Genomic DNA, 56,671 nt, shown 5'->3' with positions numbered 1-56,671 from the left:
AATGGCCTGCCAGGTGCGCATGCCAGAGCAAGTCGGCAGCTTCGTTGATAGGCAGCGTCTGGGCCGCGAACTGCTGTGCGAGGGCCTGGTTACCCAAGTCGGGACTGCGCTCGATCAACGACGGCAGTTGCCCCAGGAAGGCCTGCAACTGTTGGACGATGCCGTCTAGGGAGATGGTGGGCGACTGCACCCCAAACAACAGGCCTGTTTGGCCGTTGATCTGTCGGATGCCGCTGAACACGGCGTAGCCGATTTGCAGTTCGACTCTCAAGCGCTGGTAGAACGGCCCCTGGAGCACGTGCCCGAGCAACCGCCAGTTGGCTTCATCGGCTAGGGATTGAGTCGGCGTCGGGCAGAATAACAGTAGCGCTGCTTCGCTGGATTCGGTGCTGACTGCGTGCCAGCGCTTTTGTCCGTCAAGGACGTGAGGTGTATAAGGCACGCTTGCCGGTTGCCCAGGCAGCCGGGCCGCTGCGGCTTTGATCGCGGCTTCACTGGTGGGGGGTAGGCCAGCGCCCAGCGCCTGCCAGCGCGCGGTAGCCCATGATGCTGTTGTCTCCTGAGGCTGGGGCTGAACACCCGCGCAGCAAGCGGGCAACGCCTTGAGCAGTTCCCGGATGGCGATCATCGGCACGGGAGCGGTCGGTGGCAAAGGTTCATCCGAGTTACTCAGACACCGCGCCAACGCTTCGAGCACCGCCGGCATGGGCTCGTGGAGGCCGTGCATCTTCACCAGCCAGTCAGTGGCGATCGTTTCGCAAGACAACTCGACGCCCGCCTGCCGTGCTTGTTCGCACAAAGGCCGCAACAGGCTTTCCAGCCCGGTGGGTACCGCCGAGTCAAACCGCCAGTGCAGGTATAGCGCGCCTTCCCCAGTGTCATCCGCCAACGCCTGGCTGAAGGTCAACGCTGACAGCTCCCGTCGGCCCCGTGAGCGATCCTGGGCAAAGGTACGCAAGCCACGGTGGGCGCTGGTTTGGCCGCGAATCAGGCCGGCGCGTTCTTCCTTGGCGGGCGCACGAAGCAAAGGGTTATTGGGCGGCAGTTGCCAAAGGTGCCGGGAGGCGGGCAGGTGCAGTGAATCGAGCATGGCCTTGAGGGCTGCGGCGCCTTGTTCCGACAGGTCTTGGGCATCGTTGCGCGCCAACGCCAGGGCGCCTTGGACCTGTTGCTGGCGAGCATTGAGCAAGGCGAACTCTTCGCGTAATGCTGTCCAGTCGCTGTGTGCGAAGAAACTCAGCCAGTCGTGCAGCAACTCTTCGATCGACGTGGCCGGTTCGCGCGCGCTGCCGAGAGTGAAGTGGATATCCAGCACGGCTTGATCCGCGAATTGGTACAGCACGGACGCCTGCAGCGCGGTGGCCAGTCGTCGTGCTTGCAGCTCGGCGAGCAACCCACCGGCGGCCGAGGCGTTGAGCCAGGTGCAGAGAAACGCCAGCGCTTCCCGTGGCGCGTTACAGGTAATGACCTGATGCAGGTGTTGGCCGGCGACGTGCTGATAACGGTGTGCCGGGCCATGCATCAAGGCCGGTGGAGCGGCCTGCGGGTGCAATGGGCCGGGCGTCAGTTGGTCACTGAACTGCTGGGCCAAGGCCTGCAGGTCGGCCAGCGATTGTGGACCGGCGAGGCTCAAGGTCATCTGCCCGCTTTGATAAAAGCGTGTATGGAACCCTCGCAAGGCATGCTGAAAGTCGTCGCTTTCCACCGGCAGGCTGTCGCGGTTGCCGGCATGAAAACCGCGCAGGGGATGATCCGCCGCCAAGCCTTGCAGCAGCGCCACTTGCTGTTGGGCCTTGGCATCCTGGGACCAGGCGATGAACTCCGCCTCCAGCACTTCGCGTTCACGTTGTTGATCGTCGAGGGCCAGGCGCGGGTGAGCCAGCATATCCGCCAAACGCGCCAGCCCGTCTGCAAAAACCGGCACCGGCAGTTCAAAGAAGAACTCGGTGGTGCGCTCACGGGTGCTGGCGTTGACCTGCCCACCGTGGCGCTGCACGTAGGCCATCAGCCCTTCGCCGGCTGGAAAACGCTCGGTACCGAGAAACAACAAGTGCTCAAGAAAATGCGCCAGCCCAGGCCAGGCCAATGGCACGTCATGGCTGCCGGCAGCCACGTGTAAAACGGCGGCGCAGCGTTTCAAGCGTGGCGCATGGCGCAGGCAAACCCGCAGGCCATTGGCGAGGGTCAGGTGAAGGGGATGAGGGTGAACCGGCGCAGGCATGGGCACTTCCGAGGCGTGGGAAGTGCCTATGCTAGCAAACCCAATGGGTCAGGGCTTGTGCAGTGCGCCGTAGAGTTCGGCGCGACGGTCTTGCAGATAGTGGTTGGCGACGCGGGCGTCGACAATAGATTGGTGATTCAGGGTGCCGACGATCAAGGCTTCATCCAGGCCGGCCTGGGCAATTCGCTGGCCGTCCGGCGCGGCAATGCTGCTTTGCCCGCAGTAGTGAATCTCGCCTTCGTGCCCGCAGTAGTTGGCATAGGCCACAAAACACTGGTTTTCAAAGGCTCGCGCCCGCACGGTGACGTCGGCAACAAAGTCGAACGGCACCATATTGGCGGTGGGCACCAGAATCAGTTCGGCACCGGCGAGGGCCAGGCGCCGGGTGTTTTCCGGAAACTCCAGGTCGTAGCAAATCAGCATGCCCACCTTCCAACCGTTCAATTCCACCACCGGAAAATCATCGGGGCCGGCGCTGAACATCGAATGGTCAAGATCGCCAAACAAGTGGGTCTTGCGGTAGTTGCACAGGCGCGTGCCCAGGGCGTCGATCAACTGCACGGCGTTGTAGACCTGGCCGTCTTCGGCCCGTTCCGGGTAGCCATACAGGATCGCCAGCCCGGCACTTTGCGCCAGTTCGGCAATCGCCTGCGCCGATGGCCCATCCTGTGCCTCGGCCAGTGCGCCAACGGCTTCGGCGCCAATGTTATAGCCGGTGAGGAACATCTCTGGCAGCACCAGCACATCGGCGCCGTGTGCCTCATGGGCCAGTTGATGCAGGCGCTGCAGGTTGGCGGCCACATCCAGCGGCAGCGGCGGACATTGGTACAGGGCGACACGCATGCTCAACTCCTTATTCTGCCAGGGCGATTGGCCCTATTTCATCGAACACGTCGCCTGGGCCTGGGTTCTCCGGGTGGGTGCTGCCACCGAAGTGGTTCATGATGCCCCATACCGCGTTGAGCGAGGTTTGTACCGCGCCTTCGACCCAGGCAGGCGTCCACGATACATCATCACCCGCGATGAATATCCCGCGTTGTTCGGCGGGCATATCCTTCTGCATGAAGTGCGCATACATCCGTTGGTTGTAACGATAGTGACCGGGCAAGGCACCTTTGAAGGCCCCGAGGAAATGCGGATCGGCCTCCCAGGATACGGTGATCGGGTCGCCGATGATGCGCGCCTTGATGTCGACTTTGGGGTAGATCTTCTTCAGTGCATCCAGGGCCAGTTTCACCCGCTTGTCGATGGGCTGGGGCAGCATCTTCAGCGCGTCGCTCATCCACGAGTAGGACAGGCAGATCACCCCCGGCTTGTCGTCACCGTTATCGAACAGGTAGGTGCCACGGGTAAGGCGGTCGGTGAGGGTCATGCTCATCAGGTCGCGCCCGGTTTGCGGGTCTTTGTCTTTCCAGAATGGGCGATCAACCATCACGAAGGTTTTCGAGGACTGCATGTAGCGAGTGCGATCCAGGGCCATCCACATTTTTTGTGAGAACAGGGTTTCGTCGCATTCGATCTGGGTGGTCAGCAGCCAGCTTTGGCAGGTGGTCAGCACCGCCGCGTATTCACGGGTGTCGCCATAGTTGTCGGTAACGGCGAAACGGCCATCGGCGGCGTGGGCAATGCGCTTCACGCCGGCCCGTGGTGCACCTCTATGCAACGAGCTCAGGCTGGTGCCGGCCGGCCAGTGGGCGCAGCGTTCCGGCACATGGCGCCAGATGCCCATGGGCACTTGTGCCACGCCACCGACGATCAAGTGTTGATGATCATCGCAGTTGGTCATCACCACGCGGAAGATTTCCAGCATGGAGTTGGGGAAGTCCGAGTCCCAGCCGCCGGTGCCGAAACCGACCTGGCCAAACACCTCGCGGTGGTGGAAGGACAATTTGGCGAAGGCTTTGGAGGTGGCGACGAAGTCGTAGAAGGTACGGTCATCCCACAGCGGCACGAGCTTGTTCCACAGTTCCTTGAGCCGTGGCACGTCGCGGTCGCGGATTGCCTGCTGGATATCGCCGAACTGCGAACCGGCCTCCAAGGCGTCGGCCCAGGCATCGGCGACTTCCTGGAACAGTGCCGGTAAATCGGAAAGTTTTTGCGCGTAGTGAGTCTGGCCTTCCAGATCGATCACAGTGCTGCCAGACGCCGGCGTCAGCGGGTTGGGAAAGGGCTTGGTTTCCAGTCCCAGTTTGTCCACGTAATGGTAGAACGCCGTGGACGACACCGGGAACCGCATGCCGCCCAGCTCGGCGATGATGCCTTCGGCGCCTTCAAAGGCCTGCGAGCGCAAGCGGCCACCCATCTTCGAGGCTTCATACACCACGGGCTTGAGCCCGAGTTTCATCAGCTCGTAGGCCGCCACCAGGCCCGCGATCCCGGCGCCGACGATCGCCACTTCGGCGCCGTGATTAGCCGCAGGAATACTGCCCAGCCCGGCGGGGTGTTCGATCCAGTCATCAAAGGCAAACGGGAAATCCGGGCCGAAGATGGTGATGGGTTTCTTGCCATCGCCCGGGTGGCGATTGGGCTTGCTGAGAGTGCTGGACGGAATGCTCATGGCTGACCTTACTGACGGCTCGGCGGGAGGAGGGCCCGTTGAGTATAGGAAAAGATGGCAGCCAGTTTAGGGAACGTTGCGCGCGTTAATAAGGCGCAATATGTCGTCGGATTGCGCTAGTTTTAGTCAATGTGACGAGTTAAGCGGTCAGATTGGTTGTCCGCGATCCAATTTGTTACTGAGGATGATCGAGGTGGTGGTTTTCTCCACGCCGTCGACACTGCCGATCTGGTCCAGCAATTGGTCCAGTTGCTCCGGCGAATCGGTGCGCAGCCAAGCCACGTAATCGAACTCCCCACTCACCGCGCACAGCTGCTGCACTTGCGCCATGGCGCTCAGCCTGCGCAATACCTCTTTGCCGGAGCGGGGTTGCACGGTAACGCCCACGTAAGCCTGCAACCCACCATCCGCAACGCGCTGGCCCAGGCGCACGCCGTAACCGGTGATGACCTGGGTTTTCTCCAGGCGGGCCAGACGCGACGTGACGGTGGTGCGGGCGATGCCCAACTGCCTGGCGAGCATGGCCACGCTTTCACGGGCGTTGAGCTGCAGGGCGGCGATCAGTTGGCGGTCGATTTCGTCTAGGACGGGCAAGGGGGGCTCCGGTGCGGGGGCAATGGGCAAGCATGGTACAGGCTTGGCCTGGCTGAAAGAACCGTGATGCCAGATACGCAAAAGCCGCGCAGTGCGCGGCTTTAAGTATGGTGGGCCCAGTAGGACTCGAACCTACGACCAAGGGATTATGAGTCCCCTGCTCTAACCAACTGAGCTATAGGCCCTCAGTAGGTCGCGGATTATAGCGATGGTTTGTTCACTGTGCCATCCGAAAAATCCTTGTGCCGTGTACGAAGGAAGCTGGCGGCAAAAAGCTCCGGTGGCAGGGGCAGGCTGACGATGTAGCCTTGCATCTGTTCACACCCCTCGCTTGCGAGGAATGCTTGTTGTGCCGGGGTTTCCACGCCTTCGGCGATGATGGTGAATTGCATGCTGTGGCCAAGGGCGATGATGGCGCGCACGATGGCTGCATCGTGAGGGTCGTCGGGCAAGCCGCGGACGAAGGATTGATCGATCTTGAGGAAGTCCAGGGGCAGGCGTTTGAGGTAGCTGAGGGACGAGTAGCCGGTGCCGAAATCATCGATTGCCAGCTGTACACCCAGGCGCTTGAGTTGGTGCAACACCGCCAGTGCTTCTTCGGCTTGGCTCATGATGAAGTTTTCGGTGATCTCCAGCTGCAGGCAGCCGGGGTCGAGGTGGTAATCGCGCAGCAGTTGTTCGATGCGTGATAGCAGGTTGGGGTGACGCAGTTGCGCGCCTGCAAGGTTGACCGACAGTGGGCCGAAATCCTTGAAAGCCGCTTGCCAGGCGTGCAACTGCCGGCACGCCTGTTCCAGTACCCAGTCGCCGATTTGCAGGATCATGCCGTTCTCTTCGGCCAGGGCAATAAAGTGCTCGGGCGGGACCTCGCCCAAGGTCGGGTGGTGCCAACGGATCAAGGCTTCGGCGCCGATCAGTTGTTGGGTGACCAGGCTGCGTTTGGGTTGGTAATACAGGCTCAATTCTTCACGTTCGATGGCGCGGCGCAGTTCGTGCTCCAGCGCTACGCGTTCATTGGCCTGGGCGGTCAGGTCGCGGGTGTAGCGCTCGACCCGGTTGCGCCCCTTGGCTTTGGAGCGATACATCGCGGCGTCGGCATTTTTGACCAGGGTGGCGACGTCGGTACCGTCTTGCGGATACAGACTGGTGCCGATACTCGCGCTTATGAAGAACTCATGCTCGCCGGCCTGGAATGGCGGGGTAAAACAGTCGAGCAGTTTGTTCGCCAAGTGCTGGGCGTCGCTGGCCTGTTGCAAGCCGGGCAGCAGGATGATGAATTCGTCGCCGCCCAAGCGAGCAACGGTGTCCACGTCCCGCAACTGTTCCTTGAGGCGTACGGCGATGTCTTTGAGCAGCAGGTCGCCGACCGGGTGGCCGAGGCTGTCGTTGATGTGCTTGAAGCGGTCGAGGTCGAGAAACAGCACCGCGCCCTGTTTACCACTTTCCTGCTGGCCGTTGAGTGCGGCCTGCAACCGGTTTTCAAACAAGGTGCGGTTGGGCAGGCCAGTCAATGGGTCGTGGTGGGCCTGATAATCCAGGCGGGCCTGGGCCAGCTTGAGGCTGGAGATGTCGGCAAACACAGCAACGAAGTGCGTGACCAATTGCTCGCGGTTACGCACAGCGCTGATGGTCAGCCAGCTCGGATACACCTCGCCGTTCTTGCGGCGGTTGGAGATCTCTCCTTGCCAGTGGCCATGGGTCGTCAACTGGTGCCACATTGCCGCATAGAACGCGCTGTCGTGCAGGCCGGAGGCGAGCAAGCGCGGGGTATGGCCAAGGGCTTCAACCTCGCTGTAGCCGGTTATCTCCGTGAAGGCGCGGTTGACGGCGCTGATGTTCTGTCGTGTGTCGGTGATCAAGACGCCTTCGGCGGTGCTTTCGAACACCGTGGCGGCCTGCTGCAGTTTTTCCTGCATCAACTGGCGTTCGGTGATGTCCCGGGCGATGGTCAGCATGCAGTCTTCGTCGCCAATCGGCAGTGGGCGGCTGGACACTTCGCAGAGGCGAATCTGGCCATCGGCACGACGGATATGACAGATGAAATCGCGGACAAAGCCGTCGCGCTGCATCAATTCCAGCATGTGCTTGCGTTCGTTGAGGTCGACCCAGATGCCCAGGTCCAAAGCTGATTGGTCGAGTGAAGAGGCGCTGGTGAAGCCGGTCAGGTGGCTGAAACCCTCGTTAACTTCGATCAGCAGGCCGTCGCTCTGGCGGCTTAGCAGTAAGCCATCTGGGGAGGCATGGAAGGCTTTGGCAAACTTTTCTTCGGAGGTTTGCAGTCGCTGTTGGGTTTCCTTGAGCTGGGTGATGTCCCGCACCACCACCACCAAGGCTTCGGTGGTGTCGAGTTGGAATGGCTCGGCTGAGATCAGCCCGGTAAAGGCCTGGCCATTGCTGCGCAGAAAGGACATTTCCAGGTTACGGATACTGGTGGTCTGTACCCGCTGCAGCAAATCCGGACCGACGCCCTGAATGCCCCATATATTCAGATCTGAGGCGGTTTTGCCCACGACCTCATCAAAGCTCAGGCCAATCTGGTCCTCGAATGCCTTGTTGACCTCCAGCAAACAACCATCAGACAACCGAGCAATCACCAGGATGTCCGGACACTGCTGAAACACCGAGGCAAATTTCTGCTCGGACAGTTGCAGGGCTTCCTCGGTGCGCTTGGCTTCGCTGATGTCGATCATCAGGCCGCGCAGCACTGGCTCGTGGCCGTGTTCGATCAGGCTGACAATGTCGCGTACCCACAGGCAGCGGCCATCGGCGGTGATGACCCGGTAATCAATACTGTGATCACGGTTGGCTCGAGTTTCCCGATAGCAATAGGCCTCGGCGCGGGTCAGGTCAGCGGGATGGATGATGTTGCGCCAGAAGCCTGGAATCAGCCAATGGGCGCGGGGATAGCCGAGCAGGTCTTCGGCATGGGGCGACACATAGCTGTAGGTGAAATCGCTGATGCTTGCTTCCCAGGCAATGGCGGACAAGCTCTCCACCAAGCCGCGATAGTGGTACTCGCTGCTACGCAATTCTTGCTCAAGGGCGACCCGGCGGGAAATTTCCGAGCTGAGCCGGCGATTGATCCGAATGACGATCGCCAGTACCGTACTCAACAGCAGCACCGCTGGCAGGCCGTACGTGAGTAGGTCAGCCCAGAAGGTGCGGTGATCAGTGAAGCTGCCGACCCAATGTTGCTGGATTGCATCCGTTTCGGCTGAGCTGAGGTCGGCGAGGACTTTGTCCAGGATGCCCACCAGGATTTTTTCATCCCGCGGGACACCCATCGCCAGTTGGTAGCGGTAGGGCGTTTCGCCGCTGACGTACAGGCCGTCGAGCTTGAGTTGGCGCAGGCTCCAGACGCTGGAGGCGAGGTCGCCGACAACGGCATCCACTTCATCGGTGGCCAGGGCTTGCAGCGTCGAACTGACGTTGGGCAGGGCGACCAGATTCAGGTCCGGATGGTGAGTGCGGAGCAATTCATGGGGCGCGTAGTTTTCCACCACGGCAATTTTAAGCCCGTACAAATCCTTGAGGCTGCGTGGTTTCGCGCCGCCTTCATGGGCCAGGATGACGATGGGAAAGTCGAGATAGGGGCGTGTGAACGCCAGGAAGTTTTGGCGTTCGGGGGTGGACATGATGCCCGGCAGCAGGTCGAGCTGATTATTGCGGGCTTGTTCAAGCACCGCGGTCCAGTTAACCGGTTCGATCAGTTTGATACGCACACCCAGGCGGTCCTGGAGCAGGCGTACGTAATCGGCTGCCAAGCCCTGATATCGGCCATTTTCATCGCGATATTCAAAAGGTGGCCAAGACGCATCCACGCCTAGGCGCAGCTCCTGATGGTCCGCCAACCAGCTACGCTCATCATCCGTAAGAGTCAACGCGCCAGCCGTTGCGGTCCAGGTCAGCAGCGACAGCAGTATCACGGTCGGCAATCTGGGCATAACGGTCTCGTTATGGCACGGGGAATGTCTCGAGTGTAGACGGGCATTGCGAGGGTGGGGTGGTGCGGGGCAGTTAATCTGTCAAAGCAATCGGTAGAAAGCAAAACCCCCGGCCTGGGCCGGGGGTTCTGGTATCACTCGTCGAGGAAGGAGCGCAGATGCTCGCTTCGCGTCGGGTGGCGCAACTTGCGCAGCGCCTTGGCTTCGATCTGACGGATCCGCTCACGGGTCACGTCAAACTGCTTACCGACTTCCTCAAGGGTGTGGTCGGTATTCATGTCGATGCCGAAACGCATGCGCAGTACCTTGGCTTCACGGGCAGTGAGGCCGGACAGTACGTCGCGAGTCGCTTCTTTCAAGCTCTCAACAGTGGCGACATCGATTGGCGACTGCATGGTCGAGTCTTCGATGAAGTCGCCCAGATGGGAGTCTTCGTCATCACCAATCGGCGTTTCCATGGAGATCGGCTCTTTAGCGATCTTCAATACCTTGCGGATTTTATCCTCAGGCATTTCCATGCGTTCGCCCAGCTCTTCCGGAGTCGGTTCGCGACCCATTTCCTGCAACATCTGCCGGGAAATTCGGTTGAGCTTGTTGATGGTCTCGATCATGTGCACCGGAATACGGATGGTGCGGGCCTGGTCGGCGATCGAGCGAGTGATCGCCTGACGGATCCACCAGGTGGCATAAGTCGAGAACTTGTAGCCGCGACGGTATTCGAACTTGTCCACCGCCTTCATCAAGCCGATGTTGCCTTCCTGGATCAGATCAAGGAACTGCAGGCCACGGTTGGTGTACTTCTTGGCGATGGAGATCACCAGACGCAAGTTCGCTTCAACCATCTCTTTTTTCGCGCGGCGGGCCTTGGCCTCACCGATCGACATGCGACGGTTGATGTCTTTGATTTCTGCAATCGTCAGGCCGGTTTCGGTCTCAAGCGCGGTCAGCTTCTGCTGGCAACGGATGATATCGGGCTGCAGGCGACCTATGGCTTCGGCGTATTTCGCCTTGCCCTTGGCCAGTGCGTCGCTCCAGCTTTCGTCAACTTCGTTGCCCGGGAACTGGCGCAGGAAATCGGTACGCGGCATGCGCGCATCACGCACACAGAGCTGCATGATCGCACGCTCTTGGGCACGCAGACGCTCAAGAGCACTGCGAACACGCTCAACCAGGCCTTCGAATTGCTTGGGCACCAGCTTGATCGGCATGAACAGCTCAGCCAGGGCCACCAGCTCGGCAATTGCCTGCTTGTTGCCGCGACCGTGCTTCTTCAGGGCCTTGCGGGTGATTTCCATTTGATCGGAAACCGCACCGAAGCGCTGGGCCGCGATGACCGGGTCTGGACCGCTTTCGGCTTCTTCTTCGTCGTCGCTGCTTTCAGCTTCGTCGTCGTCGGAGTCGTCGTCCGCTTTTGCGGCTTTCGCATCAACAGGCGGCGGTACTTCGGCGGCAGGCGGCGCAATGCCGTCGTCCGGGTCGATATAACCGCTCAGGACGTCGGACAGGCGGCCACCTTCGGTGGTGACGCGGGTGTACTCGGCGAGAATGTGGTCAACCGTGCCAGGGAAGTGCGCAATGGCGCCCATCACTTCACGGATACCCTCTTCGATACGCTTGGCGATTTCGATCTCGCCTTCGCGTGTCAGCAGCTCGACGGTACCCATTTCGCGCATATACATGCGCACAGGGTCTGTCGTGCGGCCGATATCGGTCTCTACTGCAGCCAGCGCGGCAGCAGCTTCCTCAGCGGCGGCCTCGTCGGTATCAGCGTCGGCCAGCATAAGGGAATCCTTATCTGGCGCGACTTCGAATACGTTGATCCCCATGTCGTTAATCATGCGGATGATGTCTTCCACCTGCTCAGGATCTGAAATATCCTCAGGCAGGTGGTCGTTGACCTCCGCGTAAGTCAGGTAACCCTGCTCACGACCAAGAAGTATCAACTCTTTGATACGAGACTGCTGTTGCGCTTTTCCGGACATAACACCCTATCCACTGAAGGTCTTGGCGGGCAAAAAACAAGCCGAGGATTATACCCGAGCTATGACCTCACACGCCAGCTGAGGTCGGGTTTGATGCGTAAACATTCTGTTTTAAGAGGTCGCGCATCTGTTTTGCTATCTGAATCTGCTCTTCAGCCGATAATCCCGGCTGCCTCGCTCTCTTGATAAGTTCATCGAGGGTCTGAGTGTGTTGACCCGCGGATAACCTATTAATGGTGTCTAAAAACTGTTGTTCAAGGTTGTCTCCGTCAATTAGCCACTCCTTTTCCGCCAGTGCCCGCAATAAACGGCCCTGTTCCGTGCCATGCCAGCGAGCCATCAACTGGATTGAGTTTAGCTTAGGGTTTTTCTGCACGGCTTCGATCAGTGCGATAAGCACCTGAGCATAGGTATTGCTCTCGTTGGCAAAGTGGTCGGCACTTTCAACCTTACCGGCCAATTGCGGGTGATGAATCAGTGTGCGCAGTGCAATCAATGTGGGGGCTTCCACCGCTACGGGCGTGCGTGGTGCGTAGGCTTCATCGCGATCACCGCGTTTGCCGTTTTTGCTCCAGGGCTTTTTGTCCCACTTCTTGCCGCCGGCGCCGGGCTTCTTCGGCGTCCATTCCTGTTGGGGGGCGAAGGCCTCCTGAGGTTGGTGGAAGTCGGCATAGTCCGGCATGGCGTCGTAATCCATGCCGGGGTCGTAGGCTGGCGGTGCATCCTGCGGGGCGCTGTGCACCAGCTGGCTTACGGCTTCACCGCTTAAACCAGTGATCTCCAGCAGGCGCTGGCGCATCAGCGTGCGCAAATTAGCGCCCGGGACTTTGTCGATCAGCGGCGCCGCGAGGGTGGCCATATGGGCCTTGCCTTCGAGGGAGCGCGGGTCGGCTTCTTCGGTCAGCTGCTGGAAAAAATAATCCGCCAGCGGCTGCGCATGTTGATTGATACGTGCGCGGAATGCGTCGGTACCTTCCGAGCGCACCAGGGTGTCCGGGTCTTCGCCTTCGGGCAGGAACAGGAAGCGTGCGCGGCGCCCATCCTGCAGGCTCGACAGCGTGGCTTCGAGCGCGCGCCAGGCGGCGTTGCGGCCCGCCTGGTCGCCGTCGAAGCAAAACAGCACGCTGGGCACGACGCGGAACAGGCGCTTCAAATGTTCTTCGCTGGTGGCGGTGCCGAGGGTCGCGACCGCGTTGCGCAAGCCTTGTTGGGCCAGGGCGATCACGTCCATATAGCCTTCAACCACGATGATCTCGTCGAGGTTGCGGTTGTTCTTGCGCGCCTCGAACAGGCCGTAGAGTTCCTGGCCCTTGTGGAACACCGGGGTCTCCGGAGAGTTCAGGTACTTGGGCTTGTCGTCCCCGAGTACACGGCCGCCGAAGGCGATGATGCGGCCACGGCTGTCGCGGATCGGGAACATCACCCGGTCGCGGAAGCGGTCATAGCGCTTGCCGGTCTCGGCGTTTTCCACCAGCAGGCCGGCATCGATCATGGCCTTTTGCTGGAGGGTATCGCTGCTCAGGTGTTTATACAGATTGTCCCAGCCCGGCGGAGCGAAGCCGAGGCCGAAGTCCCGAGCGATTTCGCCGGTGAGGCCGCGCCCTTTAAGGTAATCGACAGCGGCCTTGCGCTGCGGATGGCTCTTGAGTGCCTGGCGGTAAAAATCGGCAGCAGCGGTGAGCAGCGGATACAGCGGCGAATCGGTGGGTTGCCGCGGTTTGTGCGGCCGGCCACTTTCTTCGCGGGGCACTTCCATGCCGGCGGCTTTCGCCAGGTCCTCGACAGCCTGGGGGAAGTCCAGGTTGTCGTGGTCCATCAGGAAGCCCAGGGCATTCCCGCCCGCGCCGCAACCGAAGCAGTAATAGAACTGCTTGTCGGGGCTGACGCTGAAGGATGGGGTTTTTTCTTTATGAAAAGGGCAGCAGGCGGTGTAGTTTTTGCCGGCTTTTTTCAGCTGTACGCGTGAGCTGACAACATCGACGATGTCGGTGCGGTTCAGAAGGTCGTCAATAAAGCTCTGGGGAATCAGCCCGGCCATGGCGTTCTCGTCATCACTGCGTGTAAATGAGGGCCCGTGACGTGTTCAAGCGCACGTAAGGGGTGCTCGATCATCATCGTCTGCATGGGTCATCAGGGAGTGTATCTGCCGAATATTTACTGAGGATAGTTTCTGATCAGTCTTCGGCATGGAAATGTTGCCCGGGCGTCCGGTCTAGGCCAATGGCGGCCTCGGAAACGCATCGTTGGGCACAGCCGATACAGTTGATCGTCTGTTTGAAGAATAGGTGTGCTCGTCAGTAGCCTTGTTAGGCTCGTCAGAAGAGACGTGCACCGCTGGCAAAAGAGCCAGCCCTGACGTGTGAAGCAGTGTCTCGGTCGCATGTGCGGCGTCGACGGTGAAGCATCAAGCGATATCCGCAAATGCCAACAGCCCGGCTGAGGGCCGGGCTTGGCAGAAGCTTGCTACGAACGTCTGTGTATTAGTACAGACGAACGGCGCGGCGCTGTTCGCGCTGAACTTTCTTAGCGTGACGCTTAACAGCGGCTGCTGCTTTGCGCTTACGCTCAGAAGTTGGCTTCTCATAAAATTCGCGGCTACGAACTTCAGCCAGAACACCGGCTTTTTCGCAGGAGCGCTTGAAACGACGCAGAGCTACGTCGAAGGGTTCGTTCTCTTTTACTTTGACGGCTGGCATCCAGAGCTACCTTCTTTCATTACCGGGAATCAACGTTCTCGTCGCAAAAAATTCGCGGCTGAGGTCGTCGGTTTTTAAGGGTTGCGGATGTTAACCCCTCATTGCCCGGAATGCAAAGCCTCTGATCGAAAACCGCTAGTCGGGAGGGGGAGTGGCGACTATTATGCGCGCCTTCGAATTCAGCCTCTACAAGGCGCAAACCCATGCTAGTACTGGGACTTGAAACCTCCTGCGACGAAACCGGAGTCGCACTATACGACAGTGAACGCGGGCTTTTGGCCGATGCACTGTTCAGTCAGATCGACCTGCATCGCGCCTATGGCGGCGTGGTGCCGGAGCTTGCCAGCCGCGATCACGTCAAGCGCATGCTGCCGTTGATCCGCCAGGTGCTGGATGAGGCCGGCTGTGTGGCAACCGAGATCGATGCCATCGCTTACACCGCCGGCCCCGGATTGGTCGGGGCCCTGCTGGTTGGGGCCTCTTGCGCCCAGGCGTTGGCGTTTGCCTGGGGCATTCCTGCCCTTGGTGTGCACCATATGGAAGGCCATTTGTTGGCGCCCATGCTGGAAAAAACACCGCCGGAGTTCCCGTTCGTCGCTTTGTTGGTTTCGGGGGGGCATACGCAGCTGGTTCAGGTGGACGGGATCGGCCAATACACACTGTTGGGCGAGTCGCTGGACGATGCCGCCGGTGAAGCGTTCGACAAAACCGCGAAGATGATGGGACTTAATTATCCGGGTGGTCCGGAAATCGCCCGCCTTGCCGAGAACGGCGTTGCCGGTCGCTACACCTTCCCGCGGCCGATGTGTGATCGTCCTGGCTTGATGTTCAGTTTCAGCGGCTTGAAAACCTCTGCCTTGAACACCTGGCAGCAGAGCGTCAGCGCCGGGGACGACGGCCAGCAAGCCCGTTGCGACATCGCGCTGGCGTTCCAGCAGGCTGTGGTGGAGACTTTGACCATCAAGTGCAAGCGCGCCCTGAAACAGGCGGGCATGAAGCGGCTGGTGATCGCAGGCGGCGTCAGCGCCAACAAGGCGTTGCGCAGTTCCCTGGAAAAAATGCTCGGCGACATGAATGGCAATGTGTTCTACGCACGCCCTGAGTTCTGCACTGACAACGGCGCAATGATCGCCTATGCCGGTTGCCAGCGCTTGCAGGCCGGACAGCACGAAAGCCTGGCGATCAGCGTGCAGGCGCGCTGGCCGATGGAACAATTGCCGCCGTTGTAAGGTTCAAGGGCGCCGAGTCCAGGCGGGATATTTAAAAATGCCGTTCGCGCCCGGCAAACAGGTCGCGTAGATTGCCGCGGTGGCGCCAGACGATCAGCAGTGTCAGCACGCTCATCGGTAACAGCGCTTGCGGTTCCTGCCAGGCCAGCAACGGCAGGGTCAGCGGCGTAGCAATCAGCGCGGCCAGCGAGCTGGTACGGGTCAGGTAGAACGTCAGCAGCCAGGCGAGCATGGCCAGTAACGCCGCAGGAGGGTAAATACCCAGCAGCATGCCGGCCGCCGTGGCTACGCCCTTGCCGCCGCGAAAACGGAAGTACAACGGGAACAGGTGGCCCAGGACGGCACATAGGCCCACCCAGGCTTGCTGCTGCAAGCCAAGGCCGACGAGGCTGGCGATCAGCACGGGCAGCAGGCCTTTGCAAACGTCGCCCAGCAAGGTCAGGACGGCGAGTTTCTTGCCGGCCAGGCGCAACATATTGGTGGCGCCGGCATTGCCTGAGCCACTCATTCGCGGATCGGGGTTTCCCGTCAAGCGGCTGAGCAAAATGGCGAAGGACAGCGAGCCGAGCAGGTAGGCGAAAATCGCCAGTGACCAAAACATGCTAACTATTCCGGGCGAGGACGCCCTGATTCTAACGGGGCATCGCGCCCTTGTCGTGCTGCGGAGAAAAGTGCTTGGACAGAGTGTTTATCGAAGGCCTGGAAGTCGACACCGTGATCGGGGCTTACGACTGGGAGCGCGGAATCCGGCAATGCCTGCGCCTGGACCTGAGCTTCGCCTGGGATAATCGCCCAGCTGCGGCCGGTGATGACCTGACCCTGGCACTGGATTACGCCAGGGTGTCTGCGCGTATCCAGGCCTTTGCCGAGCAGTCCCAGTACCAACTGGTGGAAACCTTTGCCGAGCGTCTGGCCGAAGTGCTGATGAGTGAGTTCCAGATTCCCTGGCTGCACCTCAAGTTGACCAAGCCCGGCGCGGTACCGGCTGCCAAGGGCGTGGGCGTGGAGATCGAGCGCGGATGTCGTTGACTCAGGTTTACCTCGGGCTTGGCAGCAATATCGACCGCGAGGCTCGTCTATGTGCCGGCTTGGATGCGTTGGCGGGTTTCTTGACGGATATGCGCTGTTCGGCGGTGTTCGAAAGCCAGCCGGTGGGGATCAAAAGTGGGCCGTTTTTCAATCTGGTGGTGTCGGCTTATACCGACCTGCCGTTGATGGAGTTGGATCGTCGCTTGAAATCCATCGAGGCTGACAATGGCCGCTACGCGCCAGACCGCAAAGGCCTGCCGCTGGATATCGATGTGTTGTTGTATGGCGATCTGGTGGGTAATTTCGATGGCTTGATCTTGCCGCGAGCCGAAATCCTGAAAAACGCCTTTGTGTTGTGGCCGCTGTCGATGATGGCGCCGGACCGTATGCACCCTGAGGCGGGCAAGACAATGGCCGAGTTATGGCGAGACGCGCAGATTGATCAGGTATTGGCACCTGTGGCGTTCGAGTGGCAGGGTCAACCACTCACGCCACAAGCTCTTTTGTAGGCGCCGAGCTTGTTGTGGCGAGGGAGCTTGCTCCCGCTGCGCAGCAGCCCCACTATCTTGGGAGCGCTTCGCACTGGAGCGCCAGACCGGTCCCGCGGGAGCAAGCTCCCTCGCCACAACGGCCATCGCCTAAGGAAAGGGGTTTTCCTTGTAGGCTTTCAATGCGCTTAACCGTTCGCGCTTGAGCGCATCGCCCAGTTCGGGACCTTTGAAACCCTTTTCTAGCAGCGGCGCGACCGGCACTTCGCGTGCAGCCTTTGCCGCTCCGCGCAAATAATCGGCCTGTGGATAACTGCGCTGTTCAAAACCCTTGCGGCCACGAGCGTCCATTTCGCAGGCCACCACGAACTCCTCAAAGCGTTGCGGCCGACGGTACACGTCGAAGCTTTGCAGCAACTCCAGCAATGTCGAGGCCTTGAGTTCAAGCGCTCGATGCCCGTGAGTATGATATTGCCCCACCAGCAAGGCCAACTCCTGGCAATTCCTCGGCACCTTGAAACGCTCGTTCACCGCTTTGATCAGCTTCAAGCCGCGATATTCGTGGGCAATGTGCTGCGGCAACTTATCCACAGGTGTCAGGCCCTTGCCCAGGTCGTGCAGCAGGCAGGCCCAGCGCACGCTCAGCGGTTGCTTGTGCAGGGCAGCTTGTTCCAGCACGCTCAAGGTGTGCACGCCGGTGTCAATTTCCGGGTGGTGAGCTGCGGGCTGCGGCACGCCGAACAGCGCATCCACCTCCGGCATCAAGGTTTTCAGCGCGTCGCAGTCACGCAGTACTTGGATAAATACCTGGGGTTGATCTTCCATCAGCGCCCGTGAGATTTCCTTCCAACTGCGCTCGGGGGTAAGGGCCTCCAACTCGCCGGACTCACTGAGTTGGCGCATTAACTCCAGAGTCTCAGGGGCGACTGTGAAGCCAAGAGGCGCATAGCGCGCGGCGAAACGCGCAACGCGCAATACGCGGAGGGGATCTTCGGCGAACGCGGGAGAAACATGCCGTAAAAGACGCGCTTCAAGATCGCGCTGTCCCTGATAAGGATCAGTCAGGTTACCCTCGTCATCCTCCGCCATGGCGTTGATGGTCAGGTCACGCCGGATCAGGTCTTCTTCCAGCGTAACGTCGGGGCTCGCATGGAATATAAAGCCGCCGTAACCCCGGCCATTCTTGCGTTCGGTGCGAGCAAGGGCGTATTCGTCACCGTTCTTCGGGTCGAGAAATACCGGGAAATCGGCGCCCACCGGTTTATAACCCTTGGCGAGCATCTCTTCGGCCGTCGCGCCAACGACGACGCGGTCTATATCGGTGACCTTGATGCCCAGTAGGCGATCACGCACGGCGCCGCCGACTTTGTAGATTTTCATGAAAAAGCCTCCATTAGCGGCACAGGATAACGCCTGAGCTTGGCCAATGGAGGCTTTGCTGTTTCAGAGATGAACGACGGCCATGTCGAGGCGGCCGTAGTCGTTGTCGTTATGATCGCTGCGCGGTGGCACATGATGGGTTTTCATCACTTGGTCGCCCTGCAGGGTTTCCAGATGAATATCAAAGCCCCAGAGCCGATGCAGATGCTTGAGCACTTCCTCAGTGGATTCGCCCAAGGGTTTGCGGTCGTGCTGCTGGTGACGCAAGGTCAGCGAACGGTCGCCACGCACATCGATGCTGTAGATCTGCACGTTAGGTTCGCGGTTACCGAGGTTGTATTGCGCGGCCAGGGTTTCGCGAATGATGCGGTAGCCGGGTTCGTCGTGGATGGCAGGTACTACCAGGTCGTCCTTGAGGTCGTCGTCCAGGATACTGAACAGCTTGAGGTCGCGGATCACCTGGGGCGACAGGTACTGCAGGATGAAACTCTCATCCTTGAAGCTGCTCATGGCGAACTTGATGGTCGAGAGCCAGTCGCTGCCGGCGATTTCCGGGAACCAGCGGCGGTCTTCCTCGGTGGGGTGCTCGCACATGCGGCGGATATCGCGGTACATGGCAAAACCCAGTGCATAGGGGTTGATGCCGTTGTAATACGGGCTGTCGAAGCCTGGCTGGAAGACCACGCTGGTATGGGACGTGAGGAACTCCATCATAAAGCCGTCAGTGACCAGGCCCTCGTCGTACAGGTCGTTCATCAGGGTGTAATGCCAGAAGGTTGCCCAGCCCTCGTTCATCACCTGGGTTTGGCGCTGTGGATAAAAATATTGCGCGATCTTGCGTACGATCCGCACGATTTCACGCTGCCAGGGCTCCAGCAGCGGTGCGTGTTTTTCCAGGAAATACAGGATGTTTTCCTGAGGTTCGGCGGGGAAGCGCGCATTGTCCTTGTCGCTGTTCTTGTCGGCGCGCTTGGGGATGGTGCGCCACAGGTCGTTGATCTGTTTCTGCAGGTGCTCCTCGCGTTCCTTCTGGCGCAGGCGCTCCTCTTCTGCGGAAATCGGATAGGGGCGTTTATAGCGGTCAACGCCGTAATTCATCAGCGCATGGCAGGAGTCCAACAGGTCTTCTACCGCATCGATACCGTGGCGCTCCTCGCACTGCATGATGTATTGCTTGGCGAACACCAGGTAATCAATGATCGAACTGGCATCGGTCCAGGTTCGAAACAGGTAGTTGCCCTTGAAGAAACTGTTATGCCCATAGCAGGCATGGGCTACTACCAGCGCCTGCATGCAGATGGTGTTTTCTTCCATCAGGTACGCGATGCACGGGTCGGAGTTGATCACGATCTCGTAGGCCAGGCCCATCTGGCCGCGTGTGTAGGACTTCTCGGTACTGAGGAAGTGTTTCCCGTAGGACCAATGGTGATAGCCCAAGGGCATGCCCACCGAGGCATAGGCATCCATCATCTGTTCAGCGGTGATGACTTCTATCTGGTTGGGATAAGTGTCCAGGGCATAACCCGCCGCGATACGGCTGATTTCCCGGTCATAGGCCTGGATCAGTTCGAAGGTCCACTCGGAGCCAGTGGAAATGGGTTGGCGCTTGTTCTCTTTTTTGGCGGTCATGTCACTAACCTGCGCTGGAAGAGTTCACGGAAGACCGGGTAGATATCGCCGGCCGAGACCAGTTGCTGCTGGGCGAACGTGTCGGCAAAGGCTTCGCCGATGCGCTCGTATTCGAACCACAGGGCCTGGTGCTCACGGGGGGTGATTTCGACGTAAGTGTAGTACTGCACGAACGGCATGATCTGGTTGATCAAAATGTCCCGGCAGATTGGGGAGTCGTCGTTCCAGTTATCGCCGTCGGAAGCCTGTGCGGCATAGATGTTCCACTCGTTGGCGGGGTAGCGCTCGGCCATGATCTCCTGCATCAGCTTCAGTGCGCTGGAAACAATGGTGCCGCCAGTTTCCCGCGAGTAGAAAAACTCCTCTTCGTCCACTTCCCGGGCACTGGTGTGATGGCGGATGAACACTACGTCAATCTTGTCGTAGTTCCGTTTCAGGAACAGGTACAGCAGGATAAAGAAGCGCTTGGCGATGTCCTTGGTGGCCTGGGTCATGGAGCCGGAAACGTCCATCAGGCAGAACATCACAGCCTTGGAGCTGGGGTTGGGTTGCTTGACCAGCAGGTTGTATTTCAAGTCAAAGGTATCGAGGAACGGCACGCGGTGGATGCGCGCGCTGAGTTTTTCGATTTCCGCCTCTATTTCCTGGATATCGCCGAAGTTGTCCGGTTCTTCGCGCTTCAAGCGGGCCAACTCTTCCTTGGCCTGCTTGAGTTTGGCGCGGCTGCTACCGGACAGGGCGATACGCCGTGCGTGGGCTGAACGCAGGGTGCGGATGATGTTGATGCGCGACGGGTTGCCCTCGTTGCTGATCCCTGCGCGTACGGTCTTGAAGGTATCGGTGCCGGTCAGGTTGCGTTTGACTAGGTTGGGCAGTTCGAGGTCTTCGAACATGAATTCGAGGAATTCTTCCTGAGTGATCTGGAATACGAATTCATCCATGCCTTCGCCAGAGTTGCCGGCTTTGCCCGGACCTTTGCCGCCGCCACCGCCTTGTGGGCGCTGGATATGTTCGCCGGTGGTGAATTCCTTGTTGCCGGGGTGCACCACGGTTTGTTTGCCGCCGCGGCCATGGTGAAGCACCGGTTCGTCGATGTCCCGTCCGGGAATGCTGATTTGTTCGCCATGCTCCATATCGGTGATGGAGCGGCGGCTGACGGCCTCTTCTACCGCCTTTTTGATGTGGTCACGGTAACGCCGCAGGAAACGCTGACGGTTTACCGTGCTCTTGTTCTTGCCATTGAGGCGTCGGTCGATCACATAGCTCATGGGGAGCCCTCCGGGCAGCTTCACGTTACAAGCTTCAAGCCGCGGGCTGGAAGCTTAGAGACAAGCGGTCAACTGCCAGGCCGGATGCCTGGCAGTGCGCGCTTGCCGCTGCCTTACTGCGATTTGCGAACCCGCAGGTACCACTCGGAGAGCAGTCGTACCTGTTTGTCGGTGTAGCCTCGCTCGACCATGCGTGTGACGAAGTCGTTGTGTTTTTGCTGATCCTCCTTGCTGGCCTTGGCGTTGAAGCTGATGACGGGCAGCAGGTCCTCGGTGTTGGAAAACATTTTCTTCTCAATGACCACCCGCAGCTTCTCGTAGCTGAGCCAAGTGGGGTTCTTGCCGTTGTTGTTGGCACGGGCGCGCAGTACGAAGTTGACGATTTCGTTGCGGAAATCCTTCGGATTGCTGATGCCGGCGGGTTTCTCGATTTTTTCCAGCTCTTCGTTGAGGGCCACGCGATTGAGGATTTCGCCGGTTTCCGGGTCGCGGTATTCCTGATCCTGGATCCAGAAATCTGCGTACAGCACGTAGCGGTCGAAGATGTTCTGGCCGTATTCGCTGTAGGACTCCAGATAGGCGGTCTGGATTTCCTTGCCGATGAACTCGATGTAGCGCGGCGCCAGGTATTCCTTGAGGAAGCGCAGGTAGCGCTCACGGGTTTCGGCCTGGAACTGCTCTTGTTCAATCTGCTGTTCCAGCACGTAGAGCAAGTGCACCGGGTTGGCGGCAATCTCGTGGGGGTCGAAGTTGAAAACCTTGGACAGGATCTTGAACGCAAAGCGCGTCGACAGACCGTTCATGCCTTCGTCTACACCCGCCGTGTCACGGTATTCCTGGATCGACTTGGCCTTGGGATCGGTGTCCTTGAGGTTTTCGCCGTCGTAGACGCGCATCTTCGAATAGATATTGGAGTTCTCCGGCTCCTTGAGGCGCGACAGCACGGTGAACTGGGCAAGCATCTTCAGAGTGTCCGGCGCGCAATGGGCCTTGGCCAGGGAGCTGTTGAACAGCAGTTTGTCGTAGATCTTGATTTCGTCGCTGACCCGCAGGCAGTACGGCACCTTGACGATATAGATCCGGTCGATGAAGGCTTCGTTGTTCTTGTTGTTGCGGAAGGTATGCCATTCCGATTCGTTGGAGTGAGCCAGCAGGATCCCGGTAAACGGAATCGCCCCAAGGCCTTCGGTACTGTTGTAGTTACCTTCCTGGGTAGCGGTGAGCAGTGGGTGCAGCACCTTGATCGGTGCCTTGAACATCTCCACGAATTCCATCAGGCCCTGGTTGGCCCGGCACAGTGCGCCCGAATAGCTGTAGGCATCGGCGTCGTTCTGCGGGAATTCTTCCAGCTTGCGGATATCGACTTTGCCCACCAGCGCAGAAATGTCCTGGTTGTTTTCATCGCCCGGTTCGGTCTTGGCCACGCCGATCTGGTTGAGGATCGACGGGTAGAGTTTCACCACGCGGAACTGGCTGATATCACCGCCGAACTCGGCCAGGCGCTTGGTGGCCCAGGGCGACATGATGGTGTTGAGGTAGCGCCGCGGGATACCGAAGTCTTCCTCGAGGATCGCGCCATCTTCCGTGGCGTTGAACAGGCCCAAGGGGGACTCGAAGACGGGCGAGCCCTTGATCGCATAGAAGGGCACCTTTTCGATCAATTGCTTGAGTTTTTCCGCCAGGGACGACTTGCCGCCGCCGACCGGGCCCAGCAGATAGAGGATCTGCTTCTTCTCTTCCAGGCCTTGGGCGGCATGGCGGAAGTAGGAAACGATCTGGTCGATGCATTCTTCCATTCCATGGAAGTCTTCAAAGGCCGGATAGCGGCGGATTACCTTGTTGGAAAATATCCGCGACAGGCGCGAATTATTGGCGGTTTCCACCAGTTCTGGCTCGCCAATCGCCAGTAGCAGGCGTTCGGCGGCAGAGGCGTAGGTGCTGCGGTCCTGCTTGCACAGCTCGAGATACTCCTGAAGCGTGAGTTCTTCCTGCTGTGTGGACGCGAAGCGTTGTTGGAAGTGGCTAAAGATACTCATGACGTCGTCACCTCGCTCGATACGTGGAGCCGACGCCGGATCAATCAGTCGATGCTGGCAGTCATTGACGCACGCCAATGGCTGTTTTCCCCCCAGAACACCCTGAAACGTTACCGATGACCCGTACGCCGGTGTACCGGCTCTCCCCTGATTCGGATGGCCTGCGCTTAAGGATAGTTCGGAATCCGGGAGGTCAAGGCGCGATGCGCAATTAGTTTGGCTGCGCCGTTCGTCAGAAACGGCGCAAGCCCAAGCGTCACGCGGGGTAGCGGGGTGTGAAAAAAATTATTGCGAATCGCCTGAAGAAATTTCCGCAGGATAGGTCGTACGCCACAGCTCAAACCCGCCGTCCAGGCTATAGACGTCAGAGAAACCGTGGCTGATCAAGTACGCGGCTGCGCTCTGGCTGGAATTGCCGTGGTAGCAGGCGACGATCAACGGCGCATCGAGGTCGGCGGCGCGTATGAAGTCGGCGATGTTGACGTTGTCCAGATGCTGCGCGCCGCTGATGTGGGCGGCGGCGTAAGTAGGCTGGTCGCGGATGTCGACGACTACAGCACCTTGCTCGCGCAGGGCCTGGGCTTGTTCGGGGGGGATACGTTTGAATTCGGTCATGGCGGGCTCCTATGGCTTGGTGGCGGCCGGCTGGGTAATGGAAAGGGGGGATTCGCACTGGCAGTCCTGGCGCTCGCCCGTGTCGATGTTCATCAGGGTCATGGCGCCGCCCCACACGCAACCGGTGTCGAGGGCGAACACGCCGGGCTCATCGCACTTGCCTTCCAGCGCGGCCCAATGACCAAAGATGATCTTCGTGTCACGGGTCTTGCGTTCCTTGTAGGCGAACCAGGGCTTATAGCCGGGGAGGGCGCTGTCGGCACCTTCCTTGCTCTTGAGGTCCAGTTTGCCTTCGGCCGTGCAGAAGCGCATGCGTGTGAAATAGTTGGTGATCACTCGCAGGCGGGCGACGCCGGTGAGCTCGTTGTCCCACTTCACCGGGTCGTTGCCATACATGCCGTCGAGGTAAGCGGTGTACAGGTTGTCATCGGCCAATGCACTTTCAACTTCGGCGGCGCACTTGAGAGCTTTTTTCAGCGTCCACTGCGGCGGGATACCGGCATGCACCAAGGCCATGTTGCGGTCCTCGTCGTAGTGCATGAGTTTTTGCCGGCGCAGCCAGTCGAGCAGTTGAGCGCGGTCCGGGGCTTCGAGGATTTCCCGCAGGGTGTCGCCTTTTTTGAGGCGCTCGATATTGTTGCCGGCCGCAAGCAAGTGCAGGTCATGGTTGCCCAGCACGCATACCAAAGAATCACGCAGGCTATAGAGGTAGCGCAGGGTTTCCAGGGACTGGGGGCCGCGGTTGACCAGGTCGCCCACCAACCACAAGCGATCATTTGCGGGGTCGAAGGCTACGCGATCCAGCAGGCGCTTGAGAGGGTCCAGGCAGCCTTGCAGGTCGCCGACAGCATACGTCGCCATCAGTGCAGGGCTCCTGGCACGGCCAGGCGGAAGGGCTTGATGATTGCATCGAACAGTTGGCCGTCAGTGGCCTTCATTTGATACGAGCCTTGCATGGTGCCGACCTTGGAGGTCATCACCGTGCCGCTGCTATAAGTGTGGCTGGCGCCGCTGTCGATCAACGGTTGCTGGCCGACAACGCCTGCCCCGCGCACTTCCTCGACCTGGCCGTCGCCATCGGTGATGACCCAGTGGCGCGACAGCAGCTTGGCCGGCACCAGCCCGTTGTTCTTCACTGTAATGGTGTAGGCAAAGGCGAAGCGGTTATGTTCGGGTTGCGATTGGTCCGCCAGGAAGCGGGTGACGACGCTGACGTCTATCTGATAGCGAGGATCGGACATGCAAGAGGCCTTAAAAGCGAAGGACAGCAGATGCGAGTCAGTCTAGGCCAAGAGGTGGGCGCTAGGCCAGACATGTGTCGGGCAGCCGGCAAGCGTTATCGGTATAACGCGGAGCAAATGTGTGCGGGCTTGCTCGCGAAGGCGGTGCATCAGTTACACATTTGGTGACTGATACTGCGCATTCGCGAGCAAGCCCGCTCCCACATTGGATTGCATCGAGTTCTTACGGCCTATTCCACTTCGGATGCAGGCTGTATGGCAAGCTGGTCAGCCAGGCGCACGAACGCGGCCAGGTCCAGTTGCTCGGGGCGCAGGCTTCCATCAACGCCGGCAGCTTCGATCTCGGCATTGCTCAGCAGGGCCTTGAGGGTGTTACGCAAGGTCTTGCGGCGCTGGTTGAACGCCTCCCGCACGACGCGTTCCAGCAGTTTGTGGTCCTTGGCCGGGTGCGGCAGCACGGCATGCGGCACCAGGCGTACGATGGCCGAATCGACCTTCGGCGGCGGGTTGAACGCGCCTGGACCGACGTTGAACAGGTGCTCCACGCGGCAGTGATACTGGACCATGATCGACAAACGACCCCAATCACCACCGCCAGGGCCTGCGGCCAGGCGCTCCACCACTTCCTTTTGCAGCATGAAGTGCATGTCTCGGATGATTCCGGCGTTGTTCAGCAGGTGGAAAATCAGCGGCGTGGAAATGTTGTACGGCAGGTTACCCACCACCCGCAGGCTGTTGGGCGCAGCGCCAAGGCTGTTGAAGTCGAACTTCAGCGCGTCGCCCTGGTGCAGGTTGAAGTTGGCTTTGCCGGCGAACTGCTGGTTGAGGATCGGGATCAGGTCCTTGTCCAGTTCCACGACGTCCAGTTGCCCGCCGCTGGCCAGCAGGCCCTGGGTCAGCGCGCCCTGGCCCGGGCCGATTTCCAGCAGGCGGTCTTCTGGCTTGGCGTGGATTGAGCGCAGGATGCGATCGATCACGCCAGCGTCGTGCAGGAAGTTCTGCCCGAAACGCTTGCGCGCCCGGTGTTGGTAATGCTCAGTCATATACGGGTCTCGGCCATCTGATAGGCGGTTTCCAGGGCCACGTGCAGGCTGCCGGTATCGATCTTGCCGCTGCCTGCGAGGTCCAGGGCCGTGCCATGGTCGACGGAGGTGCGGATGATCGGCAGGCCCAGTGTCACGTTGACTGCGGCGCCGAAGCCTTTGTATTTCAGCACGGGCAGCCCCTGGTCGTGGTACATCGCCAGCACTGCATCGCAGTGCTCCAGATATTTGGGGGTGAACAGAGTGTCTGCAGGCAATGGGCCGCGTAGGTCCATGCCTTCTTGGCGCAGGCGCTCTAGTGTTGGTTCAATGATGTCGATTTCTTCATGGCCCAAGTGGCCGCCTTCACCGGCGTGGGGGTTGAGCCCGCAGACCAGGATGCGCGGTTGGGCAATGCCGAATTTGTGTTGCAGGTCGCTGTGCAGGATGCGCGTGACACGCTCCACGCGCTCGGCAGTGATGGCATCGGCGATTTCACGCAGCGGCAAGTGGGTGGTCACCAGCGCCACACGCAGGCCGCGGGTGGCGAGCATCATCACCACTTGAGCGGTATGGGTCAGTTCCGCGAGGAATTCGGTATGGCCGGAAAAGGCGATGCCGGATTCGTTGATCACGCCTTTGTGCACCGGTGCGGTGATCATGCCGGCAAAGTCGCCGTCGATGCAGCCCTGGCCCGCACGGGTCAACGTCTGCAGCACGAATGCCGCGTTGGCCGTGTTCAACTGCCCGGCCACCACCTTGGCCTGCAGCGGGGTGTCCCACACATACAGGCTGCCAGCGGGGGCCGCCAGGTCGGGCCAGTTGCCCGGCGCCACCTCCAGCAGGTTGACGGCCACACCCAGCTGCGCGGCCCGCTCAAGGAGCAGGTCGCGGCTGGTAATGGCAATCAGGGGGTGTGGCTGGGGTTGCGAGGCGAGCAGCAGGCACAGGTCTGGACCAATGCCGGCCGGCTCGCCGGGTGTCACTGCGAAACGCTGGGGTTTCACTGCGTTGCCTGGTCGGTGCCTGTTTGCTCGGCGCCTGGCAGCTTGTTCTCTACATAAGCTTCGTCACGGATCTGACGCAGCCAGGTTTGCAGCTCTTCGTCGTATTTGCGGTTACGCAGTACGGTCAGGGCTTGCTGCTCGCGAGCCTGGGTGGTGTTGTCCGTGGCGCGACGGCCAAGGACTTCCAGGACATGCCAACCGTATTGGGTCTTGAACGGCTTGGACAATACGCCTTGTGGCGTGTCGGCCATGACCTGCTGGAACTCGGGCACCAGTGCCCTCGGGTCGATCCAGTTCAGGTCGCCGCCGTTAAGGGCAGAGCCTGGGTCTTCCGAGAAGCTTTTAGCCAGGGTGGCGAAGTCTTCACCGCTTTCAATGCGGTCATAGATCTTCTGGGCCAGTTCCTTGGTTTGTGCTTCGGTGCGGATTTCGCTCGGTTTGACCAGGATGTGACGAACATGAACTTCGTCTTTCAACGAGGTTTCGCCGCCGCGACGCTCCAGTAGCTTGAGGATGATGAAACCACCCGGGGTGCGGGCTGGCTGGGTAATGCCGCCGACTTCCATGGCGCTCAATTCGCGATCAAACGGAGGTGGCAATTGAGCGGCTTTACGCCAGCCCATGTCACCGCCTTCGAGGGCGTTATCGCTGCCGGACTGAGCAATGGCCATCTGGGCAAAATCTGCACCCGCTTTCAGGCGCTCGTAGATCGCCTGGGTTTTAGCGGCAGCGGCATTGAGCTGCTCAGAGTTGGCCCCGTCCGGGGTAGGAATCAGGATATTGGCCAAGTGCAACTCTTCGGAGAGCTGCATCTTGCCCAGGTCCGAAGCCAGGAAGTTCTTCACTTCCTGCTCGGACACCTGAACCCGTTCGGCCACACGGCGCTGGCGCACACGGCTGATGATCATTTCGCGCTTGATCTGGTCACGGGCGTCCTCATAGGACAGGCCATCGTGGGCCAGGGCGGCGCGGAACTGATCAATGCTCATGTTGTTGCGTTGAGCAATGGTGCCAACAGCCTGGTTCAGTTCTTCGTCCGAAATACGGATGCCGGAACGTTCGCCAATCTGCAGTTGCAGGTTTTCGACGATCAGGCGTTCCAGTACCTGAGATTCCAGGACGCTGGTCGGTGGCACCCCACCGCCACGTTTGGCGATGGTTTGCTGAACTTCCTTGACCCGCTGGTCCAGCTGGCTCTGCATGATCACGTCGTTGTCGACGATGGCCGCTACTTTATCCAGCTGTTGAACTGCGGCGTGTGCCGAAACAGTACCCAGGAACAGCGCGCCCAGCACTAGCGGGCGCAAACACTCAGAAAGCTTTGTCTTCACGTTCACGATAACCTTCAATGCCTTTGTCGAGGAAGCTCTCTACCTTGGCGCCGGTCAGGCCGCCGAGTCCTTTGAGGACGATCTGGAAGAAGAGCCCGTGGTCACCCTTTTCGTTAAGGGGGGCGATTTGGGTATATTCGTCGTTGGAAACCCAGTAACGGTTGATGACGCGCAGTTTCCAGCAGCAGTTGTCGTACTCGAAACCACCGAAGGCTTCCAGGGTACGGTTGCGGGCATAGTCATACTGCCAGCGGGTGATCAAATTCCACTGCGGAATGATCGGCCACATCATCGAGAAGTCGTGTTGCTGGATTTTGTAGTAATCCTTCACGAAGTTCGGATCGCCTGGTTGGCCGTAGTCGCCACCGAACTGCCATTTACCGGTCAACTGGTTGTAGACCACTTGGTCGTTGCGATAGCGATAACCGAGGTTGACGACCTTGTTCGGGTTGTCTTCCGGCTGGTAGTGGAACATTGCGCTGCCGGAACGTGGGGCATGGCTCTCAGTGTCCCAGTTGTAGTCAGCCGTGGCGCGCCAGTCGCGGTTGAAGCGGAACTCATATTCCAGAGCGATAGGCGAGACGTCTGTGCGAGCGTCGTCACGATCAGCGGCCAGTACACCCGGCAGTTGAACCTCGCGATCCTTGAAGTACAGCGCTTGGCCGACGGAAACACGTTGGCGTTCAAAGCCGTTTTCTTCGATCCAACGGCTGGTTACGCCCAGGGATAGTTTGTTCTCGTCACCGATCCGGTCGGAGCCGCTGAAGCGGTTGTCGCGGAACAGCGAGGAGTAGCTGAACGAGTATTCGCTGGTATCGAAGACCGGAATATCACTCTGGTCTTTGTTCGGTACGTAGAGGTAGTACGCCCGCGGTTCGAGGGTCTGGTTAAAGTCTTTGCCGAACCAATTGGTTTTGCGGTCGAAGTACAGGCCGCTGTCTACGCTGGCGATAGGTACCGCACGGTCTTGGGAGCTTTTGAATTTATCTCCGGCAGCCAGTGAGTTTTTACCGATCGTATCAAGGTCCAAGTCATACTTTGTATAGACGTACTTGAGCTTCGGCGTAATAAAACCGTAAGTCCAGTTCATCGGGTATTCAACCGCTGGCGCAAGGTTTAAACGAGTGCCGTTTGCGCGGGTGAGCCCTCTGACATTGGTATCCAAACGAGGTGTCACTGCACCGTTCTCGTCGGTAAAGGTGCCATTTTCCAAGTCACGATCAAAGCGGACGGCTTCAGTCTCATAACTAAAGTTCAAGCCACCCGGATGGAATGGCAATTGACCGTTGAGAGTGAGCTGCGGCAACCGATCATACGGTGTGATCTGAGAAATCGTCGCTAACTGGTATGCCTGGAGATTCAGGCGAGCCTGATATGAGTCGCCCCGGTACGTCAGGGAACCTTGCTGATTCAGGAAGTCCTGGCTCTCAACCCCTTCCTCATACGACTTCAAATCCTGGAAGTAGTAAGGATCGCTGATCCGGGTGTAATCCACCTGTGACGTCAGACGTGAATCCAACCCACCTTTATGCTGCCAATTGAGCATATAGCGGGTCTTTTCGTAATCGGTCTGGTTCTTGCGCTCATCGTTATCGTCGTTGAGATACGCCCCACCAAACTGCCCTTCACTCGACTTGGTCAGATAGCGGAATTCGCCCTCCATCAACAAGCCGCGCTTGGTCATGTACTGCGGGTACAACGTGGCATCGTAGTTCGGTGCCAGGTTGAAGTAGTACGGCGTTACCAATGTAAAGCCAGTCTCGCTGCCGGTGCTGAAGCTCGGCGGCAGGAAGCCGGATTGACGACGGTCATCGATCGGGAAGTAGATGTACGGGGTGTACAGGATCGGGATGTTCTTGACCCGCAACGTCGCGTTGGTCGCCGTACCGAAACCGGTGGCCGGGTTCAACGTGATGTTGTTGCCCTTGAGCTGCCAGGCGTTGCTGTCCGGCTCGCAGGTGGTGTACGTACCGTCCTTGAGACGGATGATCGCGTTTTCTGCACGCTTGGCGTACAGCGCGTTACCGCGGATGCGTGACTTGTGCATCACGTATTCGGCGTTGTCGATCTGGGCGGCACCGGTGTCGAGCTGGACCTGGGCATGGTCGCCCACGATCAGGGCGCCGTTATCGCGCAGGCGCACCTTGCCATTCAGTTCGCCACGGTTCTCCGCCTGGTACAGGCTGGCTTCGTCCGACTCCAGCTGCATGCTGCCCTGGCGCATGACCACGTCACCGGCCAGGGTAGCGACCTGCTGCTCCTGCTCGTAACGAGAAGCCTTGGCGCCGATGAAGGTCGGCGCATCGCTCTTGTTCGTCTTGTCGTTCATGCCAGGACGAGTCGGCTCGATGTAGGCGCCGCCGCAGTAAGGGCCGGTTTCGGCCAACTGTGCTGCGGTCAGCTTGTCGCGAGGTACCCAGTCCAGGTGGCTGTAGTCGGCACTGCGCGAACGCAGGCCACGGCCCTTGGCTTCGGTGACCAGCATGGTCTTGGGCTCGGCGTCGACGCTGCCGCCAGCTTTGCCTTGCGGCGTGCTGTTGGCCGAGCTGACGGCAGCACCGTCATGCACCGGGCGCGGTGGCAATGGGGCGGCGGCGGTCTTCGGCGCGCAATCCCAGGCACCCGAAGCAGAGACTGAGCAGTCATACTGTTCCGCGGCGACCACGAATGAGGTGGCGAAAGGTTGCAAGGCCAGCAGACTGCCGGTTACCAGCAACGGAAATTTTCTACGAAACGCGGGGGATTTCAATGCCATCTTATTAGTCCGGGCTTCCTGCGTGCCATCTGCCCGCGGTTTGGGCCGCACGCCTCTCGATGGTCTGAAAAAGATGCGTGATAATAAAGCATGCCCCGCTTGACGGCTAGCGCCGTCGGAGACCCTTGTAATGCCCGAGCAAGATCTACGTTTACAACAGCTGGAAGTCTGGCTGGATGAGCAGTTGCCGATCCTCTTCAACGCTCAGGACTGGGGCCCCGTGCCCCCGGCCACATTGACCGCGGCCAGCAGCGACGCGAGTTTCAGGCGTTATTTCCGATGGGAGGGCGGTGCCCATACGTTCGTCGTCATGGACGCGCCACCCCCCCAGGAAAACTGCAAACCTTTCGTCGATATTGCGCATTTGCTGGCGAAATCGGGAATAAATGTGCCAAAAATTTATGCAGAAGATTTGCCCCGTGGCTTTCTTTTGCTCAATGACCTGGGCAGAAAAACCTATCTGGACGTGATTGACGGTGAAAATGCCGATCAATTATTTGCCGATGCCATCGACGCGCTGCTGGCTTTCCAGCAATTGCCGATGGATGCGCCGTTGCCCAGCTATGACGTAGCCTTATTGCGTCGCGAGCTGGAACTGTTCCCGGAATGGTACGTGCGTCGTCACCTGGGCATCGACCTCGACCCTGAGCAACAAGCCCTCTGGCAACGTGCCAGCCAGCAGTTGATCGACAGCGCCCTGGCCCAGCCCAAGGTACTGGTGCACCGCGACTACATGCCGCGCAACCTGATGATCAGTGAGCCAAGCCCAGGCGTGCTGGATTTCCAGGACGCGGTCTACGGCCCGGTGACCTATGACATTACCTGCCTGTTCAAGGATGCCTTCCTCAGTTGGCCCCAGGCCCGCGTTCGTGAATGGCAGCGCGGCTATTGGCAGCGCGCCGGGCAACTGGGGATTCCCGTACAGGACGACTTTGAAGAGTTCCTGCGTGCCAGCGACCTGATGGGCGTGCAGCGTCACCTCAAGGTTATCGGCATTTTTTCGCGTATCTGCCACCGCGACGGCAAGCCACGCTACCTGGCCGACGTGCCGCGTTTCTTTGCTTATATAGACGCGGTGCTGGCCGACCGACCTGAATTGAGTGACCTGGGCGAATTGCTCGCCAGCCTGCGCGAACCTGCCGAGGCCAGCGTATGAAGGCGATGATCCTGGCGGCGGGCAAGGGCGAGCGCATGCGCCCGCTCACCCTGCATACGCCCAAACCGCTCGTGCAAGCCGGCGGCAAGCGGCTGATCGAGTATCACCTTGAAGCCTTGGCGAAGGCCGGCTTTACCGAGATCGTGATCAACCACGCCTGGCTCGGCGAGCAGATCGAAAGCTACCTAAGAGACGGTGCCCAGTTCGGTCTGCGCATCCGCTACTCCCCGGAGGGTGAGCCGCTGGAAACGGGAGGCGGCATATTCCAGGCGTTGCCGCTGTTGGGCGACGAACCGTTTCTGGTGGTCAATGGCGATATCTGGACTGACTACGATTTCACCCAGCTCAAGCAGCCGATCCGGGGCCTGGCGCACTTGGTGATGGTCGACAACCCTGCGCACCACCCGTCGGGCGGGGATTTCTACCTGGATCACGGTGTGCTTCATGATGCCGCGCCCGGTGCCGATAACCTGACCTTCAGTGGCATTTCAGTGCTCGACCCCAAGTTGTTCGCGGGTTGCAGCGCCGGTGCCTTCAAGCTGGCCCCGCTGTTGCGCGAGGCCATGGCCAAAGGTTTGGTAACGGGGGAGCACATGGCGGGACGCTGGGTGGACGTGGGGACGCTGGAGCGGCTGGCGCAGGTCGAAACCTTGCTGACAAAGGGACGCTAGGATGTTGTGGCCAGGGACGCTGATCGGCGCCGGGGCTGGCTTTGCTATTGCCAGTATTCCGGGGGCATTGTTGGGGGCATTGCTGGGGCAGGCCTTGGATCGTCGCTTGCAATTGCACAGTTGGGCGCAGTTACGTGAGCGCCTGGGGGGGCGTCCGGCCTTGCGCAACGACGAACTGTTGTTCGTGCTGCTGGGACGCCTGGCCAAAAGTAATGGCCGGGTTGTCGACGGGCATATCCAGCAAGCGCGCCAGGAAATGCGCGCATTGGACATGAGTGAGCCGGCCCAGCGCCGTGCGATCAGTGCCTTCAACCGGGGTAAATCCGGCAGCGACCGGGTGCGCAGTTATCTGCGGGTGCTCAAGACGCAGCCCCATGCGGCGGAAGGCGTGCTGCGCGCCTGTTGGCGCATGGCGTGGGCGGACGGTCGTGCGGATGCTGCCGAGCGCGACCTGATCGACCAGTGGGGCAAGTGGCTGGGCTGGACGCCGCAGCAGCTTCAGGCGTTGGCGACCGATTACGCGCCGGAGCGCAAGCCAGTGGCCAATCGTGGGGGGGCCTACCAGGAGGCGTTACGTATCTTGGGGGTGACGGCAACCACTGAGCCTTCGGTGATCAAGCGCGCCTACCGCCGCCTGCTCAGCCGTCACCATCCGGACAAGATCGCCGGCACGGGTGCCAGCCCCGCGCAAGTGCGGGAGGCGACCGAACGAACCCGTGAGTTGCATAACGCCTATGCGTTGATTCGTGAGCGGCGCGATTTTCGCTGAGGCTATCGCCACTCAACTCTATGTGGCAATAGCAAGCCCTAATTGTAGGAGCGGGCTTGCTCGCGAAAGACTCCCAGGCGCCGCGTTTATTCAGGACGCACGCATTATCGTTGACGTTTTTCGCGAGCGAGCTCGCTCCTACAGAAAGCGATGTTGCCCCCGATAGCGGAGTGTCAGTCTGCGCCGCCCTGTGGGCTCAACCAGCCGCGAACCCTGCGATACAGCTGCTCCTGCTCTGCCGCGCTATTGCCGGGCAGCGCGGTGAGCGATATCTGTTTATAGCTGTCATTCTTCGAGCGCTTGGCCGCCTGGAGTCGTTCCTGGGCGTTTTTGCGTTCCAGGGCGCCTTCTTGATAGAACACGTCCGCCGTGGGTACCTTCAAGGCCGGCGCCAGTTGCTGCAGGTCCGGTTGGCGAGCTGCGGGCGTCTTGCCGGCCACCATCACCAACCTCTGCACCTGGGAGGGTTGTTTCTCGCTCAGGTAGCGTGCCGCCCACCAGGCCCCGGTGCCATGGCCGAGCAACACCACGCTGCGGGCACTTTGTGTCTGGGCGAAGGCGACGGCGGCGTCGATGCGGTCGAAGATGCGCTTGGCGTCGGTCTTGTCCTGTTCATCCGCCCCCGGCACCACCGCCGGGTCAGTGCCTTCGGCCTCAGCGCTGGCGGCCTGTTCGACCGGCTTGGCAGCGGTACTGCCTTCCTTGCTGCTGGTATCGACTACGGCTTCAGGTGGTTCGATGACCCGTGGCGGCAGGGTGTCCACACTGACGTCAGGCAATGACAGGCTGAGGGTGCCCCAGGCGGCGCCCGGCAACTTGCGCCGCAGAGGCGCAATTGCTTGCGGCCAGTCTGCGGTTTCCCCAGCGCCTGGTACGAGGATCACCACCCCTTCAGTTTCGGCGCTGTTGGCCGGTTTCCACAACGCCAGGAACGAATCGCTACCAGCCTGCAATTGCTGTTGCTCCTGCTGCGGAACCTGCCGCTCGAGAGCACTGGCTTCTTGTTGGCTACGCTCGGGCAGTGGCTGGCGTTCAGCCGGTTTTTCGATGGCAGGCGAGGGTGCATCCTCGGCCTGAACAGGCAAGACGCAGGTAAACAGGAGTGACAGGCACAGTGCTGGCAGTGCCGAACGGTGAAGAAAAAGCATCGTTGATTCCCGGCCAGAAGTGATTCCAGCAGCCTAATGGGTTGGTCGGTATTTGTCAGGGGTATGAGGCGCGGTTCTCATTACCAACAGGTTATCGGCGGTTTGTTAGCAGCCTTGATGAGCGCGGCGCGGCCATTCAGCCAATGAATGGCAGACAACACGCCAGGTGCGGCTATTCTTATGCCAGCCCATCATTCATAAGAGGCCGCGCATATGAGTACTTCCTCATTCAAGATCGCCCACAAACTGCTGACCGGCGCAGGTGCCATCGAACAACTGGCTGCCGAACTCACGCGTCTGGATGTGGATAATCCGTTGATCGTCACCGACGCCGCGCTGGTCCAGTCCGGTACCGTAGCGCTGGCCCTGGAGCATCTTGGGGATCGAGCCTACGAAATCTTCGACCGTGTGCTGCCCGATCCGGAAATTGCCATCGTCGAAGACTGCATGCGTGCGTACCGCGAAGGCGGGCATGACGGCCTGATCGGTGTGGGCGGCGGCAGTGCCATCGACATCGCCAAGAGCGTGGCGGCCTATGCCGGTTATCACGGCGCGCTGGCGGACTTGTTTGGCGTCGATCAGGTGCCGCGCAAAGGCCCGCCGTTGATCGCCATCCCCACCACGGCCGGCACCGGCTCGGAGGTGACCAATGTAGCGATACTGTCCGACAAGGCCGCACAGCTGAAAAAAGGCATCGTCAGCGATTACTTGCTGCCGGACGTTGCGCTGATCAGCCCGCAAATGACCTTGACCTGCCCACGCGGTGTCACGGCCGCCAGTGGTGTGGACGCCTTGGTGCACGCCATCGAGTCCTACCTGTCGCTGAATGCCTCGCCGATTACCGACGCCCTGGCCATCGGTGCGATCAAATTGATTGCCAGCGCGTTGCCCAAGGCTTACGCCAATCCGGCGAACCTGCAGGCCCGTGACGACATGGCCACCGCCAGCCTGATGGCCGGCATGGCCTTTGGCAACGCTGGCGTCGGTGCCGTGCATGCGCTGGCGTACCCGTTGGGTGGGCGCTTCAACATTGCCCATGGCGTTAGCAACGCGCTGTTGTTGCCGTATGTGATGCACTGGAACAAATTGGCCTGCGTCGAGCGCATGCAGGACATCGCCCAGGCCATGGGCGTCAATATCGCCGGGCTGAGTGTGAATGACGCTGCCGACCAGGCTGTAGAGGCGATGACGCGGTTATGTGCGGCAGTGGAGATCCCGTCCGGCCTGCGCAGTTTCGGCGTGCCCGAGGACGCCATCCCGGCCATGGCCAGCGAAGCTGCAGGCATTGAACGCTTGATGCGCAACAACCCGCGCAAGCTCAGCGCCGCCGATATCGAAAAAATCTACCGGGCAGCTTACTAACCGTTGAGATAGGTCACGGTGCGCGCAGCAAAGCATGAGGTATACAATGCGCGCCATCGTGATTTAGCTCAAAAAAGGTGCGTCATGCAGCCCTTCGTCATTGCTCCATCGATTCTCTCTGCCGACTTCGCCCGCCTGGGTGAGGAAGTGGACAAGGTGTTGGCCGCCGGTGCCGACTTCGTGCACTTCGATGTCATGGACAACCACTACGTACCCAACCTGACCATCGGCCCGATGGTGTGCGCCGCGTTGCGCAAGTACGGCATCACTGCGCCGATTGATGCGCACTTGATGGTCAGCCCGGTGGACCGTATCGTCGGTGACTTCATCGAGGCGGGTGCGACTTACATCACCTTCCACCCGGAAGCTACGTTGCACGTTGACCGCACTTTGCAACTGATCCGCGAAGGCGGCTGCAAGGCGGGTTTGGTATTCAACCCGGCTACTCCGCTGAGCGTGCTTGAGTACGTGATGGACAAGGTCGACATGGTCTTGCTGATGAGCGTCAACCCAGGCTTCGGCGGGCAGAAGTTCATCCCTGGCACCTTGAACAAGCTGCGTGAGGCTCGTGCGCTGATTGATGCGTCGGGGCGTGACATTCGCCTGGAGATCGACGGCGGGGTCAACGTCAACAATATTCGTGAGATCGCCGCAGCGGGTGCCGATACCTTCGTGGCTGGCTCGGCGATCTTCAACGCCCCAGACTACCAGGCTGTCATCGACAAGATGCGTGCCGAACTGGCGCTGGCGCGTCCATGAGCGGTTTTGAGCAGTTGTTCCCCGGCAAATTGCCACGGCTGGTGATGTTCGATCTGGACGGTACCTTGATCGACTCGGTGCCTGACCTGGCGGCCGCGGTGGACCAGATGCTGCTCAAGCTGGGGCGCAAGCCGGCAGGTGTCGAGTCGGTGCGCGAATGGGTCGGCAATGGCGCACCGATGTTGGTGCGCCGGGCCCTGGCCAACGACATCGATGCCACGGGTGTGGATGAGGTAGAGGCAGAGCATGCCTTGGAACTGTTCAATGCCGCTTATGAAAGCAGCCACGAACTGACCGTGGTTTACCCCGGTGTGCGCGACACCCTCAAGTGGTTGAGCAAGCAGGGCGTGGAAATGGCCCTGATCACCAACAAGCCGGAGCGCTTCGTTGCGCCGTTGTTGGACCAGATGAAAATCGGTCGCTACTTCCGCTGGATCATCGGCGGCGATACCTTGCCGCAGAAAAAACCCGACCCTGCGGCGCTGTTTTTCGTAATGAAAATGGCCAATATTCCGGCATCTCAGTCGCTGTTTGTCGGCGATTCACGCAGTGATGTGCTGGCGGCCAAGGCGGCGGGCGTGCAGTGTGTGGCCTTGAGTTATGGTTACAACCATGGCCGGCCGATTGCGGAGGAGTCGCCAGCGTTGGTCATTGATGACCTGCGACTGCTAATCCCCGGTTGCCTGGGCGCTGGCGCTGAGATAACGTTGCCCGACATTGATTCGTCCCCTTCTGGAAATTCCATCGTGGTGGTCACTCGCAAACTCTGGATGAAAGTCATCAAGGCCCTGGCCCGCTGGCGTTGGCGCGCCTGACTGATCCTGGCCGCGTTTGCGGCACGTTTGCCTACCTGACTGTTTGACCCTCACACCACGAGGCACCTCATGACCCGCGAAGAATTCCTGCGTTTGGCCGCTGCCGGCTATAACCGTATCCCCATGGCTTGCGAAACCCTGGCCGACTTCGATACGCCGCTGTCGATCTACTTGAAGCTGGCCGACGAGCCCAACTCCTACCTGCTCGAGTCGGTACAGGGCGGTGAGAAGTGGGGTCGTTACTCGATCATTGGCCTGCCATGCCGCACGGTGCTGCGGGTACACGACCATCATGTGAGCATCACCCATGATGGCGTGGAGATCGAAAGCCATGACGTAGAAGATCCGCTGGCTTTTGTCGAAACCTTCAAGGCGCGCTACAACGTGCCGACCATCGCTGGCCTGCCGCGCTTCAATGGCGGCCTGGTGGGGTACTTCGGCTATGACTGCGTGCGCTATGTGGAGAAGCGCTTGGGCAAATGCCCGAACCCGGACCCGCTGGGCGTGCCGGACATTTTGCTGATGGTGTCCGACGCGGTGGTGGTGTTCGACAACCTCGCCGGCAAGATGCATGCGATTGTCCTTGCCGACCCTGCCCAGGCTGATGCCTTCGAGCAAGGCCAGGCCAACCTGGAAGCGCTGCTTGAGAAACTCCGCCAGCCGATCACCCCGCGTCGCGGCCTGGACCTCAGCCGCCCACCCGCGGCCGACCCGGTGTTCCGCTCAAGCTTTACCCAGGATGACTACGAGCGTGCCGTCGATACCATCAAGGAATACATCCTCGCCGGTGACTGCATGCAAGTGGTGCCATCGCAACGCATGTCCATCGACTTCAAGGCGGCGCCGATTGACCTGTACCGCGCACTGCGTTGCTTCAACCCGACGCCGTATATGTACTTCTTCAATTTTGGCGACTTCCACGTCGTGGGCAGTTCGCCGGAAGTGCTGGTGCGGGTTGAAGACAACCTGATCACCGTGCGCCCGATTGCCGGCACGCGCCCCCGTGGCGCGACCGAAGAAGCCGACGTGGCGCTGGAAGAAGACCTGCTCAGCGACGACAAGGAAATCGCCGAACACCTGATGCTGATCGACCTGGGGCGCAACGACACCGGGCGTGTCTCGGAAATCGGCTCGGTGAAACTGACCGAGAAGATGGTCATTGAGCGGTATTCCAATGTGATGCATATCGTGTCCAACGTCACCGGCGAGCTGAAGGCCGGGCTGACGGCGATGGACGCACTGCGGGCGATTTTGCCGGCGGGCACATTGTCGGGGGCGCCGAAGATCCGTGCGATGGAAATCATCGACGAACTGGAGCCGGTCAAGCGTGGTGTCTACGGCGGCGCCGTCGGGTATTTTGCCTGGAACGGCAATATGGACACCGCCATTGCGATCCGCACGGCCGTGATCAAGGATGGCGAACTGCATGTGCAGGCTGGTGGTGGGATTGTGGCGGACTCGGTGCCGGCCCTTGAGTGGGAAGAAACCCTGAACAAGCGCCGAGCGATGTTCCGTGCCGTGGCATTGGCAGAGCAAGCTCCACGAGACTGAAGCTGGAATAAAAAATGTGGGAGCGGGCTTGCTCGCGATGGCGGTGTGTCACTTGAGATATTCAGTGACTGATCCACCGCCATCGCAGGCAAGCCAGCTCCCACATTTGTTTTGCGCAGTATTTAGAAATCCAGACTGACCCCTACGTTGATGCCTTGCTGGGTCAAATTGTCATCCTTCCTCAGGTTATACGCCGCGCGCAGTGCCAGGTCCTGAGTCAGCTTGTGGCTGACACCCAGGCTCAAGCGGTCAGAATTACTGCGAGGCGTATACCCGTCCAGCTTGAAGTCGATTCCCTGGACGCTGTTGAGCGAAATGTTCACCTTCTGGGTGTCATTTTCAAACTCATGCTCGTGTGCCACTTCGCCAAAAACCTGGGTTTGCGGCGTGATGCGGTAGCTGCCTTGCAGGCCGACGCCCAGGCGCTTGGAGTCGCGTTGTTGATCATCAAAGGTCAGGGCCGTGGAGCGGCTGTTTTTCTCCGAGTAACCATTGACTTCAACCCGCGCGTAATCGGCGCTGATGAACGGCGACAGGTGCCAGTCGCTGCCCGGTGTGGCGATGTCATACCCCACGCGGCCGCTCAGTGCCCAGAGCCAGCCATCGGTATCACCTTTCTCCGAGCCTTCACTGACACCCAGGGCGAACTTGCGCTTGAGGCTGTCGAAGTCCAGCTTGCCGCCGGTCAATGCGGCATCGGCCCACCAGTGATTTTGCTGATACTGAGCGAAAGCCGTGCCCATATAGCTGTTGAGCTTGTAGTCCGAATCATTGGCACCGGCTTCGAGGGTCTGCCGATACAGGCCAGCGGCAACGCCCACGCGCCAGTTTTCATCGAGCCGGTAGCTGCCACCGATATTCAGGTTGTAGCCGCTGCCGTCGCCACTGGCCGAGCTGCTCTGATCATCGAAATCCAGGCGTTGGCCGCCGCCGGCCACTATGGCGCGCCATTGGCCGACGGCTTGCCAACTGCCGTTGTCTGCTTGCCATTGGTTACGCAGCTCGTCCTGGTGGGCGCGCAATGTGCCTTGGGCCATTTCCGGCAGCAAGGTCAGTTCCCACGGCGCGGCGAGTAGCGAATAGGCGTAGTCGGCAATCAAGCGTTGCCCGGCCACAGTAGGGTGGACCGAGTCGTTGTAGATCAGCTTGGTCGGGTCCGGATTGGTACCGCCGATGCCGTAGGTTGGGTTGGCGGTGCAACTGTTGCCGCTGAAGCAGGTGCCGGTCAGGTTCTGGCCGGTGGCGAGGCCGAAGCGGGCCGGATCGGCGAAAGCCTCGTTCAACAACAGCGGGATGTTCAGCGGGATAACCTGCGCATCCACTTGTGACAGGCGCTGTACCAGGGACTGGTTGAAAATATTGCTCAGGGCCGAGGTCGCTGCTTGCTGTGGGGTGCCGTTGATGGCCGGCGTCAGCCCCAGGTCGGGTAGCATCCAGACCATGATGTAGCGTGCGCCGGCCTGTTGCAGAGCCTGGGCGCTGTCCGCCAGACGCCCACCTGCGGCGACCGCTTGAGCGGGGCTGAGTACCCGGCCTTGGAGGAAGTCGTTGCCCCCACCGGAAAGGAAGTAGAGCGCGTTCGGGTCAGCTCTCCCACCATTGGCCGGCAAATAGCCCTGCCGGCTGCGCAACACGGTGCCACCACCGGCATTGCCGGGGGGAATCGCAGCATCGGAGACTGAGGTAATAGAGTCGAGGATATTGTCGGTACGGTAACCACCCACTGCCCAGTTGTTCCCGTCTGGCAAACCTTGGGCTGCGCGAACGGGTGAGGTGGAGGCATTCAGGTCATTGGGGGCTACCCCCAATTTGGCACCCAATAGGGTTGAGGAGACCAGGCCGTACTCACCCTGGAAGTTCGCCCCGGTTCGATTGGTAAAGCGCAACGTGGCACCGGCCGAACCGTCGGGAAACTGGCCTGCATCAGCCAGGCTGTCGCCGAAAACCACCATGGTTGAATAAGGTGACGGGGCTGCGAACGCCTGGGCGCAGGCCAATGACAGGAGGCAGCCGGCAAGGGGAGCGAAAAACGCTGGTCTGAGCATGCAAGATTCCATTCGGTTGTTTTTATGTAGGAAGTGAAACACTAGCAAAATTTCTAGCATTTTCTGTAGGGATATGTGGAATCTGCCTACGTTGGCCCCCGTATTTGCGGCTCCATATTGCACCGCTGGCGAGCCTACGTTACTGTGCCTGAACGTATGAATGAGACCCTCCCCGTGTTGATCATCAGCAAACTCTTGATGCGAGTAGTCAAGGCACACGCCCGTTGGCGTTGGCGCGCCTGACATTTTTCTCTGCCGGCCTGGCCGGACCTGTACCGATTTGCCTTCTTCACCCGTTGTCTGACGCCCCTTGCCAACTCACCCTGGCAACCGGAACGTGCGTCTGGCAGCGGGTCACACTCTTGGAAGGCGGTCATTTGAAATCAGTGAATTCAAGAGGTTTGAACCCACATGTTGCTGATGATTGATAACTACGACTCCTTTACCTACAACGTTGTGCAGTACCTGGGCGAGCTGGGTTCCGAGGTCAAGGTGGTGCGCAACGATGAACTCACTGTTGCCGAAATCGCCGCGTTGAACCCCGAGCGCATCGTCGTCTCACCTGGCCCGTGCACGCCGACCGAAGCGGGCATCTCTCTGGAAGCTATCCAGTATTTCGCCGGCAAGCTGCCGATCCTGGGCGTCTGCCTGGGCCACCAGTCCATCGGCCAGGCGTTTGGCGGTGATGTGGTGCGCGCGCGGGAGGTCATGCACGGCAAGACCAGCCCGGTGTTCCATCGTGACCTGGGTGTGTTCCAGGGCCTGAACCTGCCGGTGACCGTGACCCGTTACCACTCACTGGTGGTCAAGCGTGAAACCTTGCCCGAATGCCTGGAACTGACCGCCTGGACCCAATTGGAAGACGGCTCGGTCGACGAGATCATGGGCTTGCGTCACAAGACGCTGAACATCGAAGGGGTGCAATTTCACCCTGAATCAATCCTGACCGAGCAGGGCTACGAGCTGTTCGCCAACTTTCTCAAGCAGAGCGGCGGCACGCGCTAAGGACTTTTCATGGATATCAAGACTGCCCTGAGCCGTATCGTCGGCCATCTGGACCTTAGCACCGCGGAAATGAGCGATGTGATGCGCGAGATCATGACCGGCCAATGCACCGATGCCCAGATCGGCGCCTTTATGATGGCGATGCGCATGAAGAGCGAAAGCATCGACGAAATAGTCGGTGCGGTGTCGGTGATGCGTGAGCTGGCGGACAAGGTCGAGCTCAAGACTCTCGACGGCGTCGTCGATGTGGTGGGCACCGGCGGTGACGGTGCGAATATTTTCAACGTGTCGACCGCCTCATCTTTTGTGGTGGCCGCCGCTGGTTGCACCGTCGCCAAGCACGGTAACCGTGCAGTGTCTGGCAAGAGCGGCAGTGCCGACTTGCTGGAAGCGGCCGGTATTTACCTGAACCTCACGCCGGTACAAGTAGCGCGCTGCATTGACAGCGTTGGTATCGGCTTCATGTTTGCCCAGTCCCATCATGGCGCGATGAAACACGCTGCCGGCCCGCGTAAGGACCTTGGCTTGCGTACCCTGTTCAACATGCTCGGCCCGCTTACGAATCCGGCCGGTGTGAAGCACCAGGTGGTGGGCGTGTTCAGCCAGGCGCTGTGCCGGCCGCTGGCCGAAGTCTTGCAACGCTTGGGCAGCAAGCATGTGCTGGTGGTGCATTCCAAGGATGGCCTCGACGAGTTCAGCCTGGCGGCGCCGACCTTCGTGGCGGAGCTCAAGAACGACGAGGTCACCGAATATTGGGTCGAGCCCGAAGACCTTGGTATGAAAAGCCAGAGCTTGCACGGCCTGGCGGTGGAAAGCCCGGCAGCTTCGTTGGAATTGATTCGTGATGCCCTGGGGCGTCGCAAGACCGAAAACGGTCAGAAAGCTGCGGAAATGATTGTGCTCAATGCTGGCGCAGCCCTTTACGCCGCCGACCATGCCTATAGTCTCAAGGAAGGTGTCGCCTTGGCCCACGATGCGCTGCACACCGGCCTGGCTCGTGAGAAGCTCGAAGAGCTGGGAGCATTCACCGCCGTATTCAAGATGGAGAATGAAGGATGAGTGTGCCAACTGTTCTGGAAAAGATCCTGGCCCGCAAGGCTGAAGAAGTGGCCGAGCGCCGCGCCCGGGTGAGCCTGGCCGAGTTGGAAGCGCAGGCGAAAAGCGCCGAGGCACCACGCGGCTTTGCCAATGCCTTGATCGCCCAGGCCAAGCTCAAGCAGCCGGCCGTGATCGCCGAGGTCAAGAAAGCCTCGCCGAGCAAAGGCGTGATTCGCGAACACTTCGTACCTGCTGAGATCGCCGTCAGTTACGAGAAGGGTGGGGCAACCTGCTTGTCTGTGCTGACGGATATTGACTACTTCCAGGGTTCCGACCCGTTCCTGCAACAGGCGCGCGCTGCGTGCAAGCTGCCGGTAATCCGCAAGGATTTCATGGTCGACCCGTACCAAATCGTCGAAGCTCGTGCCTTGGGTGCCGACTGCGTGTTGCTGATTGTCTCGGCATTGGATGACGTGAAGATGGCCGAGCTGGCGGCCGTGGCCAAAAGTGTCGGCCTGGACGTGTTGGTCGAAGTGCATGACGGCGACGAGCTGGAGCGCGCATTGAAGACCCTCGATACTCCGCTGGTGGGCGTCAACAACCGTAACCTGCATACCTTCGACGTCAGCCTGGAAACTACCCTCGACCTGCTGCCGCGTATTCCGCGCGATCGCTTGGTGATTACCGAGAGTGGCATCGTCAATCGCGCCGATGTGGAATTGATGGAAATCAGTGGTGTGTACTCGTTCCTGGTGGGCGAGACCTTTATGCGCGCCGAGAACCCGGGGGCGGAACTGCAGCGTTTGTTCTTCCCGGAGCGCGGTACGACGATCAGCGGTTCGACACTAGACTGATTTGAAATACGCTCCTACATTGGTTTTGTGTTTATTCAGGTAGGTGTTCGATGCTCCAGCCCGTGATCATGACTGTCGAAGCAGGCCTTGCCGCCGAGCAAGACCTATTGGCAGCGGTTTGCGCGGGTGAGCAGGTATTCGGATTGCTGTTCTGGCAGCCCAGTGACCAAGCGCTGGTCATGCCGCGCCGTTTGAGCCGGCTGCCGGCATTCGCGGTGGCGAGCCAGGTTTCGGCCGATGCGGGTTGGCCGGTATTGCTGCGTGAAACCGGCGGTGAGCCGGTGCCGCAGTCCGGCGCTACGGTCAACATCGCCCTGGTCTATGCCCCACCGCGTAGCGCAGGCGACCAGGGGCGCATCGAAACCGGCTATCAGCGCTTGTGCCAACCGATCTGTGATCTGTTGATCGAGTTGGGTGGCGATGCGTCCGTCGGCGAAATTGACGGTGCTTTTTGCGACGGTCGTTACAACGTCAACCTCAATGGCCGCAAAATGGTGGGCACTGCCCAGCGTTGGCGGCAAAGCGGTGGCCGCCCGGTCGGGTTGGTGCATGGGGCGATGTTGCTGGAGAATGATCGTGAGGAATTGATTGCGGCGGTCAACCGTTTCAATCAAGCCTGCGGCTTGGAGCAGCGGGTTCGCGCCGATAGCCATATCGCACTGCACGAAGCGTTTCCCGCGCCGGACGCGATCCGTCGGCTCGACACGTTGTACCGGCAGATGCTGGCTGGCTTCCTGCCGCTCTAGCGAGTACCGAATACCACCATCGTCTTGCCTTTGACGTGCACCAGGTTGCGTTCTTCCAAATCCTTGAGCACGCGGCCGACCATTTCCCGTGAACATCCGACAATACGTCCGATCTCCTGGCGCGTGACTTTGATCTGCATGCCGTCGGGATGGGTCATGGCATCGGGTTGCTTGCATAGCTCCAGCAGGCAGCGAGCGACGCGGCCGGTGACATCAAAGAACGCCAGGTCGCCGACTTTGCGGGTGGTGTCGCGCAGGCGCTGGGCGATCTGGCCGCTCAGGGCGTACAAGATGTCCGGATCATGCTGGGCCAATTCGCGAAATTTCGCATAGCTGATTTCGGCCACTTCGCACTCAACTTTGGCCCGTACCCAAGCACTACGTTCCTGCTCTTTGCCTGCTTGTTCAAACAAACCCAGCTCCCCGAAGAAGTCTCCGGCGTTGAGGTAGGCAATGATCATCTCACGGCCATCCTCATCCTCGATCAGGATGGTGACCGAGCCTTTGATGATGAAGAACAGTGTTTCTGAACGCTCGCCGGCGCAGATGATGTTGTGCTTGGCCGGATGACGCCGGCGCTGGCAGTGCAGCAGCAGCTTGTCGAGGTTCTTGATCTTGGATGTGGGAGTAAGAGCAACCATGGTTGTATCCCGAAAAAGACTGCGCGGTGTCGTTGGCGTTGTTTTTATCCAGCGGCATCTCATTGATACACGCCGTACAAGACATGGCAATGCGCCATTCATTTGGCGCCAGCTTACCAGACACCTTCTGTCGCGATTAGCCAATTTAGCGGGCAAACGCTGTCATTTATCGATTTTATGCAGGGCGCTGCTGTTTCAAGGCCCTGTGCTAAGCTGGCGACCCTTTTTTAGCAGTGGAGTCTGGGCGATGAAGGCACGCATCCAATGGGCGGGCGAAGCCATGTTCCTCGGTGAGTCGGGCAGCGGCCATGTGGTGGTCATGGATGGCCCGCCGGAAGCCGGCGGTCGGAACCTGGGTGTACGCCCCATGGAAATGTTGCTGCTGGGTGTGGGCGGTTGCAGCAATTTCGACGTGGTCAGCATCTTGAAGAAGTCCCGGCAAGCCGTGGAAAGCTGCGAAGCCTTCCTGGAGGCCGAGCGCGCCACTGAAGACCCCAAGGTTTTCACCAAGATTCATATGCATTTCGTGGTCAAGGGCCGGGCGCTGAAAGAAGCCCAGGTCAAGCGTGCCATCGAGCTGTCGGCCGAGAAGTACTGCTCAGCATCGATCATGCTGGGGGCCGCGGGCGTGGTCATTACCCACGACTACGAAATCATCGAGCTGGGTTGATTGCAGCAGGCAAAAGAAAGGGCGCTTCGAGCGCCCTTTTTTCGGTTCAGATTCGATAGGTGCTTTTGGTCATGACCTTGGCCAGCAGGCTCATGCCGAACCGTACCGGGGCCGGAAAGCGGAAGCCGCCCGCGTCCAGCGCGCTCTCTGCGTGGTGTTCTTCATCGATGCGCATCTGCTCAAGAATGGCCCGTGACTTTTCGTCTTCGGCCGGCAGTTGCTCCAGGTGTTCGTCCAGGTGCTTGCACACCTGATGTTCTGTCGCGGCCACAAACCCCAGACTGACTTTGTCGCTGATCAGCCCCGCAGCCGCGCCGATACCAAACGACAAGCCATAAAACAGTGGGTTGAGCACGCTGGGATGGCTGCCCAACTGGCGGATGCGTTGTTCGCACCAGGCCAGATGGTCGATCTCTTCCTCGGCCGCATGCTCCATCGCCGTGCGTACCTGTGGCAACTTGGCGGTCAGCGCCTGGCCTTGGTACAACGCCTGGGCACAGACTTCGCCGGTATGGTTGATGCGCATCAGGCCAGCGACGTGACGGGTATCGGTCTCGCTCAGCTGTACATCCGGCTGCACGATGGCGGGCGATGGACGGTAGGGCTGGCCGCTGAATGGCAGCAGGGTGCGCATGGCCATGTCGGCTTGCAGCAACAGACGGTCAATCGGCGAGTAGTGACGTTGGGTAGTCATGCTGACCTCCGGGAAGAATCTCGGCGGCCAGTTTACCGCAAGAGAGCGTCCAGCGTTTGTGCTGAGTCAATTTGCCCTTGTGCACTCAGCCCGGTGGCCAGTTCATCTGGCGCTGACCCAGCACGTGCATATGGATGTGGTAAACGGTTTGCCCGCCGTCTTCATTGCAATTCATCACCACACGAAAGCCTTTTTCGCAGCCTTGTTCCACGGCCAGGCGTTGGGCGGTGAACAGGATATGGCCGGCCAGCGCCTTATCGTCCTCGGTCAGGTCGTTGAGGGTACGAATGGGCTTTTTCGGGATAACCAGGAAATGTACTGGTGCCTGTGGCGCGATATCGTGAAAAGCCAGGACTTGGTCATCTTCATAGATGATCTTCGCCGGTATTTCCCTGTTGATGATCTTGGTGAACAGAGTATCCACAGCTGTATCTCCATCGTGAAAAGTGAGGTGAGTGTACGTAGGCCATCAGCGTGGGCAATAGGCCTTGTTGATGGCGCCGGCAATTTTGCGGGTGAGCCAGCGGGGGCTCAGGCGTGGGCTGAACGTCAGCCATCGATTGCGGCGCCCGGGAATGATAATGGCCTTGTTCTTTTCCAGCGCCCGCACGGTGTAGAGCGCGACTTCTTCCGGGCTCATCAGCTGCTGGCTGCGGTCGAGTTTCGCCGTATCCATCTGCGCGGTGCCGAAGAATGCGGTGCGCGTAGGGCCGGGGCACAGCACTGAAACCTTGATGCCGCAGGTCTTCAATTCCTCGCGCAACCCTTCGGAGAAGTGCAATACGTAGGCTTTGCTGGCGTAGTAGCTGCTCATCCACGGCCCAGGCTGGAAGGCGGCGACCGAAGCCACATTGAGGATTTGCCCGCCGCCATGCAGGGCCATGGCATTGCCCAGTGCGTGGCACATGCGGGTCAAGGCCAGGATATTGACTTCGATGAGGTCCTGCTCGGTCATCCAGTCCTGGGCCAGGAACGGCCCGCTGGTGCCGATGCCGGCGCAGTTGACCAGCAGGTCGATCTGCCGCTCACCCTCTTCGAGTTCCAGCAAAAAGCCGGACAAACGCAGCGGCTCGCCCAAATCACAGGCACGAAACAGCACCTCGACGCCGAAGCGTTGGGTCAACTCCAATGCAATGCTTTCCAACTGATCACGCTGACGGGCCACCAGAATCAAGCTACGGCCGCGCCGTGCCAAGGCCTCGGCCAATGCCAGGCCGATGCCACTGGAGGCGCCGGTGATCAGAGCGTAACGGGTCATGCCTTTCTCCATCGCAACGCCACCGGCCTATGACAGTGCGTCACAGGCGGCGGGCGTTTCTTCACTGTTCTGGAGAGTCTACAGGTTCGGCTGCATCGTCAGCACTTTGCGCTTCGGCTTCGTCAACGATAGCGCTTTGATCGGCGTCTGCATCGGAGGTAATGGAGCTGCTTTCGTAGCTGCTGTCCATGTTGGCTTCAAGCTGGTCCAGGTAGCCATTCATACCCAGGGTGACGACGATGATGAGCATCAAGGGAATGAACGCCAGCCACAGCGAGGCCAGGATTTTCACCGCAGTGGAGTTGCGTGGTGGTGGCGCGCCGTACTGGTTGGCGCCCGTATTGCCTGGCAATACCAGCAATAGGAGTGGGAATACGCTGTTTACCAGCGGAACCAGGTTGAGCAGGTACAGCCAGCCAGACCAGCCCAGGTCATGCAGGCGCTGCACGCCGATTTGCACGCTCACCACTACCAATGCCACAAACAGCGCGAAACCCAGCAGCGAGCCAATAATGATGGCGATGGTTGGCGAGGCTGTCGCCACCGCGAAGCCCACCGTACTGATGATGCCCGCTGCCACCAGCATCGCGACGGTCAGTGCCAGCGTCCAAGCCAGGTAGCGCAGGCGCCCGATGCGCCCGTGGATGGTGAATACCTTTAGGGTGGCGAACTCCGGCAGGTCGTCGCCAACTGCGGCGCGTGGCGGTGCATAAGGTGACGCAGCGGCGCGGTCAGAGGTTGACGAGTCCGTCTCGTGGGTTTCTGCAAGGTTGAACGCCACGGGTTGTTCGGCCTCGATGCGAGCGTCGATCCCGGCATTGTGCAGTGCCGTCAGGTAAGTTTGCGCGTCGGGCTGGGACAGGTCGCGCTTGAGCGCGACGGGGCGGCCGGTGAAGAGTTTTTCGATTGCTTCAACATCGCTTTTGAATAACTCGGCGAGGTTCAGCTTGGCGGTGGTGCTTTCGACACCTGGGCGCAAGGCTCCGTCAAACACAATCTTGAAACGGCTGTCGCTCATGCGGGCATCCTTGTCACTTAATCAGGGAGAGTATGCAGGCCTGTCCAGTTGGCAGGCCCGGCAGTGGGTCAGCGTGGCCAGCGCAGTTGCGCGGCGTGCTCGCGTGCTTTGCGGTATTCGGCATCCAGGCGCGCTATGAGCTCATCCACAGTGGGTACATCATTGATCTCACCGACGCCTTGGCCAGCAGACCATACAGTTTTCCACGCTTTGGCCTCATCGCTCAATGGCTTGAGCTTGGAACCGAAATTGACTTCACCCTTGCCTTGAAGCGCAGCAAGGTCAAAACCGGCATTTTCCAGGCTCTGGCGCATAAAGTTCGCAGGTACGCCGGAGACTGCAGGAGTGTGCACGATGTCGGCAGCGCGGGATGTGAGCAGCATCTCCTTATAGGCATCCGGTGCCTGACTTTCGGTGGTGCCGATAAAGCGCGTACCGAAATATGCCAGGTCTGCCCCCAGCATCTGGGCGGCAAGAATTTCGTGCCCATGGTTAAGGCAGCCCGCCAGCAGCAGGGTTTTGTCGAAGAACTGGCGAATTTCGGCAATCAGCGAAAAGGGGCTCCAGGTGCCAGCGTGGCCACCCGCGCCAGCGGCTACGGCAATCAGGCCGTCTACGCCGGCTTCAGCGGCTTTTTCCGCATGGCGTCGGGTAGTAACGTCATGAAATACCAGGCCGCCGTAGCTATGAACCGCGTCCACCAGTTCCTTTACCGCACCGAGGCTGGTGATGACGATGGGCACCTTGTGCTCGACACAGATCGCCAGGTCGGCCTCCAGCCGCGGGTTGCTGTTGTGCACGATCAGGTTCACGGCATAGGGCGCAGGATTGTCCAGCAGCGCCAAGCCCGCTTCGATTTCTTCCAGCCAGGCCTTGAAGCCGCTGCTTTCGCGTTGGTTGAGCGCCGGGAAACTCCCCACTACCCCGTTGCGACAGCAGGCCAGGACCAGTTGCGGATTGGAGATCAGAAACATCGGCGCGGCCACCACGGGCAGGCGCAGACGTTGTTCCAGCAGAGCGGGCAGCGACATTGGAGGTTCCCCGAGTAATTGACGTTAGAACGGTTTGACCACGACCAAAATTACGATAGCCAGCAATATCAGAACCGGGACCTCATTGAACCAGCGATAAAAGACATGGCTGCGGGTGTTTTCGCCACGGGCGAAGCGTTTTACCTGTGCGCCGCACATGTGGTGATAGCCGATCAGCAGGACGACCAGGGTCAGCTTGGCGTGGATCCAGGCCCCCGACTGGAAAATGCCTGGGTTGAGGGCCAGCATCCAGATGCCGAAGACCAGTGTGGCAACCATCGCCGGGCCCATGATGCCACGGTACAACTTGCGCTCCATGATGCTGAAGCGCTCCTTGCTGACGGTGTCTTCGCTTTGGGCGTGGTAGACGAACAGGCGCGGCAGGTAGAACAGCCCGGCAAACCAGCAAACGATGCTGACGATATGGAAGGCTTTGACCCATAGATAGAGCATTTTAGTTATTCCCAGGTTCACGGTAGCGAAGATAGTAGTGGCTCATGCGCCCGTACGTCACGTTGACGGTTGTCGCAGGACGATACGGCCCCTATTATCGACGGCTTTCCAGTGGGTTCGTTGAGGGCAGGTTTATGGTCAAGGTCGGTATCGTCGGCGGCACGGGTTACACCGGTGTCGAATTGCTGCGTCTGTTGGCTCAGCATCCGCAGGCTGAGGTGGTGGTCATCACTTCCCGATCCGAAGCCGGGCTGGCCGTGGCCGATATGTACCCGAACCTGCGAGGCCACTATGACGGTCTGGCGTTCAGTGTGCCGGACACCAAGACCCTGGCTGCCTGCGACGTGGTGTTCTTCGCCACGCCTCACGGTGTGGCTCATGCGTTGGCCGGCGAGCTGCTGGCGGCCGGCACCAAGGTTATCGACTTGTCGGCAGACTTCCGTCTGCAAGACGCCGATGAGTGGGCCAAATGGTACGGCCAGCCCCATGGTGCGCCGCAGCTGTTGGAAGAGGCGGTTTACGGCCTGCCGGAAGTCAATCGTGAGCAGATCAAGCAAGCGCGCCTGATTGCCGTGCCGGGTTGCTATCCGACGGCGACGCAATTGGGCTTTCTGCCATTGCTGGAGGCTGGCTTGGCGGATGCGTCGCGCCTGATCGCGGACTGCAAGTCGGGCGTCAGTGGTGCGGGCCGTGGTGCGGCGGTAGGTTCGCTTTACTCCGAAACGTCGGAAAGCATGAAAGCCTATGCGGTAAAAGGTCATAGGCACTTGCCGGAAATCCGCCAGGGTTTGCGTCGCGCTGCCGGCCAGGATGTGGGGCTGACCTTCGTGCCGCACCTGACACCGATGATCCGCGGGATTCACTCCACGCTGTATGCGACCGTCACCGATCGCTCGGTAGACCTGCAGTCGCTGTTTGAAAAGCGTTATGCCAATGAGCCGTTCGTCGATGTGATGCCGGCCGGTAGCCATCCGGAAACGCGCAGCGTGCGTGGTGCCAATGTGTGCCGTATTGCGGTGCATCGTCCGCAGGATGGCGACCTGGTGGTGGTGTTGTCGGTGATCGACAACCTGGTCAAGGGCGCTTCGGGCCAGGCGGTGCAGAACATGAACATCCTGTTCGGCCTGGACGAGAAGTTGGGCCTGTCCCACGCGGGGATGTTGCCTTAACGCGGGCTCACCGTTGCGCAAAAGACCCGTTGATCGGGCCTTTTGCATTTTTAATGGTCGCTGGGCGGATTGATATACCGTAACAATAGTTGACCGCTTTTCTAGGAGAAGCGGATAATACCGGCCATTACGCATATGGCGGCGCTACGCCGGGAGATTATCAGCATGAGCGTTGAATCCTTCACCCCCACGGCTTTGCAATTCACCCACGGTGCTGCGCACAAGGTGAAGAGCCTGGTCGATGAAGAGGGTAATGATCGCTTGAAGCTGCGCGTATTTGTTACGGGCGGCGGTTGTTCAGGGTTTCAGTACGGTTTTACCTTCGATGAAGATGTGGCCGATGACGACACTATCGTTGAGCGCGAGGGTGTGAGCCTGGTCGTGGATCCGATGAGCTTCCAATACCTGGCAGGTGCCGAGGTGGATTATCAGGAAGGTCTGGAAGGCTCGCGTTTCGTGATCAAGAACCCTAATGCCACCACGACATGTGGTTGCGGGTCTTCGTTCTCGATCTGATCGGTAGCAGATACAAAAACGCCGCTTGGCTTTTACGGGCCAAGCGGCGTTTTGCTGTCTGGGGTCAGGCGGGGTGGATCGCGCCAAGCACTCGAAGCCCGCGTGCGCCAGTGACGCTGGGGCGATTGGCGGCGATGCCTTCCAGGCAGCAATGTGCCAGCCAGGCGAAGGCCATTGCTTCTACCCAGTCAGGATCTACGCCGTAGGCCGCTGTAGTGCTGACATGAGTGGAAGGCAGCAACGTTGTCAGCCGGCTCATCAGTGCCCCGTTATGGGCGCCGCCCCCGCAGATCAGCAAGGTTGTTGTGTCAGTCTGGGCGCTTTGCAGGGACTCGACGATGGTCAGGGCGGTCAGCTCCAGCAGGGTGGCCTGTACGTCTTGGGGTTCAAAGGCGGGCAAACGGCCAAGGTGCTGCTGCAGCCAGGCCAGGTTGAACACTTCGCGGCCCGTACTTTTTGGGCCTTTGGTCATGAAAAACGGATCGCTGAGCAACGTATTGAGCAGTTGGGGTTGGACCTTGCCGCTGGCCGCCCATTGCCCGTTCCGATCAAAGTGTTCGCCGCGCTGCAGGTTAATCCAGGCATCGAGGAGGACGTTCCCCGGGCCGCAGTCGAAACCGGCGACAGGCTCGCCCGTCTCGATCAGGCTGAGGTTGCTGAACCCGCCGACATTCAATACCGCGCGATTGCCCGTCTGCTCGCCGAACAAGGCTTCATGAAAGGCTGGAACCAATGGAGCGCCTTGGCCGCCGGCAGCGACATCGCGGCTGCGGAAGTCGCTGACGACCGTGATGTCTGTCAGCTCGGTGAGAAGGGCAGGGTTGCCGATCTGAACGGTAAAGCCTCGGGCGGGTTCATGGCGAATCGTCTGGCCATGGCTGCCAATCGCCCGAATGTCCTGAGGCTTGAGGTTCTGTTGAGCCATCAAGGCGTGGATGCCTTGCGCAGCGAGCGTTACCCATTGTTGCTGTGCAATTGCCGAGCGGGCGATTTCATCCGGGCCACTGGCGCATAGGCTCAGCAGTTCTGTGCGCAAGGCGTCAGGCATCGGGATGTAATGGGTGGCGATCAGATTGACCGCCGCGCCTTGTTCGATAAGGGCGATATCCAGGCCGTCGAGGCTGGTCCCGGACATCACACCGATATAGAGCGGCATACCTTAACGCTTCGCCGAGGCCAGCATGGTGGAGCGCTCTTGATCCATGCGTGCCATCAGCGGCTGGCTCTGCTGCATGAAGCGCGCGCGTTCGGCCTTGGCAATCGGGTCAGCCATCGGCAGCTTCTGGCCCAATGGGTCGACGTGTACGCCGTTGACCTGGAACTCGTAGTGCAAGTGCGGGCCGGTGGAGAGGCCGGTAGTGCCGATGTAGCCGATCACTTGCCCCTGTTTCACGTTGCCGCCAGTCTTGACGCCCTTGGCAAAGCCTTGCATGTGGCCGTACAGCGTGCGGTAAGTGTTGCCGTGCTGGATGATCACCGTATTGCCGTAGCCACCCCGGCGCCCTGCCAACAAGACCTTGCCGTCGCCCGCCGCTTTGATTGGCGTGCCACGCGGCGCGGCATAGTCGACGCCCTTGTGTGCGCGAATTTTGTTCAGAATTGGATGCTTGCGGCCCATGGAGAAACGCGAGCTAATACGAGCAAAGTCAACGGGGGTACGGATGAAAGCCTTGCGCATGCTGTTGCCATCAGCTGTGTAGTAGCTGCTGTTGCCTTGTTTGTTGGTGTAGCGCACGGCGGTGTAGGTTTTGCCACGGTTGGTGAAGCGTGCAGACAGGATGTTACCAGTGCCCACGACTTTTCCGTTGGCTACTTTCTGCTCGTAGATCACGTCGAACTCATCGCCTTGACGGATGTCCTGGGCGAAGTCGATGTCGTAGCCAAAAACGCTGGCCATGTCCATGGTCATGCTGTGCGACAGGCCCGCACGCGCGGCCGATTGCGACAGGGAGCTGTTGATCACGCCATGTACGTAGGCGGAACGCATGACGGGTTTGGTAGTGATTCGGTTGAATGCGAAGCCTTTGGCGCCTTTGCTCAGGCTGATGCTTTCCAAGTCGCTGATACTGGTGTGCAGGTTGTTCAGCTGGCCGTCTGGCGTCAGCTCAAACTCGAGCTTTTGGCCACGTTTGAGCTGCGTGAATTGCTTGGCTTGCTTATCGTTGGCGAGCACTTCATTTACAGCGGCGGCAGGCAATCCAACCTTTTCGAACAGGGTAGATAGTGTGTCGCCTTTGCCCACGATGACTTCGCGGTGCTGGGGATTCTTGGCTGCGGCTGCCGCAGGTGCTTCCTGGGTGGCTTGTTGAGTGTCTTCTGGAGCGCTTTCGATCTGTGCGAAAGGTGATTCGGCCGGAGCATTTGTGGCTTGTTGAGCGTCGGAAGCGTCTTGATCTTGTGTCAGTTGTTCAACTGGGCTTTCCAGATCGAGGCTCAGGGATGTTCGTTTGGCTTCAACGTCACTGGAAGGGAATACCAGCAGTGCCAGGCTGAGAAGGGCGGCGATACCACTTGCGGCGAGCAGGTGGGTCTTCGGGTAAAGCGGCGGCGCTTTAGACGGTTCAGTGGTCATAAGTAATTTTGACTTTGAAGATGAAATGGAAAAGATGAATGACATGATGAAGATGAAATAACTGTATAAAATATAACCAAATCATCTGTGGCGCAAGCTCGCGAACGCTGGGCTTGCTGAACGGTGTCCGTGCGCAGGGCAAAACTTGTAATTAGTCCCTGATCTTGTATGGTTGGTTCCCTTTTGAATCTGAGCCTTGCGGGTCTGTTATGAAGTCGGTTGAAGAGCAGCTAGCGCTGATAAAACGTGGTGCGGAAGAACTGTTGGTCGAGGCCGAGCTGATCGAAAAGCTCAAGCGTGGCCAACCCCTGCGTATCAAGGCTGGCTTTGATCCGACTGCGCCGGATCTGCACCTGGGTCATACCGTGCTTATTAATAAGCTGCGTCAGTTTCAGGAGTTGGGCCATCAGGTCATCTTCCTTATAGGTGACTTCACTGGGATGATCGGTGATCCAAGCGGCAAGAGCGCTACGCGCCCGCCGCTGACTCGTGAGCAGGTGCTCGATAATGCCGAGACCTACAAGACCCAGGTATTCAAGATCCTTGATCCAGCCAAGACTGAGGTGGCGTTCAACTCCACTTGGATGGACAAAATGGGGCCGGCAGATTTCATTCGTCTGACGTCCCAGTACACCGTGGCACGCATGCTCGAGCGCGATGACTTCGACAAGCGCTACTCGACCAATCAGCCAATCGCCATCCATGAGTTCCTTTACCCGCTGGTTCAAGGGTACGACTCGGTGGCGCTGCGCGCGGACGTTGAGTTGGGTGGCACCGATCAGAAGTTCAACCTGCTGATGGGGCGTGAATTGCAACGCGCCTATGGTCAGGAGGCTCAGTGCATTCTGACCATGCCGCTGTTGGAAGGCTTGGATGGCGTCAAGAAGATGTCCAAGTCTCTGGGGAACTATGTCGGTATCCAGGAAGCACCAGGTGTGATGTACGGTAAGTTGGTGTCTATTCCGGATGCGCTGATGTGGCGCTACTTCGAGCTGTTGAGCTTCCGCTCGATGGACGAGATCAATGCGCTGCGTGCGGATGTCGAGGCGGGTGCTAATCCTCGCGATGTGAAGATTAAGCTGGCTGAAGAAATCGTTGCGCGTTTCCATGGTGAGGAGGCTGCGGCCAGCGCTCACCGCGCGGCAGGTAATCGCATGAAAGACGGCGAGCTGCCTGACGATCTGCCGGAGATTGAATTGACTGCTGCTGAGGCGATGCCGATTGCGGCTGTGCTTAATAAGGCTGGCCTGGTGAAGAATTCGGCGGTCGCGCGTGATCTCTTGGGTTCGGGCGGTGTACGTATAGATGGTGAGGTGGTTGATCGCACCTTTATATACGAGCTGGGCGCGACTCACGTTTGCCAGGCGGGGAAGAAGGCATTTGCGCGTATTACGCTCAAATCCGAACAAGTCTGAAAATAGGTGTTGACGGCGAATTATAACTGTCTATAATTCGCCCCACTTCCGGCGCAGTCGAAACGGAAAACTCCTTGGTAAACAATGAGTTACGCAGTTTTCGACAGCAAGTTTCTTCAGTTCATCGAAGCCAAAAGGAAGTTGAAAAAGAGGTGTTGACAGCGGCGTGTAACGCTGTAGAATTCGCCTCCCGCTTACGAGAGATCGCAAGCGCAAGTGGTTGAAGTTGTTGAAGAAATCTTCGAAAACTTCTGAAAATAACCACTTGACAGCAAATGAGGCTGCTGTAGA

49 protein-coding genes, 1 tRNA gene and 2 pseudogenes (1 of these 52 cut by a window edge) are annotated in these 56,671 nt (G+C 59.6%); 18 read left to right on the top strand and 34 right to left on the bottom strand.

All coding sequences use genetic code 11. The annotated features are described in order from the left end of the window. The 9 genes from pqqF to rpsU form a co-directional block, all read right to left on the bottom strand. A protein-coding gene (gene pqqF, locus GIV26_RS22515) for a pyrroloquinoline quinone biosynthesis protein PqqF (RefSeq protein WP_236282275.1) crosses the window boundary here: on the bottom strand, positions 1 to 2,221 show its 5' portion. The gene continues 155 nt to the left of window position 1, outside the view; only the first 2,221 of its 2,376 coding nucleotides appear in the window; the start codon lies at positions 2,219 to 2,221; its stop codon lies beyond the left edge, outside the window. A gap of 48 nt (positions 2,222 to 2,269) precedes the next feature. After that, complete coding sequence (locus tag GIV26_RS22510; protein WP_236282273.1) at positions 2,270 to 3,064, bottom strand: carbon-nitrogen hydrolase family protein; 795 nt, start codon at positions 3,062 to 3,064, stop codon at positions 2,270 to 2,272. 10 nt (positions 3,065 to 3,074) lie between these two features. Continuing rightward, on the bottom strand, positions 3,075 to 4,778 hold the full coding sequence (locus GIV26_RS22505) for a flavin monoamine oxidase family protein (protein WP_034128835.1): 1,704 nt from the start codon (positions 4,776 to 4,778) through the stop codon (positions 3,075 to 3,077). Positions 4,779 to 4,925: 147 nt separating this feature from the next. Beyond that, positions 4,926 to 5,372, bottom strand: coding sequence for an Lrp/AsnC family transcriptional regulator (locus GIV26_RS22500; protein ID WP_054896788.1), 447 nt, complete (start codon positions 5,370 to 5,372; stop codon positions 4,926 to 4,928). A 108-nt stretch (positions 5,373 to 5,480) separates the two neighbouring features. Continuing rightward, positions 5,481 to 5,557 (bottom strand) — tRNA-Ile (locus GIV26_RS22495). Between the two features lie 15 nt (positions 5,558 to 5,572). Continuing rightward, positions 5,573 to 9,316, bottom strand: coding sequence for a bifunctional diguanylate cyclase/phosphodiesterase (locus tag GIV26_RS22490; RefSeq protein ID WP_236282272.1), 3,744 nt, complete (start codon positions 9,314 to 9,316; stop codon positions 5,573 to 5,575). Positions 9,317 to 9,450: 134 nt separating this feature from the next. Next, a complete protein-coding gene (gene rpoD / locus GIV26_RS22485) occupies positions 9,451 to 11,298 on the bottom strand; it encodes an RNA polymerase sigma factor RpoD (protein ID WP_054896790.1) in 1,848 nt (615 codons plus the stop codon). A 67-nt stretch (positions 11,299 to 11,365) separates the two neighbouring features. Beyond that, the gene (gene dnaG, locus GIV26_RS22480) at positions 11,366 to 13,336 is read right to left on the bottom strand and encodes a DNA primase (RefSeq protein ID WP_032895025.1); all 1,971 of its coding nucleotides are present in this window, start codon (positions 13,334 to 13,336) and stop codon (positions 11,366 to 11,368) included. Positions 13,337 to 13,778: 442 nt separating this feature from the next. After that, positions 13,779 to 13,994, bottom strand: a complete 216-nt coding sequence (gene rpsU, locus GIV26_RS22475) for a 30S ribosomal protein S21 (RefSeq protein WP_002551877.1) — start codon at positions 13,992 to 13,994, stop codon at positions 13,779 to 13,781. A gap of 203 nt (positions 13,995 to 14,197) precedes the next feature. On the opposite strand from rpsU, the gene tsaD reads away from it, so the two are divergent. Beyond that, a complete protein-coding gene (gene tsaD, locus GIV26_RS22470; protein WP_003194748.1) occupies positions 14,198 to 15,223 on the top strand; it encodes a tRNA (adenosine(37)-N6)-threonylcarbamoyltransferase complex transferase subunit TsaD in 1,026 nt (341 codons plus the stop codon). A 31-nt stretch (positions 15,224 to 15,254) separates the two neighbouring features. Here tsaD and plsY read toward each other — a convergent pair whose 3' ends face one another. Continuing rightward, complete coding sequence (gene plsY, locus GIV26_RS22465; RefSeq protein ID WP_034128830.1) at positions 15,255 to 15,824, bottom strand: glycerol-3-phosphate 1-O-acyltransferase PlsY; 570 nt, start codon at positions 15,822 to 15,824, stop codon at positions 15,255 to 15,257. A gap of 74 nt (positions 15,825 to 15,898) precedes the next feature. Here plsY and folB point away from each other — a divergent pair, with 74 nt between their 5' ends. Together folB and folK are read left to right on the top strand one after the other, a co-directional pair. After that, positions 15,899 to 16,252: a dihydroneopterin aldolase gene (folB, locus tag GIV26_RS22460; protein ID WP_032895029.1), complete on the top strand. Its 354-nt coding sequence runs from the start codon at positions 15,899 to 15,901 to the stop codon at positions 16,250 to 16,252. After that, the gene (folK, locus tag GIV26_RS22455) at positions 16,243 to 16,761 is read left to right on the top strand and encodes a 2-amino-4-hydroxy-6-hydroxymethyldihydropteridine diphosphokinase (protein ID WP_034128829.1); all 519 of its coding nucleotides are present in this window, start codon (positions 16,243 to 16,245) and stop codon (positions 16,759 to 16,761) included. The genes folB and folK overlap by 10 nt, the downstream gene beginning before the upstream one ends. A 129-nt stretch (positions 16,762 to 16,890) precedes the next feature. Here folK and GIV26_RS22450 read toward each other — a convergent pair whose 3' ends face one another. The 11 genes from GIV26_RS22450 to GIV26_RS22400 form a co-directional block, all read right to left on the bottom strand. Next, complete coding sequence (locus GIV26_RS22450) at positions 16,891 to 18,120, bottom strand: multifunctional CCA addition/repair protein (protein WP_236282270.1); 1,230 nt, start codon at positions 18,118 to 18,120, stop codon at positions 16,891 to 16,893. A 63-nt stretch (positions 18,121 to 18,183) separates the two neighbouring features. Beyond that, on the bottom strand, positions 18,184 to 19,749 hold the full coding sequence (locus GIV26_RS22445) for a SpoVR family protein (RefSeq protein WP_003194736.1): 1,566 nt from the start codon (positions 19,747 to 19,749) through the stop codon (positions 18,184 to 18,186). After that, complete coding sequence (locus tag GIV26_RS22440) at positions 19,746 to 21,017, bottom strand: YeaH/YhbH family protein (protein ID WP_003194735.1); 1,272 nt, start codon at positions 21,015 to 21,017, stop codon at positions 19,746 to 19,748. The genes GIV26_RS22445 and GIV26_RS22440 overlap by 4 nt, the downstream gene beginning before the upstream one ends. Before the next feature lie 113 nt (positions 21,018 to 21,130). Further along, entirely contained in the window at positions 21,131 to 23,053 is a 1,923-nt protein-coding gene (locus GIV26_RS22435) for a PrkA family serine protein kinase (RefSeq protein ID WP_003194732.1), read from the bottom strand. Between the two features lie 285 nt (positions 23,054 to 23,338). Further along, positions 23,339 to 23,668, bottom strand: a complete 330-nt coding sequence (gene glpE, locus GIV26_RS22430; RefSeq protein ID WP_236282268.1) for a thiosulfate sulfurtransferase GlpE — start codon at positions 23,666 to 23,668, stop codon at positions 23,339 to 23,341. Between the two features lie 9 nt (positions 23,669 to 23,677). Beyond that, complete coding sequence (locus tag GIV26_RS22425) at positions 23,678 to 24,529, bottom strand: symmetrical bis(5'-nucleosyl)-tetraphosphatase (RefSeq protein WP_236282266.1); 852 nt, start codon at positions 24,527 to 24,529, stop codon at positions 23,678 to 23,680. Then, on the bottom strand, positions 24,529 to 24,909 hold the full coding sequence (gene apaG / locus GIV26_RS22420) for a Co2+/Mg2+ efflux protein ApaG (protein WP_003194726.1): 381 nt from the start codon (positions 24,907 to 24,909) through the stop codon (positions 24,529 to 24,531). Before apaG ends, GIV26_RS22425 begins: the two co-directional genes overlap by 1 nt. A gap of 230 nt (positions 24,910 to 25,139) precedes the next feature. Beyond that, positions 25,140 to 25,952, bottom strand: a complete 813-nt coding sequence (rsmA, locus tag GIV26_RS22415; protein WP_072445547.1) for a 16S rRNA (adenine(1518)-N(6)/adenine(1519)-N(6))-dimethyltransferase RsmA — start codon at positions 25,950 to 25,952, stop codon at positions 25,140 to 25,142. Continuing rightward, positions 25,949 to 26,938, bottom strand: coding sequence for a 4-hydroxythreonine-4-phosphate dehydrogenase PdxA (gene pdxA / locus GIV26_RS22410; RefSeq protein WP_054896797.1), 990 nt, complete (start codon positions 26,936 to 26,938; stop codon positions 25,949 to 25,951). The genes rsmA and pdxA overlap by 4 nt, the downstream gene beginning before the upstream one ends. Continuing rightward, positions 26,935 to 28,269 carry a peptidylprolyl isomerase gene (locus GIV26_RS22405; RefSeq protein WP_136624693.1) on the bottom strand — a complete coding sequence of 445 codons (1,335 nt, stop codon included), beginning with the start codon at positions 28,267 to 28,269 and terminating at the stop codon, positions 26,935 to 26,937. The genes pdxA and GIV26_RS22405 overlap by 4 nt, the downstream gene beginning before the upstream one ends. Beyond that, entirely contained in the window at positions 28,250 to 31,024 is a 2,775-nt protein-coding gene (locus GIV26_RS22400) for an LPS-assembly protein LptD (protein WP_034128820.1), read from the bottom strand. The genes GIV26_RS22405 and GIV26_RS22400 overlap by 20 nt, the downstream gene beginning before the upstream one ends. Positions 31,025 to 31,154: 130 nt before the next feature. On the opposite strand from GIV26_RS22400, the pseudogene GIV26_RS22395 reads away from it, so the two are divergent. Further along, positions 31,155 to 31,868, top strand: a pseudogene (locus tag GIV26_RS22395) (aminoglycoside phosphotransferase family protein); the annotation flags it as partial. Between the two features lie 33 nt (positions 31,869 to 31,901). On the opposite strand, the pseudogene GIV26_RS27435 reads toward GIV26_RS22395, so the two are convergent. Further along, positions 31,902 to 31,994 (bottom strand): annotated as a pseudogene (locus GIV26_RS27435) (hypothetical protein); the annotation flags it as partial. 182 nt (positions 31,995 to 32,176) lie between these two features. Between GIV26_RS27435 and murU the strand changes: the two are divergent. Both murU and GIV26_RS22385 read left to right on the top strand, forming a co-directional pair. Continuing rightward, positions 32,177 to 32,851, top strand: a complete 675-nt coding sequence (gene murU, locus GIV26_RS22390; protein ID WP_198714389.1) for an N-acetylmuramate alpha-1-phosphate uridylyltransferase MurU — start codon at positions 32,177 to 32,179, stop codon at positions 32,849 to 32,851. Between the two features lies 1 nt (position 32,852). After that, positions 32,853 to 33,620: a TerB family tellurite resistance protein gene (locus GIV26_RS22385; RefSeq protein WP_054920689.1), complete on the top strand. Its 768-nt coding sequence runs from the start codon at positions 32,853 to 32,855 to the stop codon at positions 33,618 to 33,620. Positions 33,621 to 33,793: 173 nt separating this feature from the next. Here the strand turns inward: GIV26_RS22385 and GIV26_RS22380 are convergent, their stop codons facing one another. Next, on the bottom strand, positions 33,794 to 34,768 hold the full coding sequence (locus tag GIV26_RS22380) for an alpha/beta hydrolase family protein (protein ID WP_236282265.1): 975 nt from the start codon (positions 34,766 to 34,768) through the stop codon (positions 33,794 to 33,796). Positions 34,769 to 34,981: 213 nt separating this feature from the next. Between GIV26_RS22380 and GIV26_RS22375 the strand changes: the two genes are divergently transcribed. The 4 genes from GIV26_RS22375 (at position 34,982) to trpE (ending at position 39,255) form a co-directional block, all read left to right on the top strand. Beyond that, on the top strand, positions 34,982 to 36,130 hold the full coding sequence (locus GIV26_RS22375; RefSeq protein WP_032895048.1) for an iron-containing alcohol dehydrogenase: 1,149 nt from the start codon (positions 34,982 to 34,984) through the stop codon (positions 36,128 to 36,130). An 84-nt stretch (positions 36,131 to 36,214) separates the two neighbouring features. Further along, positions 36,215 to 36,889 carry a ribulose-phosphate 3-epimerase gene (gene rpe / locus GIV26_RS22370; protein WP_003194703.1) on the top strand — a complete coding sequence of 225 codons (675 nt, stop codon included), beginning with the start codon at positions 36,215 to 36,217 and terminating at the stop codon, positions 36,887 to 36,889. Next, the gene (locus tag GIV26_RS22365) at positions 36,886 to 37,704 is read left to right on the top strand and encodes a phosphoglycolate phosphatase (protein ID WP_034128815.1); all 819 of its coding nucleotides are present in this window, start codon (positions 36,886 to 36,888) and stop codon (positions 37,702 to 37,704) included. Before rpe ends, GIV26_RS22365 begins: the two co-directional genes overlap by 4 nt. A 69-nt stretch (positions 37,705 to 37,773) precedes the next feature. Further along, entirely contained in the window at positions 37,774 to 39,255 is a 1,482-nt protein-coding gene (gene trpE / locus GIV26_RS22360; protein WP_200649390.1) for an anthranilate synthase component I, read from the top strand. A gap of 122 nt (positions 39,256 to 39,377) precedes the next feature. On the opposite strand, the gene estP is transcribed toward trpE, so the two are convergent. Further along, positions 39,378 to 41,300, bottom strand: coding sequence for an esterase EstP (estP, locus tag GIV26_RS22355; protein WP_236282263.1), 1,923 nt, complete (start codon positions 41,298 to 41,300; stop codon positions 39,378 to 39,380). Positions 41,301 to 41,711: 411 nt separating this feature from the next. Between estP and GIV26_RS22350 the strand changes: the two genes are divergently transcribed. Genes GIV26_RS22350 through GIV26_RS22335 form a run of 4 tightly spaced genes read left to right on the top strand, consistent with a single transcriptional unit; the run spans position 41,712 to position 44,943 of the window. Continuing rightward, the gene (locus GIV26_RS22350; RefSeq protein WP_236282261.1) at positions 41,712 to 42,305 is read left to right on the top strand and encodes an aminodeoxychorismate/anthranilate synthase component II; all 594 of its coding nucleotides are present in this window, start codon (positions 41,712 to 41,714) and stop codon (positions 42,303 to 42,305) included. Between the two features lie 9 nt (positions 42,306 to 42,314). After that, positions 42,315 to 43,364 (top strand): anthranilate phosphoribosyltransferase, encoded by a 1,050-nt coding sequence (gene trpD / locus GIV26_RS22345; RefSeq protein ID WP_003194694.1) that lies wholly within the window; start codon positions 42,315 to 42,317, stop codon positions 43,362 to 43,364. Continuing rightward, on the top strand, positions 43,361 to 44,197 hold the full coding sequence (trpC, locus tag GIV26_RS22340) for an indole-3-glycerol phosphate synthase TrpC (protein ID WP_034128811.1): 837 nt from the start codon (positions 43,361 to 43,363) through the stop codon (positions 44,195 to 44,197). The genes trpD and trpC overlap by 4 nt, the downstream gene beginning before the upstream one ends. A 50-nt stretch (positions 44,198 to 44,247) precedes the next feature. After that, positions 44,248 to 44,943, top strand: a complete 696-nt coding sequence (locus GIV26_RS22335) for a lipoate--protein ligase family protein (RefSeq protein ID WP_127881585.1) — start codon at positions 44,248 to 44,250, stop codon at positions 44,941 to 44,943. Here GIV26_RS22335 and crp read toward each other — a convergent pair. After that, positions 44,940 to 45,584: a cAMP-activated global transcriptional regulator CRP gene (crp, locus tag GIV26_RS22330; RefSeq protein ID WP_054920677.1), complete on the bottom strand. Its 645-nt coding sequence runs from the start codon at positions 45,582 to 45,584 to the stop codon at positions 44,940 to 44,942. The two genes, GIV26_RS22335 and crp, sit on opposite strands and share 4 nt — an antisense overlap. Positions 45,585 to 45,831: 247 nt before the next feature. Between crp and GIV26_RS22325 the strand changes: the two genes are divergently transcribed. Next, a complete protein-coding gene (locus GIV26_RS22325) occupies positions 45,832 to 46,254 on the top strand; it encodes an OsmC family protein (RefSeq protein WP_003194686.1) in 423 nt (140 codons plus the stop codon). Positions 46,255 to 46,300: 46 nt separating this feature from the next. Here GIV26_RS22325 and coq7 read toward each other — a convergent pair whose 3' ends face one another. The 6 genes from coq7 to hemJ form a co-directional block, all read right to left on the bottom strand. Further along, positions 46,301 to 46,948, bottom strand: a complete 648-nt coding sequence (coq7, locus tag GIV26_RS22320) for a 2-polyprenyl-3-methyl-6-methoxy-1,4-benzoquinone monooxygenase (protein WP_003194684.1) — start codon at positions 46,946 to 46,948, stop codon at positions 46,301 to 46,303. Between the two features lie 85 nt (positions 46,949 to 47,033). Then, positions 47,034 to 47,372, bottom strand: coding sequence for a histidine triad nucleotide-binding protein (locus GIV26_RS22315; protein WP_003194682.1), 339 nt, complete (start codon positions 47,370 to 47,372; stop codon positions 47,034 to 47,036). 45 nt (positions 47,373 to 47,417) lie between these two features. Then, positions 47,418 to 48,206 carry an SDR family NAD(P)-dependent oxidoreductase gene (locus GIV26_RS22310; RefSeq protein WP_003194680.1) on the bottom strand — a complete coding sequence of 263 codons (789 nt, stop codon included), beginning with the start codon at positions 48,204 to 48,206 and terminating at the stop codon, positions 47,418 to 47,420. A gap of 61 nt (positions 48,207 to 48,267) precedes the next feature. Beyond that, positions 48,268 to 49,224, bottom strand: coding sequence for a DUF805 domain-containing protein (locus GIV26_RS22305; RefSeq protein WP_054896807.1), 957 nt, complete (start codon positions 49,222 to 49,224; stop codon positions 48,268 to 48,270). Between the two features lie 68 nt (positions 49,225 to 49,292). Next, complete coding sequence (locus GIV26_RS22300) at positions 49,293 to 50,255, bottom strand: NAD(P)H-dependent flavin oxidoreductase (protein ID WP_236282259.1); 963 nt, start codon at positions 50,253 to 50,255, stop codon at positions 49,293 to 49,295. A 24-nt stretch (positions 50,256 to 50,279) separates the two neighbouring features. Further along, positions 50,280 to 50,708, bottom strand: a complete 429-nt coding sequence (gene hemJ, locus GIV26_RS22295; protein ID WP_003194674.1) for a protoporphyrinogen oxidase HemJ — start codon at positions 50,706 to 50,708, stop codon at positions 50,280 to 50,282. A 134-nt stretch (positions 50,709 to 50,842) separates the two neighbouring features. Between hemJ and argC the strand changes: the two genes are divergently transcribed. Both argC and erpA read left to right on the top strand, forming a co-directional pair. After that, positions 50,843 to 51,877, top strand: a complete 1,035-nt coding sequence (gene argC / locus GIV26_RS22290) for an N-acetyl-gamma-glutamyl-phosphate reductase (RefSeq protein WP_096144476.1) — start codon at positions 50,843 to 50,845, stop codon at positions 51,875 to 51,877. 165 nt (positions 51,878 to 52,042) lie between these two features. Further along, a complete protein-coding gene (gene erpA, locus GIV26_RS22285) occupies positions 52,043 to 52,393 on the top strand; it encodes an iron-sulfur cluster insertion protein ErpA (RefSeq protein WP_003176443.1) in 351 nt (116 codons plus the stop codon). Between the two features lie 64 nt (positions 52,394 to 52,457). Here the strand turns inward: erpA and GIV26_RS22280 are convergent, their stop codons facing one another. Continuing rightward, entirely contained in the window at positions 52,458 to 53,549 is a 1,092-nt protein-coding gene (locus GIV26_RS22280) for an anhydro-N-acetylmuramic acid kinase (protein ID WP_236282257.1), read from the bottom strand. 3 nt (positions 53,550 to 53,552) lie between these two features. Next, entirely contained in the window at positions 53,553 to 54,965 is a 1,413-nt protein-coding gene (locus tag GIV26_RS22275) for a peptidoglycan DD-metalloendopeptidase family protein (protein WP_236282255.1), read from the bottom strand. Positions 54,966 to 55,174: 209 nt separating this feature from the next. Between GIV26_RS22275 and tyrS the strand changes: the two genes are divergently transcribed. Then, positions 55,175 to 56,380 carry a tyrosine--tRNA ligase gene (gene tyrS / locus GIV26_RS22270; protein ID WP_054896812.1) on the top strand — a complete coding sequence of 402 codons (1,206 nt, stop codon included), beginning with the start codon at positions 55,175 to 55,177 and terminating at the stop codon, positions 56,378 to 56,380. A gap of 30 nt (positions 56,381 to 56,410) precedes the next feature. On the opposite strand, the gene GIV26_RS22265 is transcribed toward tyrS, so the two are convergent. Beyond that, the coding region (locus GIV26_RS22265; protein WP_236282253.1) for a hypothetical protein at positions 56,411 to 56,671 on the bottom strand (261 nt) is incomplete at its 5' end.

The sequence above is a fragment of the Pseudomonas sp. PA-1-3F genome, assembly GCF_021609665.1.
GTDB lineage: Bacteria > Pseudomonadota > Gammaproteobacteria > Pseudomonadales > Pseudomonadaceae > Aquipseudomonas > Aquipseudomonas paracarnis.
This window is presented reverse-complemented; position numbering and strand designations above follow the sequence as displayed.

Excerpts from the sequence above, each read along its gene's own strand:
- glpE (WP_236282268.1), bottom strand. The coding sequence starts at position 23,668 with ATGACCGAATTCAAACGTATCCCCCCCGAACAAGCCCAGGCCCTGCGC.
- GIV26_RS22325 (WP_003194686.1), top strand. The coding sequence starts at position 45,832 with ATGAAGGCACGCATCCAATGGGCGGGCGAAGCCATGTTCCTCGGTGAG.
- rpsU (WP_002551877.1), bottom strand. The coding sequence starts at position 13,994 with ATGCCAGCCGTCAAAGTAAAAGAGAACGAACCCTTCGACGTAGCTCTG.
- coq7 (WP_003194684.1), bottom strand. The coding sequence starts at position 46,948 with ATGACTACCCAACGTCACTACTCGCCGATTGACCGTCTGTTGCTGCAA.
- trpC (WP_034128811.1), top strand. The coding sequence starts at position 43,361 with ATGAGTGTGCCAACTGTTCTGGAAAAGATCCTGGCCCGCAAGGCTGAA.
- estP (WP_236282263.1), bottom strand. The coding sequence starts at position 41,300 with ATGCTCAGACCAGCGTTTTTCGCTCCCCTTGCCGGCTGCCTCCTGTCA.
- hemJ (WP_003194674.1), bottom strand. The coding sequence starts at position 50,708 with ATGCTCTATCTATGGGTCAAAGCCTTCCATATCGTCAGCATCGTTTGC.
- GIV26_RS22305 (WP_054896807.1), bottom strand. The coding sequence starts at position 49,224 with ATGAGCGACAGCCGTTTCAAGATTGTGTTTGACGGAGCCTTGCGCCCA.
- trpD (WP_003194694.1), top strand. The coding sequence starts at position 42,315 with ATGGATATCAAGACTGCCCTGAGCCGTATCGTCGGCCATCTGGACCTT.
- apaG (WP_003194726.1), bottom strand. The coding sequence starts at position 24,909 with ATGTCCGATCCTCGCTATCAGATAGACGTCAGCGTCGTCACCCGCTTC.
- GIV26_RS22375 (WP_032895048.1), top strand. The coding sequence starts at position 34,982 with ATGAGTACTTCCTCATTCAAGATCGCCCACAAACTGCTGACCGGCGCA.
- GIV26_RS22510 (WP_236282273.1), bottom strand. The coding sequence starts at position 3,064 with ATGCGTGTCGCCCTGTACCAATGTCCGCCGCTGCCGCTGGATGTGGCC.
- rpe (WP_003194703.1), top strand. The coding sequence starts at position 36,215 with ATGCAGCCCTTCGTCATTGCTCCATCGATTCTCTCTGCCGACTTCGCC.
- GIV26_RS22335 (WP_127881585.1), top strand. The coding sequence starts at position 44,248 with ATGCTCCAGCCCGTGATCATGACTGTCGAAGCAGGCCTTGCCGCCGAG.
- GIV26_RS22385 (WP_054920689.1), top strand. The coding sequence starts at position 32,853 with ATGTTGTGGCCAGGGACGCTGATCGGCGCCGGGGCTGGCTTTGCTATT.
- trpE (WP_200649390.1), top strand. The coding sequence starts at position 37,774 with ATGACCCGCGAAGAATTCCTGCGTTTGGCCGCTGCCGGCTATAACCGT.
- crp (WP_054920677.1), bottom strand. The coding sequence starts at position 45,584 with ATGGTTGCTCTTACTCCCACATCCAAGATCAAGAACCTCGACAAGCTG.
- erpA (WP_003176443.1), top strand. The coding sequence starts at position 52,043 with ATGAGCGTTGAATCCTTCACCCCCACGGCTTTGCAATTCACCCACGGT.
- GIV26_RS22365 (WP_034128815.1), top strand. The coding sequence starts at position 36,886 with ATGAGCGGTTTTGAGCAGTTGTTCCCCGGCAAATTGCCACGGCTGGTG.
- GIV26_RS22300 (WP_236282259.1), bottom strand. The coding sequence starts at position 50,255 with ATGTCGCTGCCCGCTCTGCTGGAACAACGTCTGCGCCTGCCCGTGGTG.
- GIV26_RS22445 (WP_003194736.1), bottom strand. The coding sequence starts at position 19,749 with ATGACCGCCAAAAAAGAGAACAAGCGCCAACCCATTTCCACTGGCTCC.
- dnaG (WP_032895025.1), bottom strand. The coding sequence starts at position 13,336 with ATGGCCGGGCTGATTCCCCAGAGCTTTATTGACGACCTTCTGAACCGC.
- argC (WP_096144476.1), top strand. The coding sequence starts at position 50,843 with ATGGTCAAGGTCGGTATCGTCGGCGGCACGGGTTACACCGGTGTCGAA.
- murU (WP_198714389.1), top strand. The coding sequence starts at position 32,177 with ATGAAGGCGATGATCCTGGCGGCGGGCAAGGGCGAGCGCATGCGCCCG.
- GIV26_RS22380 (WP_236282265.1), bottom strand. The coding sequence starts at position 34,768 with ATGCTTTTTCTTCACCGTTCGGCACTGCCAGCACTGTGCCTGTCACTC.
- plsY (WP_034128830.1), bottom strand. The coding sequence starts at position 15,824 with ATGTTTTGGTCACTGGCGATTTTCGCCTACCTGCTCGGCTCGCTGTCC.
- GIV26_RS22350 (WP_236282261.1), top strand. The coding sequence starts at position 41,712 with ATGTTGCTGATGATTGATAACTACGACTCCTTTACCTACAACGTTGTG.
- GIV26_RS22400 (WP_034128820.1), bottom strand. The coding sequence starts at position 31,024 with ATGGCATTGAAATCCCCCGCGTTTCGTAGAAAATTTCCGTTGCTGGTA.
- rpoD (WP_054896790.1), bottom strand. The coding sequence starts at position 11,298 with ATGTCCGGAAAAGCGCAACAGCAGTCTCGTATCAAAGAGTTGATACTT.
- GIV26_RS22275 (WP_236282255.1), bottom strand. The coding sequence starts at position 54,965 with ATGACCACTGAACCGTCTAAAGCGCCGCCGCTTTACCCGAAGACCCAC.
- GIV26_RS22280 (WP_236282257.1), bottom strand. The coding sequence starts at position 53,549 with ATGCCGCTCTATATCGGTGTGATGTCCGGGACCAGCCTCGACGGCCTG.
- GIV26_RS22505 (WP_034128835.1), bottom strand. The coding sequence starts at position 4,778 with ATGAGCATTCCGTCCAGCACTCTCAGCAAGCCCAATCGCCACCCGGGC.
- GIV26_RS22425 (WP_236282266.1), bottom strand. The coding sequence starts at position 24,529 with ATGGCGACGTATGCTGTCGGCGACCTGCAAGGCTGCCTGGACCCTCTC.
- rsmA (WP_072445547.1), bottom strand. The coding sequence starts at position 25,952 with ATGACTGAGCATTACCAACACCGGGCGCGCAAGCGTTTCGGGCAGAAC.
- GIV26_RS22435 (WP_003194732.1), bottom strand. The coding sequence starts at position 23,053 with ATGAGTATCTTTAGCCACTTCCAACAACGCTTCGCGTCCACACAGCAG.
- GIV26_RS22440 (WP_003194735.1), bottom strand. The coding sequence starts at position 21,017 with ATGAGCTATGTGATCGACCGACGCCTCAATGGCAAGAACAAGAGCACG.
- GIV26_RS22310 (WP_003194680.1), bottom strand. The coding sequence starts at position 48,206 with ATGACCCGTTACGCTCTGATCACCGGCGCCTCCAGTGGCATCGGCCTG.
- GIV26_RS22450 (WP_236282270.1), bottom strand. The coding sequence starts at position 18,120 with ATGAAAATCTACAAAGTCGGCGGCGCCGTGCGTGATCGCCTACTGGGC.
- tsaD (WP_003194748.1), top strand. The coding sequence starts at position 14,198 with ATGCTAGTACTGGGACTTGAAACCTCCTGCGACGAAACCGGAGTCGCA.
- folK (WP_034128829.1), top strand. The coding sequence starts at position 16,243 with ATGTCGTTGACTCAGGTTTACCTCGGGCTTGGCAGCAATATCGACCGC.
- tyrS (WP_054896812.1), top strand. The coding sequence starts at position 55,175 with ATGAAGTCGGTTGAAGAGCAGCTAGCGCTGATAAAACGTGGTGCGGAA.
- GIV26_RS22490 (WP_236282272.1), bottom strand. The coding sequence starts at position 9,316 with ATGCCCAGATTGCCGACCGTGATACTGCTGTCGCTGCTGACCTGGACC.